A 57,671-nucleotide genomic window follows, 5' to 3' on the forward strand; every position below is an offset into this window, starting at 1 on the left:
ACAGCACCAGGCAGGATGCTCGCGCTGATGTGTTCGATTACATCGAGATGTTCTACAACCCAAAACGCCGGCACGGTTTCAACAACCAGCTGTCGCCGGTAGAGTTTGAAAAGCGCTATTTCCAGAGCCTGGAGAGTGTCTAGAAAACCTGGGGCGATTCATAGAGGACGGCGAAGAGGATGGAAGCCTTGTTGGCAATGGAATCCATCTACCCTCAGTGGATTGCACTTCCCGCAGTCACCGGGAGTACCGCCGCTAATCATGAAGGCTGATCATGTGGTTTAAGCATGCCGGAGTGGCGGCGTAAGGTTTTCGCACGTTTCTCTAGGACGAGATACACCGCACAAGCCACCATCAGCGGCAACAGCAGGTAAATAGCTCGGTAGCCGATCAAGGCAGCGAGAATGGTGCCCTTGCTTAGCTCGTGCTGTAGCAGCGCAATAAACACCGCCTCCAAGACCCCAAGTCCGGCCGGGATATGCGTGATAACCCCAGCAATACTGCTAATCAGCATGATGCCAATCACTGTGGGGTACGTAACGCCGTCCGGCAGCAGCAAAAATACCACCAAGCTGGAAAGTGACCAATTGAGCGCGGCCATGCTGATCTGCAGCAAGGCTAGGGGCAACGTGGGCAGGGTGAGTTCGTGTTCGCGAAAGGTCCAGGCGCGCCGCTTGGCAAAGCGACAGGCCAATAGGTAAGTCATGGCAACGCCCAGCATCGCGATGCCGATCAGTTGCAAGCCCGTGGTTCCGATTTTCCAGTTTTCCGGCAGGTCCAGTAGGCGTAGAGAGAACACGATGCCGCCGATCAACACATAACCCACCCAGTTGGTCACCAGGCTGAAGCTGAGCACACGGGTGATGGTTGGCAAGTCCAGTCCTAACCTGGAATACAGGCGATAGCGCAGCGCAATACTGCCGACCCATGAGCTGACGTTGAGGTTGAAGGCATAACAGACGAAAGCCACCGGCAGAATCTGCCGGGCCGGGAGCTTGTGTCCGGTGTAGGCGCGGCCAAGCACATCGTAGCTGCTGAACAACACATAGCTGAGCATTGTGATCATGACGCACAGCAGTAAGGTGCGCGCACTGAACGATTGCAGCGCCTGTTTAACTTCTTGCCAGTCGAGGTTCTTCACCAGCATAAACAGCATTACTGGAACCATGATGAAGAAGAACAGGGTTAGCAGGCGCTTACCCCAGAGCCACCATAGATTTTTCTTGTTCGCCGAGACTTCGCTCATGGTGTTTATTAGTCCCTTTCACTGGGGCGTGCGTCCCGTCCATCATGCCTTTTGGCAGGTAGCAGAATGCAAACGCTGTAGGTAGTTGTTTTCGACCTGGCTGTGTCGAGGGCATTAAAAAAGCCCACTCATTCGTAGCTGCGCGCGAGGTCTCCTTATAGATGGCTGACCCTATGACCTCTCTGAAAGTTCGTCTTATTTCCCGCGGCAGCTGGAGTAATAGGTTGAACTTTGCAAGGCGCGCTGGCTTCCCATTTCTACAACAATTCCCTCAACTGCAGATAAGGTCTCAGCCCATGCACAGCGTTGAACAGGTGGTGAATTTTTTAGAGAAGTACCAGCTGAAACTGACGACGGCAGAGTCCTGTACGGCTGGATTAATGGCCTCCATGGTGGCGGAGGCAATGGGTGCTGGCGCGGTACTCGAATCCGGTTTTGTGGTGTATTCGCCTCAGGCTAAACATGCCTGTCTGGGGGTTAGCATGCAGACTATCGACACCTTTGGTTTAACCAGTGAAGAGGTAGCTCGGGAGATGGCAGTCGGTGCCATGAAACTCAGCACGGCCGATATCGTGCTGGCCAATACCGGCCTGGCCGAGGCAGATGGCGCAATGGATGGGGTGCAGTGTTTTGCCTGCGCCATGAAGGTTAATGGCCACAATGGCGTCGTGAGCGAAACCATGAAGTTTGCAGGCGAGCGCAACGAAGTGCGGACAGCTGCAGCACGCTATGCATTGCTGCAGCTGCCGTATTACTACGAGCGCCTGCGGCAGGTCTGAGCCGTCATACCGGAGGCTGCCGTTCCGGCTCACTGATCTCACCTTCAGCCGGCAGTTCGGCGCGATGTTCTTTCTCGACATCGGGTTTGAGTACGCCGCGCAGTTGCGGCAGGCAATGTGGGTAATTGCGGCTGATAAAGTTGATCAGGTTTTCCCGCAGATAGCAGCGCAGGTCCCAGTTGCGTGACGAGTCTGCGGAGCTGGCGAGTACGCGCAACTGGATACTGCGTTCGCCACTTTCGATCACTTGCAGCACGCTGACACGGCCGTCCCACAGCTCCGGAACCTCCTCGCAAAGTCGGGCCATTTCGCGGCGCAGGGGGTCTAGAGGTGTCGCATAGTCCACCCATAATGTCACCGCGCCGATCAGTGATGAGGTCATCCGCGTCCAGTTCTGGAATGGATTCTCGATAAACCACTGCAGGGGAACGATCAAGCGGCGGTCATCCCAGATGCGGACCACTACATAGGTACCGGTAATCTCTTCGATACGCCCCCACTCATTTTCCACAATCACCACGTCATCCAGACGAATAGGTTGGGTGAGAGCAATTTGTAGCCCGGCAATCAAATTGCCCAAAACAGGCTTCGCTGCGAAGCCCACAGCCAGACCCGCCAACCCGGCGGATGCAAGCAAGCTGGTGCCAAATTGGCGAGCAGAAGGGAAGGTCATCAGCATGGTAGAAAATCCGAACACGACGACCAACGTGCTAAGCGTGCGTACCAGCACACGGGTCTGCGTCTGGATACGCCGGGCGCGTAAGTTGTCACTGATATTGAGCGGATGATGCAAAAGAATGATCTGCTGGATTGCGTTCACCGCGCGCAGCCCTAGCCAAGTGACGCTGCCGATAATGCCCAGCGACGTAATGTGGCGTGCTGCGGCGATAAACAGAATGTCATCGGGGCTTGCACTCCAGACCATCTGAACGGCAAGCAGTGGCAGCAGTAGACGCAGCGGCGCCTTGGCCTGCAACAGTAGTTCGCGGGCGAAGGTGAACGAGCGGGTTACTCGCAGTAGCAGCACCATCAACCACTTGGTGGCAAGAGCCAGTACAAACGCGGCCAGTAACGCCGCCAGTAGAGCTCTTAAATCCGCTGTGGGGATATAGGCCAACCAGTCGGATGTCATGAAACTACGCCCTCGTGTGAATAAGAAAAGGTGGCGGTCCAGGTCGACAGGTTGAGCTGTGCGACAGGGAGCCGTAACGCTCCTCCTCAGCGTGATTGACCAGGCGCGAAGCAGCGCCATGGTTGAGTCATGAAAAGCAGCAGATGTTCCCCTTAATTGCCTACGGCAGACCTACAAAAATGCGGGTGTACTAGGCGGTGGAAGTTGCCTTGCACTCGATGGCTAACGAATTTTTGTTGAACGTTTAATAGCGGCCATAGCCAAACAACATATGACCAAGAAACTTGAGCGATTAGCCAATAGTGTTACGCCGATAGGCCGCGGGCACTTACTGCGTGGTGCTTGTACCGCGCAATTGCGTGAGCGTCTCCACGTGTAATAGTTGTTTTTATTTATCGCTTTTTATCATGACCTTCGACGTCGATGACCACCCTTCATACATATGGAATGACAGAATGGAACCCCAATCGACTCAGCAAAACCTTCTTTTAGCCGCTTTATCAAGGGATGTTCAAGAACGTCTGTTTAGCAGCATGGAGTGGGTGGAGCTGCCACAGGGAAAGGTCATCTACGAAGCGGGCGATACCGTACGCCACGTCTATTTCCCAACGGATGCAGTTATTGCCATGCTTTGTGTTATTGAGAGCGGTGCCTCCGTCGCGACGTCGGCCGTCGGCAATGAGGGTATAGCCGGCTTGGCTCTCTTTATGGGCGGTGAAAGCATGTCCAGCCGTGCGGTCGTGCACAGCAGTGGTCACGCCTATCGTTTATCCGGTCTGCGATTTTTGGACGAGTGCAACCGTCACGGCGAGTTGCAGCAGTTGATCTTGCGATACACCCAAGCGCTAATCACCCAGATGTCGCAAACTGCTATCTGTATTCGGCACCACTGTATCGAACAGCAATTGTGCTGCTGGCTGTTGTTATTACTTGACCGACTGCCAGGTAATGAGCTCGCCATGACTCAGGAGTTGATTGCCAACATGCTTGGCGTGCGCCGTGAAGGGATTACTGAAGCCGCAGGCAAGCTACAAAGGCAAGGCATTATTGAGTACTACCGCGGGCACATCACGGTGTTAGATCGTTTCAGACTCGAACAGTTGAGCTGCGAATGTTATGCGGTGGTTAAGAAAGAAACGGATCGCCTACTGCCTAATAGGCCCAGCCAGTTACAGGCGGTTAAGTACCATAGAAACTAAGGCTCACCAATCGACATCCATGGGTGTTTGCCTTGTGTGCCAATCGTGGCCACCTACTACAGCCAGAAGAGCACCAGGGGTGCTATTTACAAAGGCGGCAGCATTTTTAGGTGCCAGGCAAGGCAGAACATAACCGGCCAAATCTGTCCGGATCAGGCATGACCTCTTCTGCCTTCGCTCCATCCTTGCCTGGTCCGGGCGCAGCTAGCCCCGACGCGCAGTGAGCAACCCGAGCACGAAGGCAATTGCTGCGCTGGCCCCCACGACTGTCCACGGTTTTTCATGGACGTAATTGTTGGAAGTTTCTGCAGTCTGTTTGGCTCGCTGGGAGAGGCCACTGCCAACAGCCTCTGCGGAAACTTTCGCCGCCTCAATACGCGAGCTTAATTTGTTTCGAGCCTGCGCCAAGTCGTCACCCGTTAGGGTAGCCATGTCTTTAATGAGGTCCTCGATGTCGACCAAGAACGTATGAAAATCGTGCGCAACATTGGCTGAGCCGAGCTTCGTGTCGCCTCGTGCTGCTGGGCCTGCGACGATAGGGCCGGTGCCATTGCCCAGTGAATTAACACTTGGTCTGTTTATAGTGTTTGAGTTCTGCATAGTGACTCCTCATGTGATGAATATTGAGCTCAAGGAATATTGCGCGGCGATTACTGCCGCAATGAGTCATCACCATGAGTGGCGCGCCAAGATAAGTCTGTGCGACAGCGAACGATGATGTTGACCGTCTATCCTGCGTTTGGACTTTTGCTTAATGTCATATCGCCTGCATATGCACAAATTCGCATAGGTCCCGATTCTTATAACGGACGTGTTGGGTGTTCGGTGCCGCTCGAGAGGCAATAAGTCCGTAACGCCTCCCTCGTTGTCTATGAATGGACAGAGCATTTGCCCGCTACTTCTACCGGCCGAGCTCCACCCATATTTTAAGTAGACGACTGCCGACGGACGGCTAATTAAAAATTTGATTATTACTAAGAGAGGAGGGTCTATAGCTAGGTCGGAGGGATTTTTGATGCGTGCCAGTGATGATGCGAATGGCAGTGGCGCACCCGTGCAAGAAAACTTGCACTTATAGTTATGGCTATGCCGGTTTGAGAGGTGGGATTGGCTTCTTCTTTTGCGGGCCGGGAAAGCTAATCGTTGAATAGCCTCGCTTTTTACGTCATTCATCAAGCACCGTTTTGAATTTTTCAGGCCTTGTTGATGGTTCTCCGACTGTCGTTGTAGAAGGTGAACGAACTTTTTTTGAACGTTGAATAAGTATCAAGTGAAGCTGGGCGATATGATGGAAGCGGCGTGAGCAATTAGTTTGGAACGGTTGGGGAAAATTAATTATGCGATCATTAAGTGCAGTGGAAAAAAGATCAATCATTCAGAAGCCTAAATAAAGGCGTTGCGGTTTACCGCTTGGCTTGTGATCGCTTGAATGTTAGTCGACCGTGGTCGCGCCGCAGTGCATAGCGGATATACAGCTAATAAATCCTACGCATGGGAGGAAACATGCCTACTTTAGACAAGACAATAGCTCGCCTGAACCAAGTGCTTGCTACTTGCCACCTCGGTCAGGGGACGTTCGAATATTGTGCGACGAAAGCTAGCACTGAGGAGCTTCGTTCTCTTTTCAGCGACCTGGCAGTGAAGCTGTCCTTGATAGGTGATCAATTACAGCGGCAGATAACGCGCTATGGCGGACGGCCTGTCCAGCACGCGAGTGCGACTGACATGCTTTACTGCGCCCGGCAGCGGCTGAAGTTACTGCTCGAGAGGGACGATGATCGCGCCTTGCTGAGCGAGGGCTTGCAGCTTTTGAATTCAGTCGGTGAGGACATTGAAACGCTTGTTCAGGAGGAATTGCCTCCTCTTTTTAGAGATCCGTTAGTGGATCAGTACAACACGCTACTTCAGCGCCAGGTGCACCTGCGGGCGTTACTCGAAAATGCTCCTGATAATCCACGTTCAGAGCATTGAAGAGCTCTAGCTGTAGATTACCCACGTCGCGACTGAGTAAACGCGCAAAAATACCAGCCATGCACCGGCGCTGAGTCATTGCCAATTCTATGTTAGAAAGCTGGTATTTTTTTAATCGATTGAATTACCAAGTCTTCTAAGCTGACATTGTTAATCTCGTCGGTTGTGTTGATATTGGCCTGTTCGCAAGCCAAAGACAGTTGGCTGAATTCCCATGCCGATTGAAGCTGTTCTGTGTCCTGGCAATTACCTACGCAGCGTGCCTGATGCCGAGTCAGGCTTTCAAAGCCGCAAGTAGTTCGTGCTTGATAAGTTGGCGTGTATTCTCGAAGTTCGACAAAAGCATCTGGGGGGAAAATAAGCTTAAAGCTTACTGCGAACAGAAGCGCAATAAATGCGATGGCTTCAGCTTTCTTAGGTCGCTCTGAAAGTCTAGTTGTGTAGTATCGGTGATTTAAAATATCCATTTCTAAGCCCCGTTACATTCTAAGTGGGAGAGCTGCACCTATTTTTCACGTATCTTCCGTATATCCCACAACCTTGAGCTTTGTGTTCTAAAAATTGGATTTTGCGAGTAAGTGGGTAGGGTAGCAGCGCTGCAGCAATATTTCACTGCATCGCTTAAGTGATCTTCCCCCGCTTCATAAGCCACATCAAATTTTATCGATCGTACTGTAGCTGTTATGTCTGATATTTTTCCCGCGACGCGCTCTATCGTCTTCCCATCAGACGAAACAAATTTCAATAGAATACTGCCGTCAGGTCTCTCCGTAACCCGTACTGCATAACCTTCGAGGTTGGCGACTAGTACGTCCGGTTTCATTTTCTTTTCCTTAAGAATGGTGCGGCGAAATGAAACAATAGCGCGGGCGAAACTCAGTGCAACATTGGCAGACGAGCGGTATGAAACAATATTAAATTGATATCATATAAGTTATATTTAGGCTTGTGCTTTAAGGCTTGTGTACAGGTTGCGTATAGCTTTTGCTTGCTGTGCTTGTACTGAACTAGCCATTTTAGACGGCTGCTTACGGTGGGCCGAAACAGCAAGGTAAGTTTCAACCATTCAGGCGATAACCCAGTCTTTCAGACCATTCTGCGATAAAAAATCCTTGAACCTAGCGGCGTTTGAAAGGGTCAGCTTTTCTACAACCCACACTTTCGGTGCTATTCAATGATCAAGAAATGTTTGTTTCCCGCAGCAGGCTATGGAACTCGCTTTCTGCCAGCGACCAAATCGATGCCAAAGGAAATGCTGCCGGTGGTTGATACGCCACTTATCCAATATGGCGTAGAAGAGGCGCTGGAAGCCGGTCTGACTGAAATTGCCGTGGTCACAGGCCGTGGCAAACGCTCATTAGAAGATCATTTTGATATTAGCTACGAGCTGGAACATGAAATCTCTAATACCGGCAAAGAGAAGTCCTTGAGCGGTATTCGTCACCTTATCGAGGCGTGCAGTTTTTCCTATACGCGGCAAGTGGAAATGAAAGGGCTCGGCCACGCCATTTTGTGTGGGCGTCCGCTAATTGGCGATGAGGCCTTTGCCGTGGTGCTTGCCGATGACCTGTGTTTGAACGTCGACGGTGATGGTGTGTTGGCTCAGATGGTCAAGCTCTATGAGCAGTTTCGCTGTTCTATCGTTGCGATTCAGGAGGTTCCTCTTGAGGACGTCTCCCGTTATGGCGTGATTGCTGGCGAGGCAATCCGTGATGACATTTACCGGGTTGAACGAATGGTGGAAAAACCTCGACCTGACGAGGCACCGTCCAATCTGGCAATCATTGGTCGCTATATCCTGACGCCTGACATCTTCGCCCTTATTGAGCAAACAGTACCTGGAAAGAATGGCGAAATTCAGATCACCGATGCATTGCTGAAACAGGCCAAGCAGGGCTGCGTATTGGCGTACAAATTCAAAGGGCAGCGCTTCGATTGCGGCTCTGCGGAAGGCTATGTCGAAGCCACCAATTTTTGTTTTGAAAACATCTACAAGGCCAAGACTGCGCCACAGAGCCGGCGCTTGGAAGCTGTGTAGAACTTCGCGTTGTATTCGACCAAGGCTCCCGCTCGTCCAGCTGACTGGGGCGGCAGTGCCAAACATTGGATCTGCAGCAAGGTCAGCAACGGCGATGCTTTCGACGCGTTGGCGGCATTTTATAAACGAGCCAAGTTGTTTGAACTGTGGAGTTAGTAAACGCAAGAAAACCGATGAGGACGCAGAAATGGACGCCATTACATTACTCAAGAAAGATCATGAAACCGTAAAAGGTTTGCTCAGCCGCTTAAGTGACACCACTGAGCGCGCAGTGCAAACACGTAAGAAGTTGCTGCAAAAGATCGAGCTTGAACTGCAGGTGCATACCACCATTGAGGAACGGATTTTTTATCCTGCGCTCAAGGCTGCGGGCAGCAAAGGTGAAGGCGTGCTGACCGCCGAGGCTAAGGAAGAGCATCGCGCCGTGGATTCGCTTGTATTGCCCGATATCAAGGACACTGTGCCGTCTTCTATCGAGTTCTCGGGGCGCGTGAAGGTGCTCAAGGAGTTGCTGGAGCACCATATCGAAGAGGAGGAAAAGGATATGTTCCCAAAAGCTGCCAAGCTCTTGGGCAAGCAGAAGCTTCTGCAGCTGGGCGATGAAATGGAAGTCATGCAGAAAACCCTGAAAAACGATCTACAGGCCGCCGCGGCCTAAACAGCTACAGGGGAGCGGGCACGTCTGCAAAGGCCTGCTCCCTGACAATTCAAACCCCAGGCGGGCGCGTAAGCCTCAACGCTATACAGGCGATGCGCTCTGCTTGAGCGTAATCGGGCTTTTCCAGTTCCTCACCAAATACATCCGGGTCTATTTCCTCATAACTCCAGTCCCAGCCGAGGTCGTGTAGCGATGGCTGAATGGCGTCGAATAGGCTGTCCTGACCCTCGAATATGGCCACCCCGGTGTAGAGCAGCAAGGTACCGCCTGGTGCCAAGCGTTCCAGTGCGGCATCGAATATCTTCAGTGACAAGCCGGCCCCATGCATGCCGCCGCCATGCCGATAGGTGCGCCGGTCGGGGTCGAGCATATAGGGTGGGTTGGCGATGATCAGGTCAAAGTTACCAGCCACGTCACGCAGCAGATCACTGTGCGCCATTAACAGATTGCCAACCCCAGCCAGCTGCGTGTTGACGGCAGTAAAGGCGAGCGCTTGATCATTGATGTCCAGTGCTAGCACTTCGGCTTGCGGGCGCAGCAAGGCTGCAGTCAACGCGCCGGGCCCTGCACCGCAGCCGATATCGACGATGCGCGCGAGGGGCCGAGTGTCGTGCTGCAGGTAATCGCGCACTAGCCGCGCGAAGCGGTAGGTGTCGGGGCCAAAGAACACGGCGTCGGCGCGGTTGGTCGGAAAGCGTGAATGCACGAAAAGCACATCGCCCAGGCTTGACCACCGCACTCGACTGATCCAGCGCATGCCTTGTGCTTCCAGCACATCGGCCTGGCGCATTAGCTCGAACAGTTGGGCATCCAGGGTTTCGCGGCGAAAGGCCCGGCTCCAGCCGAAGATATCGCGCAGGTTACGTGCTTCTTGATTACCGAGGCGCTGGTTGACCCGTTGGTGGGTGGCCGGCGTAGGGGTAGTAAAACGGTAACCACGCTCGCGTAGCGCGGCGCCCAGGTTAACGAGAGCGATGGCGCTGGGTGAAGCGAGGGACGTGAAGTCCTGCATAGGGTTCTCCTGTCTCAACCAGCCAATGCGGCAAAGACGCGGGTTGCCGCCAACCCGGCAGAGGTCGGATGATAGACCGGGGCCAGCAACTCGATGAGCCGCGCTTCGCGTTGCGTGGCATCCATGCGCCGCAATTGCTTACGCAGCAACTGTTGTTCACTGTCCAGTTCGTGGCCTTCGTCCGGCTGCGTGGTGTCCGGCAGTAGGTCTGCGTGTTGGCGATTCTTGCGAAAGCCGCCGCTGTTCAGGCGTCTGGCGGTTTCTGTATCGAGCCAGTCGCCGGCTATCCAGTCGTGCACCAGTTGCTGTTCATAGTCGCTGAAGACACCGAACATCGCGGCTCCATCGCCGCGCACCAGATTCCAGAAACGGCTGTGGATAGGGTCCTGGTGACGTTTAATCCAGCCCCGGCGTTGCAGTGCGTCGAGGAATCCGCCGATGCCTTCTTGGCAGGCCAGCCATTGGTTGATCGTCCGTCCCTCGATGCGGCAGTAATCGGAGTGCACCTGGCCGGCCACCCCGCGCTTGTGCTCAAGCATTCGGTGCAGCTCCTGCTCCAGGTCGAAGCCGGCAATAACCGCCCGTGAGCTGACGCCTAGATCGTTGAGCCGATAACCCAAGGCAACCCGTTGATAGAACGCCTTGGCGTCACCCAGCAGCGGCAGGTTATCCAGCACCGCACGTACCGCCTTGGCCGCATGGCCGGTGCCGCTGTTGTCGATGGTCACATGCAGCTGAAAGTAATAGGGATCGATGTTCAGCTCTTCCAACTCGAACGCGCTGATCAGCAGATGCAAAGGCAGCTGCTCATAGCCAAGGTTGTAGCCGATGACCTCGGGTAGATAGTCGCTACCCATGTGACCAAGTGCCAACTGGATCGCGCCTTGCAGGTAAAGGCCATCGTCCAGATTGCTGAGGTCGTCGCAGCCTTGAGCGGCCAGCAGTTTGCGATATATCAGCACATGATTTTGCTGGGGGATGCCATCGCCCAGTTCTTCCAGATAGGTGCGCACCAGCGGTTGCATGCGTACGTCCCGCCAGTGCGGCAACGTGCCGTACAACCAGGCGCCATCGACGAGTTTGGTCGGTGCCACTGCACGCAGGAAAGACAGCGCTTGGGCACGGTGGCTGAAGTATTGGCGTGCAACACCGGCGCGCCGGTCAGCGAGGTAGGCTGCATATTGCTGAGTGACGGCTGCAGCCCCGCGAAGAGACCAGGCGTGTAACTGGTCAGGGCTGTCAGGCAGATCGCAGGGCAAGTCAGCGGCTTCCTCCAGGCGCTCATCGAGAAAGTCGCGCGCAGCCTCGCGTGCGTGCAGAGGCTCGGCCAACAGATGCCGATAGATCGGTTGCCACTGATCGCTGCTGGTGACAGACCGAGCGTGGTCGCTGAAGGAGGTGTCGACAAGGCTGAGGATGGACATTGGCTGGGCCTCCTGGCCGGTTTGGCAACAACCAGAAACAGCCTCGCGACTGATTCTGGGCCCCTCAGTTAGGAGGGCTTTGCGCAAGAAATAATTCCACCTAATTTCCCCCGCAAGCGCCGTGAGCGAACAGGTTGAACCATGCAGGCCGCTGCGTATCAACCACAAGAACCGCTTAAGGAAGGCGCCATGACAGACCGTTCAACCCCCACGTTCGGCATTGAGGAGGAGTATTTCCTCACGGATCTGCTCAGCCGGCGCATTCCCCGCCAGCCCGTGGAAGGCTTCGCTGCAGCATGCCAGGAGGCCCTGGGTAGCCTGGTCACCCGAGAGATGTTCGCCGCCCAGTTTGAGGTCGTCACCCCGGTTCTGCATAACCTGCAAGATGCCCGTGAATGCCTGAGTAGCGCACGCCGCACCCTGGCGCAGGTGGCCAGGGAGTTTGGCTTTGGCCTGGTGGCCGCTGGTACACAGCCGCTGGCGCAATGGCGGCAGCAGCGGCCTACCGGCGTTGCGCGGTATCAGCAGATATTCGATGACTTCCAGATAGTTGCCAGCCGCAGCGTCCTGGCGGGTTTGCACGTGCATGTCGGGGTGCCGGCCGAGTTGGACCGGATTCGCATCATGAACAGCGTCACGCCCTGGCTGCCTCTGCTCTTGGGCTTGAGTGCCTCTTCGCCATTCTGGGACGGTAAGCCCTCTGGGCTGATGAGCTATCGCCAAGCGGTTTGCGATGAGTGGCCGCGCATGGGCATTCCCGATCATTTCGACAGTGACGCCGACTACCAGCGCTACGTGCAGATGCTCTTGGACACCGGCTCGATTCGCACCTCGGCAGACGTGTGGTGGAACATCCGCCCGGCCGTTCGCTACCCGACTCTGGAGTTGCGCATCGCCGATGCCTGTCCGCGGCTTGACGATGCGCTGTGCATCGCGGCGCTGTTTCGGACCATGGTCAATTACGCCATTAATGCGCCCAGAGCCAGCTGGATCGATGACCCGATAACCCGCGTGATTACCCTGGAGAACCGCTGGCGAGCCAAGCGTTACGGCTTGTGCGGTGCCTTTATCGACCCCGCGACGCAGCGTGCGCTGCCTTTTGCCGAGTGGCTCGGTAGCGTGCTGCAACAGCTGCAGGCGCACATTGTTCCAGGCGACGAGCCTGCTGTGCAGCACGCCCAGTTCCTGGTCCGTGACGGCGGCAGTGCGCAGGCGCAACTGCACCAGTACCAGCAGGAGCGAGAGGCGGGGCGCCACCATGGCGAAGCCTTGGTGGCGGTGGTAGACACGCTGATGGCGCAGACCGAGTTACGCGAGGTTAAAAGGCGCAGCGAATAGCTTGAACATATGGACGGGTCTGATTTCGGAATAAACGTATGGGTTTTTCCAGGAGACGACTTATGCGTGCATTGACCTTTCACGGCAGCCACGACGTCCGCGTGGAGCAGGTGCCAGACCCGATCATTCAGGAGCCGGACGATATCATTTTGCGGGTCACCGCCACCGCTATCTGCGGTTCGGACCTGCACCTGTACCGCGGCAAGATTCCCCAAGTGAAACACGGCGATGTGTTCGGCCATGAATTTATGGGCGTGGTAGAGGAGGTTGGCCCGGCGGTTACTGCCGTAAACAAGGGCGATAGGGTCATCGTGCCGTTCGTGATCGCGTGCGGCAGTTGTTTTTTCTGTCAGCTCGACCTGCATGCTGCCTGCGAAACCACCAATCCCGGGCGCGGCGCCATCCTCAACAAGAAGCAAGTGCCGTCCGGCGCTGCGTTATTCGGCTACAGCCACTTGTATGGCGGCCTGCCCGGTGGCCAGGCGGAACTGGTGCGAGTGCCCAAGGCCAACACCGGACCGTTCCGGGTGCCCGATGTGCTAGATGACGAACAGGTGTTGTTTCTCACCGACATTCTGCCCACCGGCTATCAGGCGGTGATGAATGCCGGTGTAGGGCAGGGTAGCCAGGTGGCAATTTTTGGCGCTGGCCCAGTGGGGCTGATGGCCGCGGCGTGCGCGCGCATGCGCGGCGCCGAGCAGATCTTTATGGTCGATCAACACGCCTACCGTCTTGCCTACGCCCAGCTCACCTACGGGGTGATTCCGATCAACTTCGACGAAGTCGACGATCCGGCCGCCGCGATCATTGAGCAGACACCGGGCCACCGTGGCGTGGACGCGGTAATCGATGCGGTCGGCTTCGAGGCCAAGGGCAGCATCACCGAAACCGCACTTACCGCCCTCAAGCTGGAAACCAGTAGTGGTGTCGCCTTGCGCCAGTGTATCGCCGCCGTACGGCGGGGCGGCACGGTGAGCGTGCCGGGTGTGTACGCGGGGTTTATCCACGGCTTCCTGTTCGGTGACGCGTTCGACAAGGGCCTGACCTTCAAGATGGGCCAGACCCATGTACACCCGTTACTGCGGACTCTGCTCGAGCATATCCAGAAAGGTGATCTGCAGCCGGAGATCATCATCAGTCACCGTATGGCGCTGGCCGATGCTGCGCAGGGATACCGGATCTTCGACCAGAAGGAAGACGACTGCCGCAAGGTCATCCTGCGGCCCTGAACCACTCGACCGATAGGCGGAACCTTTGCCTATAGGCCCGCCTTCTAACACATCAGAACACCCTGCTTGGGAGCCGCTACAGCCGATGCGCAGCGGCCCCGGCAAACCATTGAGATGCGACCAACATCTCTTCCAGGAGGAGGCGATATGTCCACGAGCATTCACAACGTCCAGCGTATTGAACGCGTCATTTCCATTGCTACCGGTGCTGCGGCCATTGTCAGTGGTGTATACCAGGGCGGGACGACGGGCCTTATCAAGGCCCTAGGTGGTTTCGCCCTGGTGCAGCGTGGCGCCAGTGGGCACTGTTCGCTGAAGGCCCTGATCACTGACCCGCAAGCCGAGCTGGTCTACCTGCGCCAACGCGTGGCGGACCTGCGAGCGGCCCTCGACAAGCTTGAGGCGAACACTGGAAGTAAAAAACACGCCCAGGAGGCCAAGATGGATAACGCCCTGGAAGAAACCTTCCCGGCCAGCGATCCAATCTCGCCGTAAACCGCGCCTGGTACATAACTGAAGCAGCGATCGGCGGCTCCGGTCGTCCGATCAGCCAACTGATCCGGAGAATCATCATGACGACCCGTAGACCCGCTCCCTATACCCCTGAAATTGCCGACGACATCTTGGACTTCAGCGATGATGAAGACGGCCATGCCTTGGGCCAGCCCCCTACCAACGAAGTCGAGAAGGCTCCGCGCCAACCGGTGGCCGACCTCGGTCTGACTGGCGCTGCCACGCAGACTGACAGTGCCCACGAGGACAACGTGACCCTCGACGATCTCAGCCCTGACACGCTATTCGACGAAAGTGGCGCACGCTCGCCGACCGAACCCGGCGGTGATAGACCGGCGGATGAAGAACTGCGTACCGTCAAAGAGTCGGAAATCGGTGGCGGCAGTGGCCTCGACGAAGCTGAATTGGGCCGTTCCGCGCCCCTTGATGGCAAACCCTGGGCTGATGAAGTGGTGCCGACAGGCAAGGAGCGCAAGCACTGAGGGCCCGTGCGACGCCAATCCGCAGCGCCACCGCCTGATGCTCTCAATTGCCTTTGCGTAGCGCGTGTAGCAATTCGCTCTTGTCCATGCTGGAGCGGCCAGGCAGGTTGCGCTTACGGGCCAGGTCCAGTAACTCGTTCTTGGTCATGGCTTCCAGTTTCTCTCCCGGACGGGGCGTGCCTTTGCGGGTAGCCACCGCCCGGCGCGCAGATGATTTACGGGCCGATTGCTTAGCCGTAGTGCTGGTGGTCTGCCCGGAGCCACTTTTCTCACCGCCGCCGGACTGCTTGTTAACCGTCGCCCAGGCGCGGGCTTCCGCCTCATCTTCCGATACACCCTTGGCCTTGTAGCTGTCTTCGATGTGCTCAGCCTTGCGCTTCTGCTTGTCGCTGTAGCTGTCTTTGCTCCCACGTGGCATGTCGGATCTCCCGGTTCGCCACGGGCGAAATTGCCACGTGGCGTGTACCGGGAAGAAGCCTGAAATCATGCGTTTGTTCCCCCTGTCGGATGAGTGGCGCCGGTTCGATTAAGCGAACCTCTGGACACTTTTCACCTCAGAAGAACATGCCCCCTGTGGAGACCCCGATGGACATTCTCGAGCGCATCCTCGCGACCCTGGTGCTGGAGTTTTCTGATTTGCGCCAGGTCGAACACCTGACTCGCGCCACTCTGCGCCTGTGCCTAGCTACGTTTCTGGGTGGCCTGTTGGGTTATGAGCGCGAAGTTATGGGCAAGGCAGCCGGCGTTCGCACGCACATGTTGGTGAGTTTGGGTGCCGCGATTTTTGTCATGTCCCTGGAGCAAGAAGGGGCCGACCATGACGCGATGAGCCGGGTTATCCAGGGCGTTGCCGCAGGCATTGGCTTTCTGTGTGCGGGCACCATCCTCAAAGGCCAGAGCATCGCCGACGTCAAGGGACTGACCACCGCCGCCGGTTTATGGGCCTCTGCCGCTATTGGAGTTGCGGTGGGCCTGGGCCGTGAGGCGACGGCGGTATTGTCCACGGTGCTGGTGCTGATGGTGCTTCATGTTATGCCGCTGGTCGTGGATCCGAACTCGAACAGCAAGGACAACAACACGGACAAGGAAGACTAACCGGCCTGAAAAAGCCTGAACTTTTCCAGCCGCCGTAGCCTCGGACTAGAAGAGGCTGGCGTTGTCGTTCCGGCATGTTGGCCTCATCGCCGACACCCGTAAAACGTCTACAAGGCGTGACAGGAGCCAGGAACGATGCCGTCCCCCGAATACGCCAACAGCACCATCCGCCGTGCCATCCAGCAACCCCGTCTGGCCATTGAGAACATTCAACCGGTTCTCGAGGCTGGGCGGTTCGCGGTGAAATGCCAGTGCGGCCGTCCTGTGCAGATCAGCGCAATAATCTTCGCCGATGGGCATGATCAATTGGCCGCCGATGTGTTGTGGCGAGCAGGTCAGCAGGCCGTCTGGCAGCGCATCGCGATGCAGGCGCTGGGTAATGATTACTGGGGCGCCAGCCTGACAATCGAGACCGAGGGGCCGGCCGAGTTCGTCATCGAAGCCTGGCACGATGTTTATGCCAGTTTTCGCTCTGAACTGGTCAAGAAGTTTGCGGCCGGCGTATCAGTGAGCATGGAGCTGCAAGAAGGCGCAGAGCTGGTACGGCGCATCTGCGCAAGTGCACCCACTTCGCTCAAAGATCAACTGGCGGACCTGGTAAGCCGCATGGAGGCCGCTCAGTCGACTGAAGAGCGCGTCGCGATTTTGCTCGATCCCGCCATCAGCGAACTGATGCGCCGTGCTGAGTACCGGCCGCATTTGCTGCGCAGCGCCAGCTACCGACTTGATGTCGAGCGCCGTCTGGCGGAGTTTGCCAGTTGGTACGAGCTGTTCCCGCGTTCCGAAAGCGCTGAACCTGGCCAGCATGGCACCTTTGCCGACGTGCATCGACGTATCCCTGAAATCGCCCGAATGGGCTTCGATGTGCTGTATTTCCCGCCGATTCATCCCATCGGCACGACGCACCGTAAGGGTCCGAATAACAGCCTGACAGCCGGGCCGAATGACCCAGGCAGCCCTTATGCCATTGGCAGCCCGGATGGCGGCCACGATGCTATCCACCCCCAACTGGGCAGCGTTGATGACTTCCGTGAACTGGTGCGTGTTGCGCGCCAGCATGGCCTTGAGGTAGCGCTGGATTTTGCCGTGCAATGTTCGCCGGATCACCCGTGGCTGCGCGAGCATCCCGGCTGGTTCAGCTGGCGTGCGGACGGCAGTATTCGCCACGCGGAGAACCCGCCGAAGAAATACGAAGACATCGTCAACGTCGAGTTTTATGCGGCCCAGGCCCTGCCTGATCTCTGGCTGGCCTTGCGTGATGTGGTGCTGGGCTGGGTCGAACTCGGCGTGACGTTGTTCCGCGTAGACAACCCGCACACCAAACCGATGCCGTTCTGGGAATGGCTGATTGCCGAAGTGCGCGAGCGTCATCCGCAGGTGATTTTTCTCTCCGAGGCCTTCACTCGGCCCGCCATGATGGCGCGCCTGGGCAAGCTCGGCTTCAGTCAGAGCTACACCTACTTCACCTGGCGCAATACCAAGGCCGAGTTGCAGGACTATTTCAGCGAGCTCAACCAGCCGCCATGGCGTGACTGTTACCGGCCAAATTTTTTCGTCAACACACCGGACATTAATCCGTTCTTCCTGCAGCGCTCTGGCCGGCCTGGTTTTCTTATCCGCGCCGCGCTGGCAACCATGGGGTCTGGCCTGTGGGGCATGTATTCCGGTTTCGAGCTGTGCGAGGCAGCGCCAGTGCCGGGTAAGGAAGAGTATTTCGACTCGGAGAAGTACCAACTGCGCCAGCGGGACTACCAGGCAATGGGCAATATCTCCGCGGAAATCGGCCGGCTTAATCAGATCCGCCGCGAGAATCCGGCCCTGCAGACTCATCTCGGTTTCCAGGCGTACACCGCTTGGAACGACAACATCCTCTACTTCGGCAAGCGTACTGCGGACCGCTCCAACTTCGTTCTTATCGCCATTAGCCTGGACCCGAACAACGTTCAGGAGGCGAATTTTGAGTTGCCGCTGTGGGAGTTGGGCCTGCCCGACGATGCCGACCTGGAAGGACAAGACCTGATGAACGGCCACCGCTGGACCTGGCACGGCAAGGTGCAGTGGATGCGCATTGATCCCTCGCACCTGCCTTTCGGTATCTGGCGTATTCAATCCGTTCGCTGAAAACAGGAGTACGCAGACGATGGCTAAGCGCAGCGATGCCAACACATTTCTCAACGATCCCCAGTGGTACAAGGATGCGGTGATCTACCAGGTCCATGTGAAATCGTTTTTCGACGCCAACAATGATGGTATCGGTGACTTCCAGGGCCTGATCAACAAGCTCGACTACATTGCCGACCTGGGGGTCAATACCCTGTGGTTGCTGCCGTTCTATCCCTCGCCGCGGCGTGATGATGGTTATGACATTGCCAAGTACCGCGGCGTACATCCGGACTATGGCAGCCTTGCCGATGCCCGGCGGTTTATCGCCGAAGCCCATCGCCGTGGCCTGCGTGTCATCACCGAACTGGTGATCAACCACACCTCCGATCAGCATCCTTGGTTCCAGCGCGCGCGCCACGCGAAAAAGGGCTCCAAGGCGCGCAATTACTATGTGTGGTCCGACAGTGACGAGAAGTACGACGGCACCCGGATCATCTTTATCGACAGCGAGAAGTCCAACTGGACCTGGGACGCCGTCGCCGGTCAGTACTTCTGGCACCGGTTCTATTCGCACCAGCCGGATCTCAATTTTGATAACCCCATGGTGCTGAACGCCGTGCTCGGGGTGATGCGCTTCTGGCTCGATATGGGCGTCGATGGCCTGCGTCTGGATGCAATTCCCTATTTGATCGAACGCGACGGCACCAACAACGAGAACCTGCCAGAGACCCACGCGGTACTCAAACGCATCCGTGCCGAGCTGGACAGCCGTTATCCCGACCGTTTGCTGTTGGCCGAGGCCAACCAATGGCCAGAGGACACGCGGCCGTATTTTGGTGGTGAGGAAGGTGGCGAGGGCGACGAATGTCACATGGCTTTCCACTTCCCGCTGATGCCGCGCATGTACATGGCCATCGCCCAGGAAGACCGCTTTCCGATTACCGACATCCTGCGCCAAACGCCGGAAATTCCGCCTAACTGCCAGTGGGCGATCTTCCTGCGCAACCACGATGAACTGACGTTGGAAATGGTCACCGATGATGAGCGTGACTACCTCTGGAACTACTACGCCGCAGACAGCCGCGCGCGCATCAACCTGGGTATTCGGCGCCGGCTGGCACCCTTGGTCTCCAGGGACCGTCGGCGCATCGAACTGCTCAACAGCCTGCTGTTGTCGATGCCCGGCACGCCAACGTTGTACTACGGCGATGAGATCGGCATGGGCGACAACATCTATCTCGGCGATCGCGATGGGGTACGTACACCGATGCAATGGTCAGTTGATCGCAACGGTGGTTTTTCCCGGGCCGACCCAGCCAGCCTGGTCCTGCCGCCGATCATGGACCCGCTTTACGGCTACCAGACCATCAACGTCGAGGCGCAAGCGCGTGATCCGCACTCGTTGCTCAACTGGATGCGGCGCATGCTCAATATCCGTAGCCAGTCTAAGGCGTTCGGCCGTGGCACCCTGAAAATGCTGGCCCCAAGCAATCGGCGGATTCTGTCCTACCTGCGCGCGCACACCAACGAGCACGGGCATGAAGAGCACATTCTCTGCGTGGCCAACCTGTCCAGCGCTGCCCAGGCGGTGGAGCTGGAGCTTGCCGACTACCGTGATCGGGTGCCGGTGGAAATGATCGGGGGGGCTTCCTTTCCGCCAATTGGTCAGCTCACCTATCTGTTGACGTTGCCTCCTTACGGCTTTTACTGGTTCTACCTGGCCGATGCCTCGCAGATGCCCAGCTGGCACCAGCAACCGGTAGAACGCATGCCTGAGCTGCAGACCCTGGTTCTTGCCCGCGCGTTGAGTGAGGTCATGAACGACAGACCGCGGCGCACTCTTGAACAGGAATCGCTGCCGCTGTACCTGCCCAAGCGCCGCTGGTTTGCCAGCGAGCAACAGCCTGGAGGCGAGGTGCGCCTGTTGTATGTCGTCCCACTGGGGCAGGGCGCGGATGCGCCCTTGCTGGCCGAGGTGGCGGTGCCGGGCGAGCAGGGCGTCGAGCATTACCGGCTGCCGCTTGCGGCTGTCGCCGAACGGGCTACTGGTAGCGATTTGCCGCAGCAATTGGCGCTGGCCCGACTGCGGCGTGGACGACATGTTGAGCTGCTTACCGATGCCTTCAGCCTGCCGCGTTTTAGCCTGGATATGCTGCGCCTGCTGCGCAGCAATGCGGTCCTGCACAGTGAGGCGGGGGACATTCAGTTTCATCCTGAGCCGGCATTGCTGGAGTTCGCTGAAGCCGATGAGACACAGGTCAAACTGTTATCGACCGAGCAATCCAACAGTTCCTCGTTAGTCGGCGAACAGCTGATGCTGAAACTGTTACGTCGCGGTTTTCCGGGTATTCACCCCGAGGCCGAGATGGGCCGCTTTCTGAGCGAGCAGGGTTATACGAACGTGGCGCCATTTCTCGGGGAAGTGGTGCGCATTGATGAACACGGTGTTCCGCATACTTTGATGGTGGTGCAGAAGTACCTGAACAATCAGGGCGACGCCTGGCTGTGGACTCTTAATACCCTCGACCGCGCTATACGTGACGAGCTGCTGGGCGGTACGAGCAGTCCAGGGCTTGATGCACTGGCCGAGCTTGAGGCTTTTTCCGCTCTACTGGGTAAGCGTGTGGGTGAAATGCATGCGGTACTGGCACGCCCTGTAGAAAATTCGGATTTCGGTTATCAACTTAGCGATGAGCGCGACAGCGCAGAGTGGGCGACAGCGATTGGCGCGCAGTTACGCGAGGCCCTGAGTGTGCTGAGCAAAAAACGGGAGAGTGTGCCTTCGGCGCTTTCGCCCCAGGTGGACTGGCTGTTGGCCGAGGAGCGCTCGTTGCAGCACGCCGTAAGCCATCTGGCCACACTGGCTGCCGGTGGTCTGCGTATTCGTGTGCATGGCGATCTGCACCTCGGCCAAGTGCTGGTGGTGCAGGGCGATGCCTACATCATTGATTTCGAGGGCGAACCCAATCGCTCGCTGGCGCAGCGCCGGCAACGTCACAGCCCGCTCAAGGATGTTGCCGGCATGCTGCGCTCCTTCGATTACGCGGCCGCCCTGGCGCAGCGTAATGCTGCCGGGGTGGATGCCGCCACTGATGCGCAGCAGGACGCGATCAACGAGATCATTGCCCGCTACCGCAGCACCGCCCGCACTGTCTTTATGCAGGACTACCGTCTAGCCGCTGGCGGATTGCCTCATGAATGGCACGCCAGGGACGGTGAGGGTGCAGCCCTGGACCTGTTCTGCCTGGAAAAAGCGGCTTATGAAATCGTTTATGAATGCGGACATCGGCCCGATTGGATCGATGTACCGCTGCAGGGCCTGACTGATCTGGCCCGTAAACTTCTGGGAGTGCACACGTGAAGCAAGACAGAGTAGGGGGCCTGCTGCGGGCCGAGGACGGCGACCCGTTTAGTTTTCTCGGCCCTCATCCGCAGGCCAACGGCACGCTGGTACGGGTCTGGATGCCCGGTGCCGAGGGTGTGGAGCTACTGGCAACTGATGGCCATTCTCTGGGCGCTATGCAGCGCACCGATGCGCAGGGGCTCTTCGAGTTAACGATGGACCAAGCCCAGAGCTACCGATTGCGTATCCACTGGCCTGATGGACAGCAGGAAACTGAAGACCCATATGCCTTTGGTCCCTTGCTGGGCGAGTTGGATCTGTATCTGTTTGCCGAGGGTAACCACCGCGAACTGTGGCGCTGCCTGGGCGCCCAGCACGAGACCCGTGAGGGCATCGAGGGGGTGCGCTTTGCGGTCTGGGCCCCCAATGCGCAACGGGTGTCGGTAGTGGGCCACTTCAACAGCTGGGATGGGCGGCGCCATCCCATGCGGCTGCGTTATCCGGCGGGGGTCTGGGAGCTATTTATCCCGCGTCTGCAAGCGGGTGAGTGTTACAAATACGAGATTTTGGCCGCGGGCGGTGTATTACCGCTCAAGGCTGACCCCCTGGCTCAGGCGACCGAATTGCCGCCAGCAACGGGGTCACGAGTGCCACAGCCTGCAGCGTTCGACTGGCAGGATCAGCAATGGATGGAACACCGACAACAGGCTCAAGGGCCGCATGCGCCATTATCGATCTACGAGCTGCATGCCACGTCTTGGCAATGGCACGATGACCGTCCTCCTTGCTGGGATGAATTGGCGGATAAGCTGATTCCCTATGTGCAGAACCTTGGCTTTAGCCATATCGAATTGATGCCGATCATGGAGCATCCTTTCGGCGGGTCGTGGGGTTACCAGCCACTCTCGATGTTCGCCCCTACGGCGCGCCTGGGTGATCCGCAGCGGTTTGCCGCCTTTGTCGACCGCTGCCACCGTGCCGGCATCGGGGTCATTCTCGACTGGGTGCCGGGCCACTTTCCCAATGACGCGCACGGCCTGGCCGAGTTCGACGGTACGGCGCTTTACGAATACGCCCATCCATTCGAAGGCTTTCATCCGGATTGGAATACCTGCATCTACAACTTGGGCCGTACCGAGGTGCACGGCTTTATGCTGGCCAGCGCGCTGTACTGGTTGCGTGAGTATCACATCGACGGTTTGCGCGTGGATGCGGTGGCCTCAATGCTGTACCGGGACTATTCGCGTGAAGAGGGCGAGTGGATACCCAACCGTCACGGTGGCCGGGAAAACCTTGAGGCCATCGAGTTTCTCCGCCATCTCAATGAAGTGATCAGCAGTGAGGTGCCGAGCGCTTTGGTAATCGCCGAAGAGTCCACGGCTTGGCCGGGGGTCAGCCGGCCTGTGCAGGAGGGCGGACTGGGTTTCTCGCACAAGTGGAATATGGGCTGGATGAACGACAGCCTGAGCTATGTGCAGAAAGACCCGGTCTACCGGATGCACCATCACCACCAAATCACGTTCGGGCTGCATTACGCCTTTTCCGAACGGTTTATCCTGCCGATTTCCCATGATGAGGTGGTGCACGGCAAGCATTCATTGCTGGGGCGGATGCCGGGTGATCGCTGGCAACAGTTCGCCAATTTGCGTTTGTATTTCGCCTTTATGTGGACTCACCCCGGCAAGAAATTGCTGTTCATGGGCTGTGAATTTGGCCAGTGGCGCGAATGGAACCATGACCAGCAACTCGACTGGTACCTGCTGCAGTACCCCGAGCATGCGGCGGTTCAGTCACTGTTGAGCGAGCTGAATCAGCTGTACCGACGCGAGCCAGCTTTGCACGGGCAGGATGAATGCGAAGCAGGCTTTCAATGGTTGGTCGGCGACGATGCGCGCAACAGTGTGTTTGCGTGGATCCGCCATGCCCCCGGCAGCCCGCCGCTTTTGATCGTGCATAACTTCACGCCCCAGGTACACACCGCGTATCGGGTAGGGGTGACTCAGGCAGGTACTTGGGAGGTTGTACTCAACACCAACGAGGACCGCTGGAGTGGTTCGGGGGCGGGCTGCAAGGGCAACGTGGCCAGTGAGGCAATTGCAGCCCACGGCCAAAGCCAGTCGTTGTTGCTTGAACTGCCGCCGCTGGGCAGTTTGATTCTGCGCCCGCTGCAATAGAGCAGCAGCCTGAAGGAGCTCATGGCTCCTTTCAGGTTTTCGCTTGCTAATGCATCAGTGCGCGCGCGCTACACCTTGCAGCACGGTGGCGCTTGCGCGCTCATTGCGGCTGGCGGCAATGTTGCCCAACGAAACTACGCCGACTAAGCGTTTTTCTCGATTGAGTACCGGCAGGCGGCGCATTTGGATATCGGCCATGTTCTTGGCCACGTGTTCAACTTCCTCATCATCGAAGCAATAACAGATCTCACTGCTCATTACCTGACGTACTGGGGTGTCGTTTGTGAGCCCGGCAGCTACGCCGCGAATCGCAATATCTCGATCGGTGACCATGCCGATCAGACGGTCGCCGTCATTGACCAGCAGCGCACCGCTATCGATGTCGGCCATCAGCGCTGCAACATCACGAAGACTGCGCTCGGGATTGGTGGTTTGTACATTACGGGTCATGATTTCGCTGATTTTCATCGCTTTTCTCCTTCTGATGATGAAGGCCCAGGAACAAGGCCTTCTGTAAATTCCGACCGGCACCACCTGGGGTTGTTCAGGTTCATTCGGCAGGAGTTTTTTCAGCTTCAGGAGTAACGCATCAAGTGATACGGGTAGTCGCCAACACGCGCACCGACCACCATTTCGCTGATCCAACTGATAAGAATCCGGGTATAGGCTTGCTGATCATTGTCTTGGCTGAGCCCGTGGTCAGCACCGTCGATAATGCGATGGGTCAAGGAGTGGGCTTTCTCGAAGGCTGCGCGGTAGCTCATCAGCGTGGTGTGTGGCACAAAGTCGTCGTGCTCCGACTCCACCAACAGCACATCGCCAGTGAAATTGGCACAGGCCGCGAGCGCCTGGTTCTCCTGAGCTTTCCATAAGTGCCGGCGGTACTGCGCCAGTCGCACGACATCCAATTGGCGTTTGGGCACGTGCCAGTCTTCATCCCAATACAGCGCCGGCACGCGCAACGCCAACCATTTAACGGCACGCTGCGCACTCAGATGGGTGGACAGATAGCCGCCGTAACTGCTGCCAATCACGGCAATGCAGTCCGGGTCGACGGAGGGGTGGCTCACCAGCCGGTCATATGCGGCGATGATGTCGGCGAGGTTGTGCTCACGCGTGACGCTTTCCCTTGCCGCTACGGTTTTTTCATGACCGCGCAGATCGAACGTCAAACATACGCATCCCAAGCCGGCAATGCCTTTGGCGCGCGCCAAGTCTCGTTGTTGGCTACCGCCCCAGCCATGCACAAACAACACGCCGGGTACTTTGGTTTCAGGCGAGAGAACGGTGCCGACTATGGATTCGTTTTCCACAATGATCTCAATCGTTTCACTTCGTGCAGTCATGCATGGTCTACCTTGGCGTATTCAGGTGGTCGCCACAGTTAGTTCCAGGCCCTGGCATAGGCCATGTTATTGGCCCACGCCATTACGCTTATGGGTTGGGACCGGCGGCATGCAGGCACTGGCTGGCGTCGGTGCCGGGCCTAACCTTGAGCGTGGCGACTCACCGTCGTGCGGTCTTGCTGGGCGATAGGTGTCACCTGCACATCGGTAATTTCGTTTGGCCATTCGAAGGTGTGGATCGAATTTAGGCGTAAGCGCGCCTGATCAAGCGTCAGCTCTGCGCTTTCGGCTTCAATTTCCACCGCATGGGGATGGTTGTGCAGGTTGTAACTGATCAAGTGTGTAGGTTTGGACATAACAGGCCTCCAGGTTGTATGAACATCAGCGTGTGTGAACATCAGGGTCATAGACCCCTGAAGCTGCCGCCCCGGTTCCACCTTTCCGCTCAACGGACAACAGTGGTTGGCGATAATTAGGGTTTGCATGACGCAGGGCGATTGGCGTCTTCATGCTGACTGCGAAGATGCTTGGCGCGCTTTTCCAGAATCAGGTAGGCGATGCACGCGATTAACAGTGGCAGCAAGAAGTAGAGCGCGCGATAACCGAGCAGGGCAGCCACCAGGCTGCTCTGGCTGAATTGATGCTGCAGCAGCGCCAGAAATACCGCCTCGAGAACGCCCAAGCCAGCAGGAATATGGGTGATAGAGCCCGCGACGCAGCTGATCAGCAGCACGCCAAGGATCGACGGGTAAAAGGCGTTGCTCGGCAGTAACAGATAGATCAGCGCGGCCATCAGCGCCCAGTTGCTTGCCCCCAGGCAAATCTGCAGCAAGGCCAGGCGAAACGACGGCAGCGTAATGCTGTGGTCACGCCAAGCCCAGACGCGGCGCTTAGAGAACGCACAAATGGCGAGGTAAGTGGCAACTACACCTAGCAGGAGAAAGCCGGTCAATTGCAGGCCTGTCATGCCCAGGCCCCAACTCTCTGGCAGTCGGATCAGGCGCAGGGAGAAGACTACCCCTGCCAGGGCCATGTAACCGGTCCAGTTGGTCAGCAGCCCCAGGCTGATAATGCGCGTCACTGTGGCGGCTTTCAGTCCCAGGCGGGTGTACAGGCGATAGCGCAGTGCAACCCCGCCGACCCAGGTGGTGAAATTAAGGTTGAAGGCGTAACACACCATCGCCACGGGCATTACCTGGCGTGCCGGGAGTTTGTGTCGGGTGTAATAGCGCCCCAACAGATCGTAAAAACTGAAAACTACGTAGCTGCACAGTACCAACACCACGCCGAACGCAAGCGTCTTTGCGCTGTAGCCGGTGATGGCCTCGCGCACTTCATCCCAATCGAGATTTTTTGCGAGCAGGTACAGCAAGGTCGGAATCAGAAGCAGAAAGAATACCGTCAGCAGACGTTTGCCCCAGACCACCTTCTTGCTTTGCGGGGCAGTGCTCATCCGGTTTTTTCCTCTTTGCAGTAACAGGGGGCAGCTTCTGTTGGCTCAACTGATGTGGGTTCGATTGGCGGGGGGGCAAGTGGCTTCAGTTTTTTCCGGTGGGCCGGCAACCACCCGGCAATGGCAGGGAACAGGCGCATAAAGTGGAAACACATAAAGACCAGCGGGGCGCGCCACCAATAGCCGCGCAACATGCGCTCCAGCTGAATGCGCGTGCAGTGCTCGGCGGAAAGTTTCTGCAGGTGCTCATGCAACTGCTGGTTGAAGGTGCGATCGTCGATAAACAGATTGGCCTCAAGATTCAGCGCCAGGCTCAAGGGGTCAAGGTTGCTTGAGCCCACGGTTGACCATTGCTGGTCCACCAGTGCCACTTTGCCGTGCAGCGGGCGCTGGCAGTATTCGTAGATGGTGACTCCGTCACGCAGTAGGTAGTTGTAGAGCAACCGGGAGAAGGCCTGAACCCAGAGCATGTCCGGTTGCCCCTGGAGAATCAGTGTGACCTTTACGCCGCGACGAGCGGCATTGCGCAATGCGCGCAGCACTCTGTAGCTGGGGAAGAAGTAGGCATTGGCCACGATTATCCGCTCCTTGGCGGCGCGCAAGGCGGCCAAATATTGCTGTTCGATATCCGTGGTGTGGCGGTTGTTGTCACGCTCCAGCAGCATGATGCGCACGTCGCCAACAGGCTTGGCCGAAGGTTGCGCCGGGCTGGGCTCGCTGAGTGCCGGGCGTAGGAACCGCAAGGTGCAACTGTGCAAGTCGCGCACGATAGGGCCGCTGACTTCAACGGCATAGTCCTGCTTGGCCATATCGCCGAAATCCCCGAGGTGGTCGGCCGAGTAGTTAATACCACCCACGAATGCCCGTTCACCATCGACCACCACGATTTTGCGATGCAAGCGCCGGAACAGGTTGGTGCGCATGCCGAGACGCCGCGGGCTGGGATCGAAGACGTGTACCTTGATCCCTTCACGGGTCATGGCAGAGACGTATTCGTTGCCCAGGTCGGCCGTGCCATAGCCATCCACTGCAAGGACCACCCGCACGCCACGCCGAGCGGCCTCGATCAGCACCTCCTGCAATTCAAAACCAACCTTGTCCTCCATGATGATAAAGGTCTCCAGCAGCACTTCCTCGCGGGCTGCGCGGATGCACTCGAACGCGCGCGGATAAAACTCTTCACCATTGATCAGCAACTGGATCTGGTTACCATCGCGCCATAAACCACTCATAGAAGGATCTCCGCTGTTAAGGGGGCATGATCTGAGAGATGCGACCAGGGTCTGGTCGAGAGCACCAGAGGGGCACGCGCCGTGGCGTTACGCACGTAAATACGGTCCAAGCGCAGCAACGGGAAGCGCGCTGGAAAGCTTTTTGCCGGGGCGCCATAGGTCTCGCGAAAGATCTCGGTCAATGACTGCTCAGCCAGCTGTGCATCGGCTCGCAGGCTCCAATCATTGAAGTCGCCAGCGACTATGACGGGTGCGCTGGGATTGATGCTGGCCAGCAAATCGAGGAGCAGGCTGATCTGTTTACGACGATGGGACTCACGCAAGCCGAGGTGTACGCAAATTGCGTGGACTTCGGCGTGCCCGGGAACGTCTAGCTGGCAGTGAAGGAGGCCGCGTTGCTCATTGCCCTTGACCGTCACATCAAGGTTGTCGTGCCGCACGATGGGGAATTTCGACAGCAAGGCATTGCCGTGGTGGCCGTCGGGGTAAATAGCGTTTTGGCCGTACGCGAACTGCGGCCACATGCTGTCGGCGAGAAACTCATACTGCGGCATATCGGGCCAATCGCTAAAGCGTTTGGCATGCAATGCATGGCTGCCCAACACTTCCTGCAGAAAAACCAAATCTGTACTGGTGGCTTGTACCGCGCTACGAAGCTCCGGCAGGATGAAACGCCGGTTGAGGGCTGTGAACCCTTTATGCGTATTGATCGTCATCACCTGCAGGCTTTGCACGGTGGTGATTTGGTCAATGACAATCTCGGGTTTGGGGATAGTGGTATTCACGCCATCACGCTCCTTGCCGACTTTCTTGCTAATCCGGGCTCCTCAGGCCGATCCGACAGAAGAGATGACCCGGTAGATTGGGCGCTCAGAGACGTCCTGGTTTCTCTGAACGTGCTTCGTGGTAGGGCGAAGCCTCGGCGATCACACGGTCCAGTGCGGCATCGCTGAGCACCTGTTCTTCACTGCCGCTGCCGCTGTGTTTGGCGGGGCGCAATTCAACCTTGATCCAGCCACTCTCACGGCGGTCGAATGCCTTAAAGGCTTCGATGGCGTCAGTCATGGGTTTGATCTGCGTGAGGATTTTTGCCGGGTCGATACGCCCGGCTTGAATCATCTCGATCAAGCGCGGGATATAGCGCCGGTGATTGCAGTTGCCCATATTGATCGTCAGGTTCTTGTTCATCGCCATGCCGATCGGAAAGTGCTCTGCCTGCTGCGGATAGACGCCGATGATGCCCAGCGTACCGGCCTTGGCCAGCGCCTCGACCGCCCATTGCAACGCTTGGCTGGGGGCGTTTCCTGGCTGCCAGTTGTGCTCACTATTAGCCTTCGCGCTATCGGTAGGGTCCGCGTCGTGGTGACCATGTGCTGGGCACTCGGCATCCACGCCTACCGCGTCAATAGCGCGGTCGACGCCAATGCCATTGGTCAAACGGCGCAGCGTCTCTACGGGGTCTTCCTGATCGAAGTTGATCACTTCAGCCCCTTGCTGGCGGGCCATCTGCAAGCGGTCATCAAAGCGGTCGATAGCGAACACCCGTGATGCGCCGAGCAACTTGGCGCTGGCGATGGCGAACTGGCCCACCGGGCCACAACCGAATACGGCCACGGTGTCGCCGCTGCTGACTTCGGCTAACCGGGCACCGAAATAGCCAGTTGGGAAAATGTCTGAGAGCAGGATCGCCTGGTCATCGCTGATCTCGCAGGGCAGCTTGATCAGGCCGATATTGGCAAAGGGTATGCGCGCCCGCTCTGCCTGCAAGCCATGGAATGCACCTGTGGCTGCCGGGCCACCGTAGAACGCCGTACCCGCTTCTTTGCCGTTGGGGTTGGCTTCATCGCATTGAGCGTAGTAACCGGCTCGGCAATAGGTGCAGTTACCGCAGGCAATAGTCGACGGCACGACCACCCGATCACCGATGCTCAAATTACGCACATCACTACCTAGTGCTTCAACAATCCCCACGCCCTCATGGCCGAGGATGGTGCCCGCGACCATGCCGCCTACTGTGCCTCGCACAAAGTGCAGGTCGGTGCCGCAAATGGCCGAGGCGGTCAGGCGAATGATGGCATCGGTGGGGGCCTGGATGGTCGGTTCGGGTACCTCGTCAAGGCGTATATCGCCGATGCCGTGAAAAACCACTGCTTTCATGTTTGCCTCCCAATCCCGGGTTTTCCGGTGGTGCAAATGAATGTTGCCGTCGAGGGTCGGCCCATGTTTTTTCGAGTGGTTCAGCCTGCAGGGGTTCAGGTTATTTGTCGGACAGGGCACGCCTCACGCGGTCAGCGCATACAGCGATGCCGCGCTAGCGTTGCAGCTCAAGCAGTTGCAGGGATCGCCCGGCCAGATTCAGGGTGTCGCTGTGCAAGGGTTGAGGGGTGGCTTGTGCCACGGGGCGGTGGGTGTCGATCAGGCAGGTCCAGCGCTTGCCACCGGCGACTTCAGGCAACACAAAGGTGCGACTCTCATGGTGGGCGTTGAGCAGTAGCAGGAGCGTTGCGTCAGCGCCGCTGCGTTTGACGCCGGTGGGTTGAGCGCGCCCGTCCATCAGCATGCCCATGCAGCGCGCTTGATTATCGTGCCAGTGCGCTTCGGTCATTTCCTCGCCGTCGGGGGTTAACCAGGTAACGTCCTTGACCCCTAGCTCCTCGTTGTAATGCCCGACCAAGAAACGCCGCCGACGCAAAATGGGGTGGCTGCGACGCAGGTCGATTAGGCGCTGGCAGAAGGCGATTAGTACGTGACCTTCTTCGTCGATATTCCAGTCCACCCAGCTGAGTTCGTTGTCCTGACAATAAGCATTGTTGTTGCCGTGCTGGGTTCGGCCGAACTCGTCACCGGCCAATAGCATCGGCGTACCCTGGGCGAAGAGCAGGGTGGCCAGCAGATTGCGCATTTGTTGCAGGCGCAGCTGGCGAATGCCCGGGTCATGCGTCTCACCTTCGCAGCCATGGTTCCATGAGCGATTGTGATCCGTGCCGTCCTGGTTGTTCTCGTTGTTGTCTTCGTTGTGTTTGTGGTCATAGGAGACCACATCGCGCAGGGTGAAACCGTCATGGGCGGTAATGAAGTTGACTGAGGCAAACGGGCGACGCCCCCGCTGGTTGTAGTGATCGCCCGACGCTGTCAGGCGGCTGGCCAGTTCAGCCAGCTCGCCTTCATCGCCTTTCCAGAACGCCCGCACATTGTCGCGGAACTTGTCGTTCCACTCCGCCCAGCCCGGTGGGAATCTGCCGACCTGATAGCCACCGGGGCCGCAGTCCCAGGGCTCGGCAATCAATTTGACCTTGCTCAGTACGGGGTCCTGGCGGCAGGCAACAAGAAAGCCATGACGCTCGTCGAAGCCATGGGGGTGACGGCCGAGAATGGTCGCAAGGTCGAAGCGAAAGCCATCGACACGCATTTCACTGGCCCAGTAACGCAGCGAATCGGTGACCATCTGCAACACGCAAGGGTGACTCAGGTCCAGGGTATTGCCGGTGCCGGAATCGTTGATGTAGTAACGCCGATCTTCCGGCAGCAGGCGGTAATAGCTGGCGTTGTCGATGCCGCGCATGCACAGCGTCGGGCCGCGCTCGTTGCCCTCGGCGGTGTGGTTGTAAACCACATCAAGGATCAGCTCCAGGCCAGCGGCATGCAGGTGGGCAACCATTTCCTTGAACTCGCTGACCTTGCCGCTGGCGAGATAAGCGGGGTGAGGGGCAAAAAAGCCGATGCTGTTGTAGCCCCAGTAGTTGTTCATACCGTTTTCCAGCAGGTGCTGGTCGTTGACGAACGCGTGCACGGGGAGCAGCTCCACGCTCGTAACCCCAAGCTCGCGAATGTGTCGCAGCAGCTCTGGATTGGTCAGCCCTGCGCACGTACCACGCAGGGCATCTGGAACGGCGGGGTGACGCATGCTGATGCCGCGTAAGTGCGCTTCATAGAGCAACGTACTGTCCCAGGGCACGCGAATAGGCGGCTGTTCGCCCCAGGTGAAGGCCGGGTCGATCACCTTGCATTTGGGCACGAAGGCAGCACTGTCGCGCTCATCAAAACTCAGGTCGCCATCTGGCGAGTCAATGGTGTACCCGAACAAGGCTTCGGACCATTGTAGCTTTCCCACCAATTGCTTGGCGTAGGGATCAAGCAGCAGTTTGTGATGGTTGAAGCGATGCCCGGCTGCGGGGTCATAGGGGCCATACACGCGATAACCGTAGATCTGCCCAGGACGAGCATCCGGCAGGTAACCATGCCAAATCTCGTCGGTGTATTCAGGCAGCTCGATACGCTCAATTTCTTCTTTGCCCTGGTCATCGAACAGGCACAGTTCCACGCGTGTCGCATGCGCTGAGAACAACGCGAAATTGACACCGAGCCCGTCCCAGGTGGCCCCCAGCGGGAAGGGGTTGCCCTCGGTCACTCGGGAGTGTTGACGGTTACGCGCCGTGCTCATGGTCGTTCCTCAAGGCTTTGGGGTTTTTGTCGTGGTGCTGCGCGGTGCGCGCGGCTTTTTCAGCAAGGCGGGCTGTTCGGCCTCGGTAAGGGGAACTGTCTTGGGCTTGCTGATCCGGCGTGGTTTGGCCGGCGGTGTCAGTTGTATCTCGCCACTGGCCTCGGCTTCAGCCAACTTGCAGGCCATCATCCAGTGGCGTTCCGCTTGGCCGGCGGGTTTGCCCTCCGACTCCCATATCTGAAAGGCAAATTCACGTATGCGTTGTTCATCGATGTTCATGGTGACGCTCCTATGGGTGCTGGGGGCTGCAAAGGACATTGGCGGAAAACTCGGTGAGTAGCTGCGCGACGGGCAGTTCCGCGGCGCCGTTGATCTGACAGGGGGATAGGGTGCCCATCAGTGTGCAACCAGAGAGGTCCGGGGGCAGAAGCAGATGGGTGTCGCCCCAACGTTGTGCCGGAATAAGCGGTATCGGGCTGCTGTCCAGCAAGCCTGCCGACAAACGCGGGACCACCACCAGCATGTGCTCTTGCTCGTGGCTGCGGATAAAGGCCAGTACTCGCTCAGCATGCTCGCCTTGCACGGCCACTGGCCGGTAGTCGCCTCGGCTGAACAGCGCTGGACGATTCTGGCGCAGGCGTAGCAGGCGTTGAATCAGCCACTGCTTGATGCGCCCATCGCGCCAGTGTTCCAGCAGTACGGAGAGGGGCTGAGCGTCGTCCAGCGTGTGCATGCGTGCGGCAAAATCAACCGGGCGGCGATTGTCTGGATCGACCAGGCTGAAATCCCAGTATTCACAGCCTTGGTACAGATCAGGCACCCCTGGAGTGGTCAGCCGCAACAGGCACTGCACGAGGCTGTTCAGGGCGCCGCTAGGGGCGATGCTGTTCAGTGTGTCGACCAGGGCGTGGCGCAGTTCGCGTGCCTTGGGGGAGGTCAACAGGCATTCAAGAAAGTCCCGACAGGCGCTTTCGTGCAGCTCATTGGGCGCACTCCAGGCGGTGCTGAGCTTCGCCTCGCGCAAGGCTTTTTCCTGCCATGCGCTCATACGCTGCAGGTAGTTGTGCAGCCCAGGTTCGTCATCAGCCGCCAAGTCGAGGGGCCAACTGCCCAGCAGCGCCTGGTAGAGAATCAGTTCTTCACCTCGGTTCGGCACCTCTTGTGCGTCAGCGGGGCGTAGCGACAAAGACAGCTCGCTCCACTGACGAACGCGCTCGCTGTACCAGGGCGCCCGCTCACTGAGCACCGCCAACCGGCCCCGGCTGTCTTCACCGCGTTTGTGGTCGTGAGTGGCGGTGCTTAGCAGGTTGTGCGGATGATGTTTGGCGCGCTCAACACAGCTTTGGTGAAAATCGGCGGGTGGGCGGCTGAAGTGCTCGGCGTCAAAGCCGACGTCATAACGCGACAGCAGCACACCGGTGCGGTAAAAAGCCGTGTCTTCAACCGCTTTGGCTGCGGCGGGTGAGGTTAGCTGCTGAAAGCGCGTGAGCACCTGTGCCCGAAGCGTTCGTCGGCGTCCCGGTGGTAGTTCGCACAGTGGCTCGCCGCCAAGCCAGCGGTCCAGATGCTCCAGCAGCGGCCAGTCGGCCTCGGGCAAGGTGGTGCGGGCTTCGTTCTTCGCATGGCAGAAAATCTGCTGGTCCTGTTCTGCACGTCCGCACGCGTGGGCATAGGTGCGGTACACCGGGAAGTGCACGATCAACTCGAGCAGGGCCCGGCGTATTGAGCCCAGGGTCAGGTCGCGGGTGGCGATGTCGTTGCGGGCAACCTGGAGCAGGCGCTGCGTCACCTCTTCCAGATCCCCGGCCAGCGAGCCGGTCAACACCAGACGCCGTGCTTGCAGCACTTCCTCTTGGAATAACCCTGGGCGGTTGCTGAATGCCTGCCACAGGTCGAGCAACGGCTGTTCGCCGTGTGGGTCGTGTTGCAGCAGTGACACCTGATTCATGAACTCGTAGCCGGTGGTCCCTGTCACGGCCCAGTCCAGTGGCAGGCTTTCGCCATGCCCGAGGATTTTTTCGACATAGATCGGAAAAAGGTCGCTGGCTTTGCTGCTACGCAGCTGTTGGATGCGCCGTTGCAGGCGTTTGCAGTAGGTTCGCGGGTTCGCCAGCCCATCAATGTGGTCGATGCGCAGGCCATCGATCAGGCCGCGCTCAATCAGCTCAAAAATTTTCGCGTGGGTCTTCTCGAATACCTGTGGGCGTTCCACACGCAGTCCGGCCAGCTCGTTGATATCGAAGAACCGCCGCCAGTTGATGTCGTCGGCGGCGGTGCGCCAGCTGGCGACGCGGTAATGCTGGCGCTCCAGCAGACGGTGTAGACGTTGCTGGGCTGGATTGTCGCGCAACCTGTAACGCTCCAGCAGCGCTTCCAGTTGCGCATGATGTGTGGGGGTTTGCGCCCATTCAGCGAGTTCGGCGCACAGGGCCTTGGCGCGCTCGCGGGTGCTGGCGTCATTACCGAGCGCGGCAAAGCGCTGCGCCAGGCTGGTTAAAGCCGGGTTCTCGCTGGGCCCCAGAATGTCGCCATAACTGGGTGGGGTGATGGGCAGGCGATGCTCGAAATGTTCGACATAGAAGCTGCCGCACTGCTCGTCGAAGCGCAGGATAAGGGTTGCGTTGCTTAATGCCTCGCCATAATCGCTGCGTAGAAACGGCACCAACAGCTGACCTTCGAGCAGAGGGTCATGGGAATTCCATTGAATATCGAAGAAGCCGGCGAATGGGCTGTTTCTGCCCCATTCCAGCACATCCAGCCACCAAGGATTGGCATCACCGCCGACGGCCATATGGTTGGAGACGATATCCAGAATCAGGCCCATGCCGCGCCCATGCAGGGCGTCTGCCAACGCAACGAGAGCCGCTTCACCACCTAATTCAGGGTTGATCTGGCTCGGGTCGATTACGTCATAACCATGCATCGAGCCGGGGCGGGCGGTGAGCAACGGCGAGGCGTACAGGTGGCTGACGCCCAATTGTTCGAAGTAGGGAATCAGGCGCTTGGCATCATGCAGAGTGAAGCCCTTGTGAAATTGCAGGCGTAACGTGCTTAGCAGGTCAGTCATCGCTTAATCCCCGACGAGCCGCCGCAAGACGTTCCAGGCGCTGACGGACCAACGGCTGCTCCAGCATTTCACGTACGGGGAGCGTGTAGCGCCTGCGCCAATTCGGATGCTCGTTGCCCGGCCCCGGCAAATTGGGCTGCTGTTCGGCACCGCAGGCATCCTCCAGCGGTAATAGGGTCAGCACGGCGGGGGTGCTGCCGATGTAACCGATGCTGGCTTGCAAGCAGGCTTCGGTATCATCGCGGTTACCGTGCAGCTGTCCGTTCTCGTCTAGCGCATCGACCAAGGCCGAACGCTCACGGTTGCGTTCGGCGTGATCGCTGTCGAGTTGTGCAGCCTGGCTATGCCCGGCACGTACGCGCCAGTCAATATCGTGTCCAACAAACCAGCCGTTGATGCTGGGCAAATCATGGGTGGTGGTGGTTGCCAACGCATCGCGTGGCCATCGCTCGGGCGGCACAAAACGTCCCTCATGCTGTTCAAAGAGCAGCACCCGGGTGCCAAGAATGTTGCGTGCGGCCAAGTTCTCGCGCAGCCCATGGGGCACAGTGCCGAGGTCTTCGCCGATAACCAACGCACGATGACGGTGCGACTCCAGCGCAAGTAGGCGCAGCAAATCATTCAGTGGGTAACGCAGATAGGCCCCATCCTGCGGCTCACCCCCTTGGGGGATAACCCAGAGCCGCTGTAATCCCATGACGTGGTCGATGCGAATGCCACCGGCATGGGCCAGATTGGCTTGAAGCATTTCTATATAGGCACGAAAGCCATGCTGACGTAGTCCGCCGGGAGAAAAGGCGTTCACGCCCCAGTTCTGTCCGTTGCGGTTGAGAACATCTGGAGGTGCGCCCACGGTTACCTGGGGCAGCAGCTCATCTTGCCGAGACCAGGCTTGGCTGCCTGAGCAGTCAGCTCCAACAGCTAGGTCCGCGATCAGGCCGATTTTCATCCCTGCGCCGCAAGCACTTGCCTGAGCCGCTTCCAGGCCATGGGCAACCAGCCATTGGGCGAAGGCGTGAAATTCCACGCACTCGGCATGCTCCGCGGCAAACTGGCTCACGGCTGCCTGCTCGGGAGAGCGCAAATCAGCCGGCCAGGTGCGCCAGTCGGTGCTCTCACCGTTCTGCATTCTGTGTTGATGGATGGCTTCGAAGCGGCAATGCTGCAGGAGAGCATCACCGCCTGCCGCGCAGAACCGCTGGAAGCTATTCAGCAACTCCCCTGGGTTTTGCTTGAAGTCTCTGTACAACTGGCGCAGTAGCCGTTGACGAACTTCGGCAACGGCCGGCCAATTGATCAGGTCTTGGCTTTCCAAGTGATTCAACTCGGCTTGGATACCGCATGCCAACACCGCACGTTGCACCCGCTCGCGGCCCAGTAAACCGCTTGGAGCTGCATGCAAGGCATTGAAGAACAGCCGACTCGACGGCGAGTAGGGGCTGTAGTGCTCATGGTTCGCGCTGAACAACGCATGCAGCGGGCTCAATGCCAAGGCATCAGCACCCTGGTTGGCAGCATGACGCGCCAGGTCGGCCACGGCCTGGGTATCACCCAAACCGCCATCGCCGGGCCGGCGCAGGCCATAAACCTGCGCGGTAAGCCCCCATATATGGCGCTTGGCGCATAGCTGCTCAACCGAAAGACAGGCTGCCGGAGCAACCGCGAGGCGATGTTGGTTATCGCCTATGTGCAACTGGTAATAGCCGGGTTGGTCGAGGGCGGGTAGGCGAGCATCGTGATCAAGCTGCCCAGAGCGCATATCCCCCTGCTCATTGGTGAGTTGGTAGGACGTATGGGCGGCAAAGCCATTGAGTGGCAGCGGCTGTCCCAGGTCCTGGATCAACAAGCCGTCAGCAGCCCGTTCGTGGTTCTGCTGAGCCAGTGCAGAGAGGCTGGCGCGAATCTGCTCCGGCGTTTGCGCTTGGTAACCCAGTGCCTCCAGAAGACTGCGCTGTACCTGTGGGCTAACGACGTGGTCGTGGCCAAAAGCATCTGTCCAATCGATGCACAGATTGGCCGATTTCGCCAGCTCGGCAAGCAGCGCATCGCTCATGGCATAAGCTCCAACGTCACCAGCGCGCTGGAACTTGGCAGCAGCCCTTGGCGGTACTCATCATCGTTGGCGCGGTGGGCATACAACCGTTCGGCGAGGGGCGGCAGGGGCCCCAGGCGCACTGCCTCATAACCAAAATTCACCGCTATACGCAGTATTTTGCTGTTGCCAATCCGCCAGCTGGCAAGCACCGCGCCATCGCCAAGCACCTGTGTCCCGAGCGTTGAGGCATGTTCCAGCTCTGGCACTATGCGGGTGCGACGAACGTGAAGCAGGCCTTTATAGAACGCGAGCCATTCTTGCTGTCGCGGACGCAGGGCTGGCGCGAAGTCGGGTTGTGACCTGGCGAATGTTGAGTAGGCATTGGGGTCAGGAATTCGTTGCCGCGTCTGCGGGTGAGCAAACTGAGAGAATTCAGCAAACTCGTTGCGTCGCCCATCACATACAGCATTGGCCAGATCGGCGCGGTAATCGGAGAAGAACAGGAACGGACGTCTTGAACCCCATTCCTCACCCATGAACAGCAGCGGCACCATGGGGCACAGCAGTAAGAGCACTGTGGCGGCCTTCAGCGCGTCTGTGTCGGTAATATTGACTAGGCGTTCGCCGAAGGCACGGTTGCCGATTTGGTCGTGGTTCTGCAGGAACAAGACGAAGGCATGCGGCGGTAGGTGCCCGCTGGGCTCACCGCGCGGATGGCCATGCCGGTTGGATTGCCCTTGGTAGACAAAGCCCTGTTCCAGGCAAGTCGCCAGCTTCTGCGTAGGGGTTACCGCGTAGTCGGCGTAATAGCTTTCCTGTTCATCTGTCAGAAGGTGGTGCAGGGTGTTATGCCCATCGTCATTCCATTGCGCAGTGAAGCCGTTGCTCAACAGGCTGGCGCTGTTGTTCTCGTTTTCCAGCACCAGATGCACGTGGCGCGATTTGGGTACGGCATGACGGACGCGTGCCGCTAGCTCCAGCAGAAACTCATCATCGTCAATGGCATGGACCGCATCCAGGCGCAAACCATCGATGCGGTAGTCCAATAGCCACATCAAGGCATTTTCATAGAAGAACTCCCGCACTGGCGCTTGGCGAAAGTCGATGGCCGCCCCCCAAGGCGTTACTCGGTCCTCGCGGAAAAAACTGTTGGCATATGAACCGAGGTAATTACCCTCCGGGCCGAAGTGGTTATAAACCACGTCGAGAAATACCATCAGCCCGAAATCGTGCGCCTTGTCGATAAGGTGCTTGAGCTGCTCGGGGGTGCCATAGCTGGAGGCCGGGGCAAAAGGCAGGACGCCGTCATAACCCCAATTGCGCTGACCTGGGAATGCTCCAATAGGCATCATCTGCAATACCGTGACACCCAGTTCGGCGAGGTGCGGAAGATGTGCTTCGACCTGCTGAAAGCCCCCGAACAGACCCACATGCAGCTCGTAGATCACCGCTTCACGCCAGGGCCTGCCCTGCCAGTTAGACTGACGCCAGGTGTATGCCGCATGGTCCACCACGCGACTGAAGCCATTCACATCGCCTGCCTGTTGGCGCGAGGCGGGATCGGGTACACGCAGGTGGTCATTGATTACGAAGCGGTAGCAAGTGCCAGGCGGGCAGGCCAGATCGAGGCTGTACCAGCCGTTTTCCTTGGCCTGCATAGGCTGCGGTGCCCGTCCCTGGAGCTCCACTGCTACGCGGCTACATGAGGGAGCCCATAGGGTGAAGCGGGTATGCGCATCGTCTAGCCGCTGGGCTCCGTGACTGTACATCAAGGTAATTCCGCCGCGGCGTGGACCTCGTTCAGCAATTGCCGATAGAGGCGGTCATAGGGCTTCACCGACTGTTGCCATAACAAGGGGGCACGCATCGCCCGGCAGCGCATGGCATTAAGCAGCTCGGGGTGTTGATAAATGCTGAGTGCACGGCGTATGGCACCTTGATAGCTATCCACACTGGCCTCGTTAAATAGAAAACCGGTCACGCCATCTTCGATGGTGTCGGCCAAGCCGCCGGTACGTCGGGCAATAGGTAACGAAGCGAAACGCTGGGCATACATCTGGCTGAGGCCGCACGGTTCGAAACGTGAAGGCATCAGTAGAAAGTCGCTGCCCGCGAATATCCGTCGGGCATCTGTTTCGTTAAATCCGATATGCACGCCCACACGGCCGGGATAACGTCTGGCCAGTTCTTCCATGGCCGTTTCCAGCTCCGCCTCACCGCGCCCGATTACCGCTAGACGGCCGCCGTTATTAACGATTTGATCGGCAATCTGTAATGTCAGGTCTATGCCTTTCTGCTGGACCAGGCGGGAAACCACGCCAAACAGCGGGCCGTCTGACGCTAAGCCAAAAAGCTGTTCGACATAGGCTGCGTTGGCCTGTTTGCCCTGCCATTGGTCCATGCTGAAACCTTGAACCAGGTGAGGGTCGCTGGCGGGCTCCCAGGTCGCGTCGATACCGTTAATGATGCCGCTGAGCTGACCTGCCTTCACCTTCGCCTGGAGCATGCCTTCCAGTCCGCAGCCGAAGTCTGCGGTGGTGATTTCCTGAGCATAGGTATGGCTTACCGTCGTGACATGGTTGGCATAGCAGATGCCGGCCTTGAGAAACGACAATTTTCCGTAAAACTCCATCCCCTCCATGCCGCAGGCATCGGCCGGAATGGCTAACTCAGCGCTGCACTGCATGTCACAAATACCTTGATAGGCCAGGTTGTGAATGGTTAGCAGGCTGGGGACTTTGGCCTTGCGCCACGTCATGTAAGCGGGGGCCATGGCGGCCGGCCAGTCATTGGCGTGAACCAGCTCGGGGCGCCAATGGATACCGGCTTGCCCCATCGCTATCTCCGCAGCAGCCAGGCCGAGACTTGCGAAACGGATATGGTTATCCGGCCAGTCGTGGCCCTGTGGATCGCCATAAGGTGACCCCGTACGGTCAAAGAGTGCGGGGTGAAGGAGAACGTAGACAATTAAACCATCGGCGAGGTCGAGACGACCAATCTTGCAAGCAGGCAGCGCAGCAAGGCCTTTTATGTGGCCAACAATTCGCAGCGTGCGGCCGCTTTCAAGGACTTGGCGGTATCCGGGGATCAGCACGCGAATATCATGTTGCGCCGACAGCGCACGTGGTAAAGCGGCCGAAACGTCGCCCAGGCCACCCACCTTGATGAGGTCGGCAAATTCCGAGGTTACGAAAAGAATCCGTCTCTTCGGTGGCTGCAGACTCTCTAAATGCAAAGTTGGCTGAACTGAGGCTGGGATCATGGCATGAAAATGAGTTCTGGCGATTGCTGCAGCATTTCCCATGTCTATCTCCAGTAGTCCGTTGTATTGAAACGTTGCTCTGCCGTTGACCGGCCCTCGCGGAACAAGGGCAATCGCCACATCGCTGTGCTCTGGCGCAATCGCGGTGTCAGCTGTTCGCCCCCACCCTATTGATGACGGGGGGCTTGGCAAAAAAGTTCGACTTATTTGTATCCGCGACGAGCGGTTTTGCGGCCCACGTTTCATTGAGGGCGAGCCGCTCAACAGGCTGCCCTGAGCAAAGCGGCAAGGCCTCTATATAACGGGCCACGGGCTTCCACTCAGAGCAGACGCTGCTATACGAGAGCGCCGAGATCAGTCGTCGGGAATCTGCGCGTTGATCTGCTCGGCCATTTGCAGGTGGTGCTGCAATTTAGGCAGGGTTTCTTTGGCAAAAGCCGCGATCTGCTCGTCCTCGGATTTGCTGGCGCGATTAAACAAGTCAATGGTTTGCTTGTGAGCCATTACCTGGTTGTTCATATAGGCCTTGTCGAACGAATCCTCATCGCGAAGCTTGAGAATCAGTGCCTTGGCCTGGTTGATCAGCTCGGCATCATCTGAAACCTCAAGCTCTTTCTGGGATGCCAGCTTGCCCAGGGTTAAATTGGCTTTGCTGTGATCATCGATCATGGTTTGCGCGAAGTTCTTTATGTCTTGGTTTGAGGCTTTTTCAAGCGCCAGCTTGGCGGTTTCGATTTCCGCAATGCCTTTGGCTGAGGCTTCTTCAACGAAGTCTTCCGCGCTGATTGGGGCGGTTTGATCAGCCGAGTGAGCGGCGTTAGCCAGGCAAAACGCGAAAGCCGCAACCGCTAACAATGACAGGGATCTGAATGGGTGCATGGTGAGTCCTCCTGTGGGTGTTCACTGCGGTAGAGGCACGACCTGAAAACGAAGTTCAGAGAAAAATTCGATCCGCGCACACGCCAGGAAAAACGTCGCCACTCGGCTGCCAGATTGCTGGCTGACTGAAGAAAAAATTCTGTTCGAACTTAGCGCCAAGGGGCGTTCTCCAAATTTGCAGTGTGCTGTGACGCGCTCTGCAGAAAATAAGGAGCTGCCCTGATGAAAGACAAATCTGTGCAAGACACTTCCACCAGCCAACTGGCGGGAACCGACACCCTTGATCGCGGTAATCGCAACGCCAAGCTCGATCAACTCGACGCCTTCCGCGAAGACGCAACCGGCGAGGCGCTGACAACCAACACCGGCACCCGTATTGCGGATAACCAGAACAGCCTGCGGGCGGGGGAGCGTGGCCCCTCGTTGCTGGAAGATTTCATCCTGCGGGAAAAAATTACGCATTTTGACCATGAGCGAATCCCTGAGCGCGTGGTGCATGCGCGCGGCGCTGCTGCTCATGGTTATTTTGAGGTGACTGATCCTGTAGAGGACCTCACCTGCGCCTCTTTCTTACGTGAGGCAGGTAAACGCACCCCGGTTTTCGTGCGCTTTTCCACCGTGCAGGGACCCAGAGGCTCCGCAGATACAGTCCGTGACGTGCGCGGGTTCGCCGTAAAGTTTTACACCGATGAGGGCAACTTCGATCTGGTCGGTAATAACATGCCGGTGTTCTTCATTCAGGACGCCATCAAGTTTCCGGACTTCGTACATGCCGTCAAACCTGAACCACATAACGAAATCCCTACCGGGGCTTCGGCTCACGATACTTTCTGGGATTTTGTTTCTCTGACCCCTGAGTCGGCACATATGGTGCTCTGGGTCATGTCTGATCGGGCGATTCCAATTGCCTATCGCGCGATGCAGGGCTTCGGTGTGCACAGCTTCCGGTTGGTCAATGCCGAGGGCGAGAGCCAGCTGGTGAAGTTTCACTGGCGGCCCAAGGCCGGAGTTTGTTCCCTGGTGTGGGATGAAGCGCAGAAGCTGGCAGGCAAGGACCCGGACTTCAATCGGCGCGGTTTGTGGGAAGACATCGAAAACGGCAATTACCCTGAGTGGGAACTGGGCCTTCAGGTAATGGACGAAGCGGACCAGCAACGCTTCGGCTTTGACCTGCTCGACCCAACCAAGCTGGTGCCCGAGGAATTGGTACCGGTACGCATTGTGGGGCGTATGGTACTTAACCGTAACCCGGATAATTTTTTTGCTGAGACCGAACAGGCGGCATTCCATGTGGGCAACATCGTGCCGGGCATCGACTTCAGCAATGATCCGTTAATGCAGGGACGCTTATTTTCTTATACCGATACACAGCTGTTGCGCCTCGGCGGGCCCAACTTCAACGAGCTGCCGATCAACCGACCACTTTGCCCCTTTCACAACAACCAACGTGATGCGCCGCACCGGCAGCAGATCAACCGGGGCAGAGCGTCCTACGAGCCAAACTCGATTGATGGCAACTGGCCGCGCGAAACGCCGCCTGCGGCGCAGCAAGGTGGATTCCGTTCATATCCCGAACCGACCCAGGGCAACAAGGTACGTGTGCGCTCGGCCAGCTTTGCTGACCACTTCTCCCAGGCCACGCTGTTCTGGCGCAGCATGAGCCCCCCGGAGCAGGAACACATCATCGCCGCCTATAGTTTCGAACTGTCGAAAGTGGAGCGCCCGCATATCCGCGAGCGGCAGGTGAAGGACATCCTGCAGAATATTGACCCGGTCCTGGCCAGCCGTGTCGCTGAAAACCTTGGTTTGGAGTTACCCGCCAGCACCGCAGGCGCACCCCAGAAAAGCTCACCGGCACTGAGTCAGGCCAATTTGTTGCCCGGCGACATTAAAGGGCGTCGCGTGGCTATTGTGCTTGCGCCGAGCTGCGATGCTGATGAGGTTGCGAGCCTGATGCATGCCCTGAAAAGCGCGGGAGCCTTTGCCAAACTGATAGGGCCGTCCCTGGCCCCGGTCAAAGCGAGCAATGGCATGCCGTTGCAACCTAACGGCACGTTCGCCACCGATCCCTCGATTACCGTGGATGCTGTTTTTGTACCTCGGGGCGCCGAGGTCGTACAGGTTCTGCTGCAGAACGGAACTGCTAGCCACTACCTGCTGGAGGCATACAAACACTTGAAACCGCTTGCCTTCAGCGGGGAGTCCGCAGGACTAGCCTCCGCTCTTGGGCTTAAGGAGGATGCCGGGCTTGTGGTCGGTGATAGCTTTGATCCACTGTTCACCAGCTTCGAAGCTGCACTTAAACAGCATCGTATCTGGGCCCGAGAGAAGCATGCCGAGCAGATTCCAGCCTAAGCAGGGTAGTCAGTCGAACAATTGACCGCTCCAGTAGTCATGGCCGCGCATAGCGCGGCCGGGCTACACCCATATAACGCGGCTGCTATCAAACGGCTGTTGGCGGGTCGAACAGCAGGGCCAGCTTCAGGCGTTTGGGCAGTTTGGCCACCACCAACTGATGGGAGCGCGTCAGCAGCTCGCGCAGTTCACCATCGCTCAGCGGGTAAGGCGCGGCCATGCTGATCCAGCGTGCACGGGCGAGATATGGGGCAGGGCGGATGCCCGGGCGGTCGCAATAGCCGAGAAACAAGTCGGCATCGACCTTGAAGGCCAGGCCGTCATGGCTACCCAGATGGAACAAGGCAAACATCTTGCTCTCGGCAACCGAGAACACCCTCACGCCACCCCATTTGATGTCCTCTCGGGCACCCGGCAGGCTTAGGCAGAACGCGGCAATTTGCTCGATGGTCATACCCGGCAAGCTCCTGTTTTATTCCCGGTAGAAAACCTGCACCAGATGGTAGCCAAACTGGCTTTTCACCGGGCCGTGGACTTCACGTACCGGTTTTTTGAAGATCACCTGATCGATAGCTCGCACCATCTGTCCAGGGCGCACCTCACCCAGGTCACCGCCTTTCTTGCCGGAGGGGCAGGTCGAGTATTTGCGCGCCAGCACGTCAAACGCCTCGCCGGCGGCAATGCGTTTTTTCAGCGCGGCAGCTTCTGCTTCGGTTTTCACCAGAATATGGCGGGCCATTGCCTTAGGCATGACGGGCTCCTCGGATTTCAAGGGGCGTATTGTGCCAGTATTATCAGCCGCTTAGCGCCTAAAAGCCGGCTCAATGCGCTGCTGCGCGTCGGCCCTGCGGCGTTAAGAACAGGCTCGGATGCGAGCCCAGTCGGAATGCTTATGTACAAAAGTACACTCCGCTTGATTCGCTGCGCTCATCCTACGGGTCAGCCATTGGCTGTTACTCCGCTGCGCTGCGTTTCTCGCCTGTTCTTGCCTTGCAGGACTCTAGCTCGCGAGCCCTTGAGCGCGCTCTGGCACGATCGCTTCCGATTTTCTCGGGAGAGATGCGTAATCTTGGCCTAACGTAATAAATCCAACTCGCGGGAAATCTCGTTATGGACCTCAATGCCATGCTGAAAATCCTGTCCAGTCAGGACGGGTCCGACCTTTATCTTTCTACTGGCGCGCCGCCCTGCGCCAAGTTCAATGGCGTGCTCAAGGCGCTCAGCGCCGAGCCACTCAAGGCCGGGGAAGTGGCGGCCATTGCCGATTCGGTGATGGACAGCGCGCAACGGGAGGAATTCGAACGTGAGCTGGAGATGAACCTGGCGATTTCCATTCCCAGCGTCGGGCGTTTTCGTATCAACATCTTCAAGCAGCGCAACGAAGTGTCGATCGTTGCGCGCAATATCAAGATGGATATTCCCAAGTTTGAAGACCTCAAACTGCCGGAAGTGCTGCTCAAGACGGTGATGGAAAAACGCGGGCTGGTGCTGTTTGTCGGTGGTACCGGCTCTGGCAAGTCGACTTCCCTGGCGGCGCTGATCGACTACCGCAACCGCAACAGCGGCGGCCATATCATCACCATTGAGGACCCAGTGGAATATGTACACAAGCACAAGAAGTCGATCATCAATCAGCGTGAGGTCGGGGTAGATACCCGCAGCTTTCACGCTGCGCTGAAAAACACCCTGCGCCAGGCCCCGGACGTGATCCTGATCGGTGAAATCCGTGACCGCGAAACCATGGAGCATGCCCTGGCCTTCGCCGACACTGGCCACTTGGCGATCTCCACGTTGCATGCGAACAACGCCAACCAGGCGCTGGATCGCATCATCAACTTCTTCCCGGAAGACCGCCGCCCACAGCTGCTCAACGACCTGGGCAACAACCTCAAAGCGTTCGTCTCCCAGCGCCTGGTCAAAACCATCGACGGCAAGCGCCGGGCGGCGGTGGAAGTGCTATTGGGTACGCCAACCATCCGTGATTTGATCAAGCGTAACGAGTTTCACGAGATCAAAGAGATCATGGAAAAGTCGAAGAACCTTGGCATGCAGACCTTCGATCAAGCACTGATCGACCTGGTAAACGATGGTTCGATTGATGAAGAAGAAGCGGTGAAAAACGCCGATTCGGCAAACAACGTGCGGCTCAAGCTAAAACTTTATCGCGAGAACCCAGCCGCCCCGGTGCAGGCCGCAGCGGCGCCAACACCGGCGCCCGTTGCTGCCGCTCCGCGCCCGGCAGCGCCTGCTGCTTCGGCCGGTGAATGGGGGTTGGAGTTGAAGCTGGAAGATATTGAAGAAGAGCAGTTGCCAGAGGACCCAGGGCGCAAAGGCATTTGATCACTAGCACCAACAAGTTTGTGCGCCGGGCGGCGGGTTTGGTTGCTTTAATTCCGTAATTCGGCCAGGTCGCGGTACAACTCCAGCGCCTGCGGGTTGGCCAGAGCGTCAGTGTTTTTCACCGGTTTACCGTGCACAACGTTGCGCACCGCCAACTCGACGATTTTGCCGCTGATGGTGCGTGGAATATCCGCTACAGGGATGATTCTGGCTGGCACATGGCGTTGTGTGGTGTTGGCGCGGATCACCTGCCGAATCTGCGCTTGCAGCGCCTCGCTCAGTTCGACGCCCTCGCGCAGGCGCACAAACAGCACCACGCGCACGTCATCCTCCCATTCCTGGCCTATAGCGATGGACTCCAGTACGTCTTCGACCTTTTCTACCTGGCGGTAGATTTCGGCGGTGCCAATACGTACGCCGCCGGGGTTGAGTACGGCATCCGAACGGCCATGTATCACCAGACCGCCGTGTTCGGTGATCTCGGCGTAGTCGCCGTGGGCCCAGATGCCGGCGAAGGTATCGAAGTAGGCCGCCTGGAACTTGCTGCCATCCTCATCCCTCCAGAAGCCAATCGGCATTGACGGGAAATGCGTCGCGCAGACCAGCTCGCCTTTTCCGCCTGTCAACGGTTGGCCGGCGTCATTCCATACCTGCACATCCATGCCTAAACCCTTGCACTGCAACTCACCGCGCCACACTGGCAGCACTGGGTTACCCAGGGCGAAGCAGGAGACGATATCGGTGCCGCCAGAGATCGACGACAAACAAAGATCGGCTTTGATCTCGCGGTAGACGTACTCGAAGCTCTCGTGGGACAGCGGCGAGCCGGTCGACAGAATGGCCTTGAGCCGTTGCAGCCTGTGCGTGCTGCCCGGCTTGGCACCTGCCTTCTCCAGAGCAGCGAGAAATTTGGCGCTGGTGCCGAAGATGCTGATGTTCTCCGCATCGATCAGATCGATCAGGCGCTCGGCACCGGGGTGGAAGGGCGAGCCGTCAAACAGCACCAGAGTGGCGCCCAGGGCCAGGCCCGAGACCAGCCAGTTCCACATCATCCAGCCGCAGGTGGTGTAGTAGAACAGCGTGTCGTCGGCATGCAGATCGGTGTGCAGGCCGAGTTCCTTGACGTGCTGTAACAGGGTGCCGCCAGTGCCATGCACGATGCACTTGGGTACGCCGGTGGTGCCGCTGGAGTAGAGGATATACAGCGGGTGATCGAACGGAACCTGGGTGAACTCGGGCTCGCCGCCGGCCTGGTAGAAGTCCTGCCACAGCGCGACCTTGGCCGCCGAGTGGAAGTCTGCGACTTTGGCCTGGGCATTGGAGTAGGGCACCACAATCAGCTGTTCGAGTGAGGGCAGACGTTCGAGGATTTCATTGAGTTTGGCGCTTAGATCGAGAGTCTTACCGGCGTAGCGGTAGCCGGCGGCGGCGATCAGTACCTTGGGTTCGATCTGGCCGAAGCGGTCGATCACGCCTTGGGTGCCAAAATCCGGCGAACAGCTCGACCAAGTGGCACCAAGGCTGCTGGCGGCGAGCATGCCGACCAGGGTTTGCCACGTATTAGGCATAAAAGCGGCTACGCGATCGCCAATACCTACGCCGGCCTCGCGCAGGCTACGTTGCAGACCGGCGACATGGGCGGCCAGCTCCGCATAGCTCAGCTGTTCGCGGCTGCCATCTTCGCCAATAGCGATCAGGGCCGGGTGGTTATCGCGGCGGCGCAACAAGTGTTCGGCAAAGTTCAGCGTCGCGCCAGGAAACCAGTGGGCGCTGGGCATGGCGCTGCCTTCTTGCAGCACTGCCTCGGGCTGGGCACTAAAGCGGATCTCGAAGAACTCGACAATCGCCCGCCAGAAGGCCTCACGCTGCGCCACGCTCCAGGCATGCAAGGCTGGATAGTCGGCCAGTTGCAGGCTGTGGCGCTGATTGACGAAGCGGCGGAAGCTGTCCATCCGGGTGGCGGCGATACGTTCCTTGGAGGGGGTCCACAAGGGCTGTTGCATGTCGATTCCTCATTCGGCAGGTGCCGTAATTCTTGTTATGCCGAGCTGTTGCGCCTGGCCGATGGCACGCTAGCCTACTGGTAGCTGGAACCCTTGACCTGCAGCGGCCCTTATTGCTCGGCGGCCGACCTGGCAGCTGTTGTAGCGGTTTTGCACCGTAGGCAGGGCCGGCACGCGGCATCTGGGGCTCGGGCTTTACAGGCTGTAAACAAAGCCTGACGGCAGTAGTTTTCCTCGCCCGATGCAGCTCGGTTTAGGCGCTGGCCAGCCGCGCCCGCGCAACACGCGAGCCATTGGGCTTATCCAGCACCGCGCAAATGCGCTGGCCAGCGGCGATCAGGCAGCCCATATCAATACCGGTTTCGATACCCAGACCCTCAAGCAGGTACAGCACATCTTCGGTTGCGACGTTGCCGGTGGCGCCTTTGGCGTAAGGGCAGCCACCGAGGCCCGCGACCGAGCTGTCGAATACACTGATGCCTTCCAGGAGGCTTGCGTAGATATTGGCCAAAGCTTGGCCGTAGGTATCGTGGAAGTGCCCGGCCAACAGGTTGCGTGGCACCTCTCGGCCGACCACGTTGAACAGGTGACGGGTAGCTCCGGCAGTGCCGGCCCCTATCGTGTCGCCCAGGGAAACCTCGTAGCAGCCCATGGCATACAGCTCACGGGCCACGCTGGCGACTTGCTCGGGTGGCACAGAACCGTCATACGGGCAGCCCAACACACAGGAAACATATCCGCGCACGCGGATGCCATGCTGCTTGGCGGCGTCCATCACCGGGACAAAACGTTCCAGGCTCTCGCTGATCGAGCAGTTGATATTCTTCTGTGAGAAGGCTTCTGAAGCCGCGGCAAACACTGCCACTTCGCGTACGCCCGCTTCCAGCGCCCCTTCAAAACCTTTCAGATTGGGGGCCAGCGCCGCGTAGACGATGCCTGGTAGTTGCTGGATTTGCGCAAACACCTCGGCACTTCCCGCCATCTGCGGCACCCACTTGGGCGAGACAAAGCTGCCCACCTCGATATAGCCCAAGCCTGCGGCAGACAGGTCATCGACCAGACGCACCTTGTCGGCCACGCTGATCGGCTGCTTCTCATTCTGCAAACCGTCGCGCGGGCCAACTTCGACCAGGCGGACTTGTTTGGGTAGGTTCATCGTTGCCTCGTTGTTCTCGGTGATGGGTATCGCGTTGCTCAACCCATCCTACGTAGCTTGAAGTTCGGGTAGTTGTAGGGTGGATGTCGCTTTATACATCCACCATGACCATTCGCTGTGAGTGCCTTGGTGGACATAAAAAGCGATGTCCACCCTACGCGTCATTATCCCGTAGGGTGGATGGCGTTTTTCCCATCCACCATTTGGTGGTAAACGCTGCGGGGTTTATCAACCCTACGCGCTGGCTTCTTCAAGCTCCACCAGCACTGCGCCTTCGCTAACCATTTCTCCTTCGCTGCAATGCAGCGCCTTGACGGTGCCGGCATGCGGCGCGCGGATGCTGTGTTCCATCTTCATCGCCTCCAGCACCACCAGCGCAGTACCGGCTTCGACCTGCTGGCCGGCCTCGACCAGCACCCGTACGATACTGCCGTTCATCGGAGCGGTGAGGCCGCCGTGATGCTGATGGCTGGCTTCGACTTCGGCAATCGGGTCGACGCGCTGGATACTGCGCAGCTCACCGGCATAGTGCAGATACAGGGTATCGCCGCGGCGAATCGCCAGATGCTGTTGACGCAGGCCGTCGCACTCAATCTGCAGGACCTCGCCTTGCAGCTGTACGGTGGAAGCCGAGGAATGACGCAGACGAATTACCTGGCGTTCGCTCTGGCAGGCCAGGTGCAGGTCGGTTTCCGCCGGCAGCCCTAAACGCAGGCCGTTATTGCGCGACCAGGGCGAGTGATAGTCGTCGTGGCGCTGCAGCGGCGCTTCGCTTTGCACAAAGGCTTCGGCTGCCAGTTGCCAGAACTCGGGCGGTAACTCGGTTACCGGAGGCAGAAGCTGCGCCTCGTGGCGCGGAATAAAGCCGGTATCCAGCTCGGCATTGGCAAAAGCCGGGTGGGCCAGCACGCGGGTGAGAAAGGCCAGGTTGGTTTTGACCCCGCCCACGCAGGTTTCCTTAAGCATGGCCAGCAGGCGCAGGCGTGCTTCCTCGCGGTTTTCGCCCCAGGCGATCAGTTTTCCGAGCATGGGGTCATAGAAGGGCGAGACTTCATCGCCTTCGCTGACCCCGCTGTCTACCCGGCGGCCAGGTCCAGCTGCCGCTTCGCGATACAGCGCCAGGGTGCCGGTGGCAGGCAGGAAGTCGTTGTCCGGATCTTCCGCATACAGCCGCACCTCGATGGCATGGCCAATCAGCGGCACTTGCTCTTGGCTGATCGGCAGCGCTTCGCCACGGGCTACGCGGATTTGCCAGGCAACGAGGTCGAGGCCGGTGATCAGCTCGGTCACCGGGTGTTCAACTTGCAGGCGGGTGTTCATCTCCATAAAGAAGAAGTCGCCGCGCTCATCCAGCAGAAATTCCACGGTACCGGCGCCGACATAGCCGATGGCTTGTGCCGCCTTGACCGCAGCCTCGCCCATGGCGCGACGAAGATCGGCTGACAGACCCGGAGCAGGGGCTTCTTCGACGACCTTCTGGTGACGGCGCTGGATCGAGCAATCGCGTTCATTCAGGTACAGGCAGTTGCCATGCGAGTCGGCAAAGACCTGGATTTCCACATGGCGCGGCTTGAGTACGTATTTTTCCACCAGCATGCGCGAGTCGCCGAACGACGACTGCGCCTCGCGCTGAGCGCTGGCCAGGGCCTCGGCCAGTTCGCTTTCGCGCTCGACCACCTTCATGCCCTTGCCACCGCCACCGGCCGCAGCCTTGAGCAGCACCGGGTAGCCGATTGCGTTCGAGGCGGCGCGGAAAGTTTCCACATCCTGCGCTTCGCCGTGATAGCCCGGCACCAGCGGCACGCCGGCGGCGTCCATTAGCGCCTTGGCGGCAGATTTGCTGCCCATGGCGTCGATGGCCGATGCGGGCGGGCCGAGAAAGATCAGGCCGGCGGCTTCGATGGCGCGGGCAAAGCCGGCGTTTTCCGAAAGAAAGCCATAGCCGGGATGGATCGCCTGGGCACCGCTGGCCTTGGCCGCAGCAATCAGTGCGTCAATCCGCAGGTAGCTGTCTGCCGGCTTGGCACCGCCAAGATTCACCGCCAGATCGGCTTCGCGCACGTGGCGGGCGTTGGCGTCGATGGCGCTGTGTACTGCTACGGTCTGGATACCCATTGCTTTGGCCGTGCGCATTACCCGGCAGGCGATTTCGCCACGGTTGGCCACCAGCAGGGTGTCGATAGGCTTGAGACTCATGCTTGTGGCTCCTGCCATGCGGGTTTGCGTTTATCCAGGAAGGCGCGCAGACCTTCCTGACCTTCGGGGCTGACGCGGATACGGGCAATGGCGTTCTCGGTATAACGGCGCAGCGCCGGAGTCAGCACGCCGCTGCCGACTTCGCGCAGCAGATCCTTGCTGGCAAGCATCGCCTGCGGGCTATTAAGCAGCAGGGTGTCGACCCACTCGGCCACAGCCTGCTCTAGAGCGTCGGCGGCATAGCATTCGGCAAACAGCCCCAACTCCTGCGCCCGCTCACCGCTAAAGCGCTCGGCCGTCAGGGCGTAACGGCGCGCAGCGCGTTCGCCAATCGCCTGCACGACAAAGGGGCTGATCACCGCCGGCGCCAGACCGATACGTACCTCGGACAGGCACAGCTGGGCGTCAACGCTGCCGATGGCCATATCGCAGCAGCTGATCAAACCCAGCGCACCGCCAAAGGCCGCGCCTTGCACCACGGCCAGGGTCGGGATCTTCAGCTGATACAGGTTGTGCATCAGTTCGGCCAGTTCGCGGGAGTCGGCGAGGTTAGCGGTGTAGTCCAGGGTCGCCGCGTGCTGCATCCAGGCCAGGTCGGCGCCGGCGGAGAAGTGCTTGCCGCGACCGCGCAGCAGCAGGAAACGCAGGGTTTTGTCAGCCATTACCGCGTCGAGGGCGAGAATCAGCTCGCGGATCATCTCGGCGTTAAAGGCGTTGTTCTTGTCCGCACGGTTGAGCCAGAGGGTGGCAAAGCCGCGTGGGTCTTTCTCAAGATGGAGGGTGTTGAAGTCAGTCATCACTCTGTCCTTGGGTAGGGTGGAAGGCGTTTTTTTCTTCCACCTTGAGTCATCCAGTCGGTGGATGGGTGAAGCGTCATCCACCCTACGGTTACATACGGAATACGCCGAACTGAGTCGGCTCGATTGGCGCGTTAAGGCTGGCGGATAGCGCCAGGCCCAAGATGTCGCGGGTTTGCGCCGGGTCGATAACACCGTCATCCCACAGGCGGGCGCTGGAGTAGTAAGGGTGGCCTTGGCGCTCGTACTGTTCGAGGATCGGCTGCTTGAGCTTGGCTTCATCTTCGGCAGAGAAGCTCTGCCCGGCGCGAGCGGCCTGTTCGTGTTTGACCTGCACCAGCACGCCTGCGGCCTGTTCAGCACCCATTACACCGATGCGCGCGTTTGGCCACATCCACAAAAAGCGTGGATCGTAGGCGCGGCCGCACATGCCGTAGTTACCGGCGCCGAAGCTGCCGCCGATGATCACGGTGAATTTCGGCACCTTGGCGCAGGCCACGGCGTTGACCAGCTTGGCGCCGTGCTTGGCGATGCCGCCGGCTTCGTACTTCTGCCCGACCATAAAGCCGGTGATGTTCTGCAGGAACAGCAGCGGAATGCCGCGCTGGCAGGCCAGCTCGATAAAGTGCGCGCCTTTCTGCGCGGATTCGGCGAACAAAATCCCGTTATTGGCGAGGATCGCCACTGGATAGCCGTGGATATGCGCAAAGCCGCAAACCAGGGTGGCGCCAAACAGCGCCTTGAATTCATCGAATACGCTGCCATCGACAGTGCGGGCGATTACTTCACGCACATCGAACGGCTGCTTGGCGTCCGCCGGAATCACCCCGTACAGCTCTTCGCTGTTGTATAGCGGATTGATCGGCGCACGGTTGTTCAGCACGCCGAGCTTGCGCCAGTTCAAATTGGCGATTGAGCGGCGGGCCAGGGCCAGGGCATGTTCGTCGTTGTCGGCGTAATGGTCGGCCACACCGCTGGTTTTGCAGTGCACATCGGCGCCGCCGAGGTCTTCGGCACTGACCACTTCACCGGTGGCGGCTTTCACCAGTGGCGGACCGGCGAGGAATATCGTGGCCTGGTTGCGCACCATGATGGCTTCATCGGCCATGGCCGGCACATAAGCGCCACCAGCGGTGCAGGAGCCCATGACCACGGCGATCTGCGGGATGCCCATGGCCGACATATTGGCCTGATTGAAGAAGATCCGACCGAAGTGCTCGCGGTCCGGAAACACCTCATCCTGGCGCGGCAGGTTGGCGCCGCCGGAGTCCACCAGGTAGATGCACGGCAGACGGTTCTGCTGAGCAATAGTCTGCGCGCGCAGGTGCTTTTTCACAGTCAGCGGGTAGTAGCTGCCGCCTTTTACCGTGGCGTCGTTGGCCACGATCATGCATTCCACACCCTCGACCCGACCGATACCGGCCACTACGCCTGCCGCAGGCACCTCTTCGCCGTACACCTCATGGGCGGCCAGCTGGCCAATTTCGAGGAAGGGCGAGCCGATATCCAGCAAGCGGTTGATCCGTTCACGTGGCAGCAATTTGCCGCGCGAGGTGTGACGTTCCTGAGCCTTGGCCCCGCCGCCTTCGTGAACGCGGGCGAGCAGGGCACGCAGGTCGTTAACCTGGGTAAGCATCGCCGCGCTATTGGCGTCGAACTCCGGCGAACGGGTGTTTATCTGGGTGTGCAGAATGGCCATTTACTCGGCTCCGGTAGCGTAAACCGTAGGGTGGATGACGCTTTTTTTCATCCACCAGCTTTGGTGGAAAACGCTTCGCGGTTTTCCACCCTACGTGAGGCAAACGCCTTATTTCGTCTCGTTGAACAGTTCGCGGCCGATTAGCATGCGGCGGATCTCACTGGTGCCGGCGCCGATCTCGTAGAGCTTGGCGTCGCGCAGCAAACGGCCGGCCGGGTATTCGTTGGTGTAGCCGTTGCCGCCAAGCAGCTGGATGGTGTCCAGGGCCATCTTGGTGGCCATTTCTGCGGTGTAAAGGATCACTGCGGCGGCGTCCTTGCGCGATTCCTCGCCACGGTCGCAGGCCTTGGCGACGTTGTAGAGGTAGGACTTGGAGGCGTTCATACCGGCGTACATATCGGCCAGCTTGCCTTGTACCAACTGGAACTCACCGATCGACTGCTTGAACTGCTGGCGTTCGTGCACGTAGGGCAGCACCACGTCCATGCAGGCACTCATGATTCCGGTCGGGCCGCCGGAGAGCACGGTGCGCTCGTAGTCCAGGCCGCTCATCAGCACGCGTACACCACCGCCTTCGACGCCGAGGATGTTCTCTTCTGGCACTTCGCAGTCCTCGAACACCAGTTCGCAGGTGTTGGAGCCGCGCATGCCCAGCTTGTCCAGCTTCTGGTGGCGGGAAAAGCCCTTGTAGTCACGTTCGACGATAAACGCGGTCATGCCGCGTGAGCCGGCGCTGATATCGGTCTTGGCATAGATCACGTAGGTGTGGGCGTCGGGGCCGTTGGTGATCCACATCTTGTTGCCGTTGAGCACGTAGCGGTCGCCGCGTTTCTCGGCGCGCAGCTTCATAGATACCACGTCGGAGCCGGCGTTCGGCTCGCTCATGGCCAGGGCGCCGATGTGTTCGCCGGAGCACAGCTTGGGCAGGTACTTGGCCTTCTGCTCGTGGGTGCCGTTCTTGCGGATCTGGTTGAGGCACAGGTTGGAGTGCGCGCCGTAAGACAGGCCGACCGAGGCCGAGGCGCGGCTGATCTCTTCCATCGCCACCACATGGGCCAGGTAACCCATGTTGGTGCCGCCGTATTCCTCTTCCACGGTCATGCCGAGCAGGCCCATGTCGCCGAACTTGCGCCACATGTCCATGGGGAACTCGTTGTCGCGGTCGATCTGCGCGGCACGCGGTGCCAGCTCGGCCTGTGAGAACTGATACACCGAGTCGCGCAGCATATCGATGGTCTCGCCGAGACCGAAGTTGAGGGATGGGTAGCTCATGGTTCCACCTGTAATTGTTCGAATTAAGTTCAGGAGATAACAGATTGTTTTGTATCAGTTTCAGCCAGGGCTGCCAGGCAGCGCTCTTCGGCGGTATCCAGCTCAAGTTGCATCTGTTCGATATCCAGTAGCTGCTGCTGCAGCTGGGCGCGGCGCTCGGCGATCTTGGCCATAAAGGTGTGCAGCTGTTTGTGATTGCCATGCACCGGGTCGTACAGCTCGATCAGTTCCTTGCACTCGGCCAGGGAGAAACCGATGCGCTTGCCGCGCAGGATCAGCTTGAGGGTGACCTTGTCTTTGGCGGTGTAGATGCGTTCCTGGCCGCGGCGTTCGGGGCAGAGCATCTGTTGTTCTTCATAGAAGCGAATGGCGCGGGTGGTGATATCCAGCTCGCGGGCCAGTTCGGAAATGGAGTAGGTGGTGGCGGACATACGGCAGCGCTCTTGTTTACCTTTACGTTAACGTAAGGCTGCGCCGGTATTTAGTCAATCTCCTTTATTGGGTGCCTAGTTGATGTGTTTTATAGGTTCGACGGATAACTCATAAAACAAAGGCTTAGGGCGGATAGTTAAAGATTCCATGAGGAATTTATGCCACTTTGAAGGCGCGAGCGGACAGAGGCGCGCCTCGCTGGCTAAGCGGTGAGATAGATCGGGGGATTTAGCGTGGCGGCAAAAAGCGCTGCATCTTGGTGTTCAGCAGTGCTATCAGGGCGGGGTCCATAAGCTCGTAGTCGTCCGGGATATCCAGACAAACCACGCGTTTGTTGGTTAGGTGGGCTTTGAACTTGCGGGTGAGTTTGCTGCGATGCACTCGCTGCATCACCAGAACCAGATCGGCCCAGGCCAGCAGCTCGGGGCAGACTGGCGTGTCGGCGTCATGATTGACGCCGGCCGATGCGGTTGCCACGCCTGGCCAGCCGGCGAACAGCTGTTCGGCGGTTGGGCTACGTAGGCGATTTTTGGCGCAGATAAATAGCAGTTTAAGTGGCAAACAATCGTCCCTGATCGGCGCCGAGCTAAGCGCTATGGATAAATGAAAGACTTACTACGGCTTTCTGCCGGCAAAGCCGAACAGCAAACCGCCCGCGAGTATGGCGCCGATGCCCGCCCAAACTGGCACGTTGACTCTTTCCTTCTCCTGCACCGAGAGTTCGATCGGGCCGAGCTTCACTGCGGTGGTGTCCTTGGTGTAGCTGAAACCGCCATACAGCAGCCCCAGCAGACCCGCCACGATCAGAGCGATGGAGATAATCCGGATTGAATTCATGTTGTGATCCTCGTGCAGCGCCTGAGCTAATCACCAGCGGTTTCATAGGCAGGGCCGTCCAGGCCATTGAAGCACAGTGTTGACGCCTGCTAGGCGATTTCCTTGATCTCGAACACATTGACGATTTGTTGCAGCTTGCCATCCCACACATAACGAAAATGCACGCCCTGCTGCGGGATGCTCGCCGCTGGCGGACGAAACAACGCGGCGCATTCGCCGCCGGGATGGCGCACGCTGCGATACAACAACCCCCAGGATTGCTGTTTGCGCAGTTCGGCAGCGAACTGCTGAGTAGCGGGGTAAGTCGTTAAATCGGGGTTATGCAGCTGGTCGTGATCCACGCGAATATCGTGCAACGGCTTGACGATACGGCAGACATAACTGCGTAGGGTCAGCTCCAGATTGGGCTCGGCAGTGGCGCGCAGGAAGCGTTCGCGGTGAAAACGGGTTTCCGCCACCGCTGCCTGCAAGCTGTCGGCGCAGTAGTACACGCCGTACTGACCTGCGCTGAAACGGCTGGCTGCGCCGACATGGGTGAAGGCCGCCATCAGCGGCGATGAACCTGGGCCACTGATACGATCCTCGGTCGCCACGTGAGACAACAGGCCGGCTTGTTCGCGCAGGCGATCATTGGTCAGGCCTTCGATCAGGTAGGCCTGCTCCAGATCGGCGGGATCGAGCACATCTTCGAATATGGAAATCGGCGGAAACGAGCTAGAGACCAGGCGATAGGCCCGTCGCCAATCTGGAAGGGTCAAGGCTGGCGGCACACTCAACCTCTCACACCGTCGAGATAGCGGCGCACATCGGCCAGATCGACCACACCCCCCGCGAGCATTACCTGCAGCGCGCTGTTGCCATTGAACGGCGCTTCGCTATTGGCTTTCTTGATCCATTCATAGGTCGAGGGTTTGTCGCCGAACAGTATCCGCAGGGATTTGTGAATACCCATCAAATAGGAAACGCGTTCCATCGTGTCGCGGGGCAGGCGTACCTCGGGAAGTTGGCGGTACTTGTACAGGGTGCTACGGCCGATTGAGCCCAGCAGGACCATCTGCTGTTCCACCGTACAGTCCCACTTATCCATCAGGTTGAAGAAAAACTTCAGCGCAACCTGGCCGGCCTTGGTCGAA

The 57,671-nt window shown here is 58.5% G+C and carries 50 protein-coding genes (1 of these 50 running past the window's edge); 16 read left to right on the forward strand and 34 right to left on the reverse strand.

Annotated elements, in window-relative coordinates:
* Positions 1-143: IS3 family transposase (locus tag AACY25_RS08645; protein WP_339524979.1), on the forward strand; the 143-nt coding region annotated here is incomplete at its 5' end.
* A 116-nt stretch (positions 144-259) separates the two neighbouring features.
* On the opposite strand, the gene AACY25_RS08650 is transcribed toward AACY25_RS08645, so the two are convergent.
* Complete coding sequence (locus AACY25_RS08650) at positions 260-1,246, reverse strand: lysylphosphatidylglycerol synthase domain-containing protein (RefSeq protein ID WP_339523897.1); 987 nt, start codon at positions 1,244-1,246, stop codon at positions 260-262.
* Between the two features lie 296 nt (positions 1,247-1,542).
* Between AACY25_RS08650 and AACY25_RS08655 the strand changes: the two genes are divergently transcribed.
* On the forward strand, positions 1,543-2,025 hold the full coding sequence (locus AACY25_RS08655) for a CinA family protein (RefSeq protein ID WP_339523898.1): 483 nt from the start codon (positions 1,543-1,545) through the stop codon (positions 2,023-2,025).
* A gap of 4 nt (positions 2,026-2,029) precedes the next feature.
* On the opposite strand, the gene AACY25_RS08660 is transcribed toward AACY25_RS08655, so the two are convergent.
* Entirely contained in the window at positions 2,030-3,157 is a 1,128-nt protein-coding gene (locus tag AACY25_RS08660; protein WP_339523900.1) for a mechanosensitive ion channel family protein, read from the reverse strand.
* A 455-nt stretch (positions 3,158-3,612) separates the two neighbouring features.
* On the opposite strand from AACY25_RS08660, the gene AACY25_RS08665 reads away from it, so the two are divergent.
* The gene (locus tag AACY25_RS08665; protein ID WP_339523901.1) at positions 3,613-4,356 is read left to right on the forward strand and encodes a Crp/Fnr family transcriptional regulator; all 744 of its coding nucleotides are present in this window, start codon (positions 3,613-3,615) and stop codon (positions 4,354-4,356) included.
* Positions 4,357-4,560: 204 nt separating this feature from the next.
* On the opposite strand, the gene AACY25_RS08670 is transcribed toward AACY25_RS08665, so the two are convergent.
* A complete protein-coding gene (locus AACY25_RS08670) occupies positions 4,561-4,956 on the reverse strand; it encodes a DUF883 family protein (RefSeq protein ID WP_339523902.1) in 396 nt (131 codons plus the stop codon).
* A gap of 903 nt (positions 4,957-5,859) precedes the next feature.
* Between AACY25_RS08670 and AACY25_RS08675 the strand changes: the two genes are divergently transcribed.
* Positions 5,860-6,327, forward strand: coding sequence for a DUF2383 domain-containing protein (locus tag AACY25_RS08675; protein WP_339523904.1), 468 nt, complete (start codon positions 5,860-5,862; stop codon positions 6,325-6,327).
* 92 nt (positions 6,328-6,419) lie between these two features.
* Here the strand turns inward: AACY25_RS08675 and AACY25_RS08680 are convergent, their stop codons facing one another.
* Complete coding sequence (locus AACY25_RS08680) at positions 6,420-6,794, reverse strand: hypothetical protein (RefSeq protein ID WP_339523905.1); 375 nt, start codon at positions 6,792-6,794, stop codon at positions 6,420-6,422.
* 707 nt (positions 6,795-7,501) lie between these two features.
* Between AACY25_RS08680 and galU the strand changes: the two genes are divergently transcribed.
* Together galU and AACY25_RS08690 are read left to right on the forward strand one after the other, a co-directional pair.
* Positions 7,502-8,365: a UTP--glucose-1-phosphate uridylyltransferase GalU gene (galU, locus tag AACY25_RS08685; protein WP_339523906.1), complete on the forward strand. Its 864-nt coding sequence runs from the start codon at positions 7,502-7,504 to the stop codon at positions 8,363-8,365.
* A 187-nt stretch (positions 8,366-8,552) separates the two neighbouring features.
* The gene (locus AACY25_RS08690) at positions 8,553-9,023 is read left to right on the forward strand and encodes a hemerythrin domain-containing protein (protein WP_339411482.1); all 471 of its coding nucleotides are present in this window, start codon (positions 8,553-8,555) and stop codon (positions 9,021-9,023) included.
* 49 nt (positions 9,024-9,072) lie between these two features.
* Here AACY25_RS08690 and AACY25_RS08695 read toward each other — a convergent pair whose 3' ends face one another.
* Both AACY25_RS08695 and AACY25_RS08700 read right to left on the reverse strand, forming a co-directional pair.
* The gene (locus tag AACY25_RS08695; RefSeq protein ID WP_339523907.1) at positions 9,073-10,035 is read right to left on the reverse strand and encodes a class I SAM-dependent methyltransferase; all 963 of its coding nucleotides are present in this window, start codon (positions 10,033-10,035) and stop codon (positions 9,073-9,075) included.
* Positions 10,036-10,049: 14 nt separating this feature from the next.
* On the reverse strand, positions 10,050-11,459 hold the full coding sequence (locus AACY25_RS08700; protein ID WP_339523908.1) for an iron-containing redox enzyme family protein: 1,410 nt from the start codon (positions 11,457-11,459) through the stop codon (positions 10,050-10,052).
* A 189-nt stretch (positions 11,460-11,648) separates the two neighbouring features.
* On the opposite strand from AACY25_RS08700, the gene AACY25_RS08705 reads away from it, so the two are divergent.
* The 4 genes from AACY25_RS08705 to AACY25_RS08720 all read left to right on the forward strand — a co-directional run bounded on the left by AACY25_RS08705 (position 11,649) and on the right by AACY25_RS08720 (position 15,021).
* Positions 11,649-12,797, forward strand: a complete 1,149-nt coding sequence (locus AACY25_RS08705) for a carboxylate-amine ligase (RefSeq protein WP_339523909.1) — start codon at positions 11,649-11,651, stop codon at positions 12,795-12,797.
* Positions 12,798-12,859: 62 nt separating this feature from the next.
* Complete coding sequence (locus AACY25_RS08710; RefSeq protein WP_339523910.1) at positions 12,860-14,026, forward strand: zinc-dependent alcohol dehydrogenase; 1,167 nt, start codon at positions 12,860-12,862, stop codon at positions 14,024-14,026.
* A gap of 147 nt (positions 14,027-14,173) precedes the next feature.
* Positions 14,174-14,521 (forward strand): YgaP family membrane protein, encoded by a 348-nt coding sequence (locus AACY25_RS08715; RefSeq protein ID WP_339523911.1) that lies wholly within the window; start codon positions 14,174-14,176, stop codon positions 14,519-14,521.
* 77 nt (positions 14,522-14,598) lie between these two features.
* On the forward strand, positions 14,599-15,021 hold the full coding sequence (locus AACY25_RS08720; protein ID WP_339523912.1) for a hypothetical protein: 423 nt from the start codon (positions 14,599-14,601) through the stop codon (positions 15,019-15,021).
* Positions 15,022-15,064: 43 nt separating this feature from the next.
* Here the strand turns inward: AACY25_RS08720 and AACY25_RS08725 are convergent, their stop codons facing one another.
* Entirely contained in the window at positions 15,065-15,439 is a 375-nt protein-coding gene (locus tag AACY25_RS08725) for a Rho termination factor N-terminal domain-containing protein (RefSeq protein ID WP_339523914.1), read from the reverse strand.
* Positions 15,440-15,606: 167 nt separating this feature from the next.
* Here AACY25_RS08725 and AACY25_RS08730 point away from each other — a divergent pair, with 167 nt between their 5' ends.
* The 4 genes from AACY25_RS08730 (at position 15,607) to glgB (ending at position 23,736) form a co-directional block, all read left to right on the forward strand.
* Entirely contained in the window at positions 15,607-16,116 is a 510-nt protein-coding gene (locus AACY25_RS08730) for an MgtC/SapB family protein (protein ID WP_339523916.1), read from the forward strand.
* 135 nt (positions 16,117-16,251) lie between these two features.
* Positions 16,252-18,237 (forward strand): alpha-1,4-glucan--maltose-1-phosphate maltosyltransferase, encoded by a 1,986-nt coding sequence (locus tag AACY25_RS08735; RefSeq protein WP_339523917.1) that lies wholly within the window; start codon positions 16,252-16,254, stop codon positions 18,235-18,237.
* Positions 18,238-18,256: 19 nt separating this feature from the next.
* On the forward strand, positions 18,257-21,580 hold the full coding sequence (treS, locus tag AACY25_RS08740) for a maltose alpha-D-glucosyltransferase (protein WP_339523919.1): 3,324 nt from the start codon (positions 18,257-18,259) through the stop codon (positions 21,578-21,580).
* Positions 21,577-23,736, forward strand: a complete 2,160-nt coding sequence (gene glgB / locus AACY25_RS08745) for a 1,4-alpha-glucan branching protein GlgB (protein WP_339523921.1) — start codon at positions 21,577-21,579, stop codon at positions 23,734-23,736. Before treS ends, glgB begins: the two co-directional genes overlap by 4 nt.
* 54 nt (positions 23,737-23,790) lie before the next feature.
* Here the strand turns inward: glgB and AACY25_RS08750 are convergent, their stop codons facing one another.
* The 14 genes from AACY25_RS08750 to AACY25_RS08815 form a co-directional block, all read right to left on the reverse strand.
* Positions 23,791-24,204 carry a CBS domain-containing protein gene (locus tag AACY25_RS08750; protein ID WP_339523922.1) on the reverse strand — a complete coding sequence of 138 codons (414 nt, stop codon included), beginning with the start codon at positions 24,202-24,204 and terminating at the stop codon, positions 23,791-23,793.
* Between the two features lie 107 nt (positions 24,205-24,311).
* Positions 24,312-25,082, reverse strand: a complete 771-nt coding sequence (locus AACY25_RS08755) for an alpha/beta hydrolase family protein (RefSeq protein WP_339523923.1) — start codon at positions 25,080-25,082, stop codon at positions 24,312-24,314.
* Between the two features lie 140 nt (positions 25,083-25,222).
* Positions 25,223-25,438, reverse strand: a complete 216-nt coding sequence (locus AACY25_RS08760) for a hypothetical protein (RefSeq protein WP_339523924.1) — start codon at positions 25,436-25,438, stop codon at positions 25,223-25,225.
* Between the two features lie 116 nt (positions 25,439-25,554).
* On the reverse strand, positions 25,555-26,535 hold the full coding sequence (locus tag AACY25_RS08765; RefSeq protein ID WP_339523925.1) for a lysylphosphatidylglycerol synthase domain-containing protein: 981 nt from the start codon (positions 26,533-26,535) through the stop codon (positions 25,555-25,557).
* Complete coding sequence (gene clsB, locus AACY25_RS08770) at positions 26,532-27,767, reverse strand: cardiolipin synthase ClsB (protein ID WP_339523926.1); 1,236 nt, start codon at positions 27,765-27,767, stop codon at positions 26,532-26,534. Before clsB ends, AACY25_RS08765 begins: the two co-directional genes overlap by 4 nt.
* Positions 27,764-28,552, reverse strand: a complete 789-nt coding sequence (locus AACY25_RS08775; protein ID WP_339523928.1) for an endonuclease/exonuclease/phosphatase family protein — start codon at positions 28,550-28,552, stop codon at positions 27,764-27,766. The genes clsB and AACY25_RS08775 overlap by 4 nt, the downstream gene beginning before the upstream one ends.
* 85 nt (positions 28,553-28,637) lie before the next feature.
* Positions 28,638-29,924, reverse strand: coding sequence for a zinc-dependent alcohol dehydrogenase (locus AACY25_RS08780; RefSeq protein WP_339523929.1), 1,287 nt, complete (start codon positions 29,922-29,924; stop codon positions 28,638-28,640).
* Positions 29,925-30,078: 154 nt separating this feature from the next.
* A complete protein-coding gene (gene glgX / locus AACY25_RS08785) occupies positions 30,079-32,208 on the reverse strand; it encodes a glycogen debranching protein GlgX (RefSeq protein ID WP_339523930.1) in 2,130 nt (709 codons plus the stop codon).
* 9 nt (positions 32,209-32,217) lie between these two features.
* Positions 32,218-32,487 (reverse strand): DUF2934 domain-containing protein, encoded by a 270-nt coding sequence (locus AACY25_RS08790; protein WP_339523931.1) that lies wholly within the window; start codon positions 32,485-32,487, stop codon positions 32,218-32,220.
* Positions 32,488-32,497: 10 nt separating this feature from the next.
* The gene (locus AACY25_RS08795; RefSeq protein ID WP_339523932.1) at positions 32,498-35,275 is read right to left on the reverse strand and encodes a malto-oligosyltrehalose synthase; all 2,778 of its coding nucleotides are present in this window, start codon (positions 35,273-35,275) and stop codon (positions 32,498-32,500) included.
* Positions 35,268-37,328 (reverse strand): 4-alpha-glucanotransferase, encoded by a 2,061-nt coding sequence (malQ, locus tag AACY25_RS08800; RefSeq protein ID WP_339523933.1) that lies wholly within the window; start codon positions 37,326-37,328, stop codon positions 35,268-35,270. Before malQ ends, AACY25_RS08795 begins: the two co-directional genes overlap by 8 nt.
* Positions 37,325-39,079, reverse strand: a complete 1,755-nt coding sequence (treZ, locus tag AACY25_RS08805) for a malto-oligosyltrehalose trehalohydrolase (RefSeq protein ID WP_339523935.1) — start codon at positions 39,077-39,079, stop codon at positions 37,325-37,327. The genes malQ and treZ overlap by 4 nt, the downstream gene beginning before the upstream one ends.
* On the reverse strand, positions 39,079-40,614 hold the full coding sequence (gene glgA / locus AACY25_RS08810; RefSeq protein WP_445262132.1) for a glycogen synthase GlgA: 1,536 nt from the start codon (positions 40,612-40,614) through the stop codon (positions 39,079-39,081). The genes treZ and glgA overlap by 1 nt, the downstream gene beginning before the upstream one ends.
* A gap of 312 nt (positions 40,615-40,926) precedes the next feature.
* Positions 40,927-41,451, reverse strand: a complete 525-nt coding sequence (locus AACY25_RS08815) for a DUF4142 domain-containing protein (protein WP_339523937.1) — start codon at positions 41,449-41,451, stop codon at positions 40,927-40,929.
* 222 nt (positions 41,452-41,673) lie between these two features.
* On the opposite strand from AACY25_RS08815, the gene katE reads away from it, so the two are divergent.
* Positions 41,674-43,806, forward strand: coding sequence for a catalase HPII (gene katE / locus AACY25_RS08820; protein ID WP_339523938.1), 2,133 nt, complete (start codon positions 41,674-41,676; stop codon positions 43,804-43,806).
* Positions 43,807-43,894: 88 nt separating this feature from the next.
* Here the strand turns inward: katE and AACY25_RS08825 are convergent, their stop codons facing one another.
* Both AACY25_RS08825 and AACY25_RS08830 read right to left on the reverse strand, forming a co-directional pair.
* Positions 43,895-44,260, reverse strand: coding sequence for an MmcQ/YjbR family DNA-binding protein (locus AACY25_RS08825; protein WP_339523939.1), 366 nt, complete (start codon positions 44,258-44,260; stop codon positions 43,895-43,897).
* Positions 44,261-44,278: 18 nt separating this feature from the next.
* Entirely contained in the window at positions 44,279-44,557 is a 279-nt protein-coding gene (locus tag AACY25_RS08830) for a peptidylprolyl isomerase (RefSeq protein ID WP_160014225.1), read from the reverse strand.
* A 359-nt stretch (positions 44,558-44,916) separates the two neighbouring features.
* Here AACY25_RS08830 and AACY25_RS08835 point away from each other — a divergent pair, with 359 nt between their 5' ends.
* Positions 44,917-46,146, forward strand: coding sequence for a PilT/PilU family type 4a pilus ATPase (locus AACY25_RS08835; protein ID WP_339523940.1), 1,230 nt, complete (start codon positions 44,917-44,919; stop codon positions 46,144-46,146).
* Positions 46,147-46,193: 47 nt separating this feature from the next.
* On the opposite strand, the gene AACY25_RS08840 is transcribed toward AACY25_RS08835, so the two are convergent.
* The 11 genes from AACY25_RS08840 to AACY25_RS08890 all read right to left on the reverse strand — a co-directional run.
* The gene (locus AACY25_RS08840) at positions 46,194-48,149 is read right to left on the reverse strand and encodes an acetoacetate--CoA ligase (protein WP_339523942.1); all 1,956 of its coding nucleotides are present in this window, start codon (positions 48,147-48,149) and stop codon (positions 46,194-46,196) included.
* A 253-nt stretch (positions 48,150-48,402) separates the two neighbouring features.
* The gene (locus tag AACY25_RS08845) at positions 48,403-49,305 is read right to left on the reverse strand and encodes a hydroxymethylglutaryl-CoA lyase (protein WP_339523944.1); all 903 of its coding nucleotides are present in this window, start codon (positions 49,303-49,305) and stop codon (positions 48,403-48,405) included.
* Positions 49,306-49,539: 234 nt separating this feature from the next.
* Positions 49,540-51,501, reverse strand: coding sequence for an acetyl/propionyl/methylcrotonyl-CoA carboxylase subunit alpha (locus AACY25_RS08850; protein WP_339523945.1), 1,962 nt, complete (start codon positions 51,499-51,501; stop codon positions 49,540-49,542).
* Positions 51,498-52,298 carry a gamma-carboxygeranoyl-CoA hydratase gene (locus AACY25_RS08855; RefSeq protein WP_339523946.1) on the reverse strand — a complete coding sequence of 267 codons (801 nt, stop codon included), beginning with the start codon at positions 52,296-52,298 and terminating at the stop codon, positions 51,498-51,500. The genes AACY25_RS08850 and AACY25_RS08855 overlap by 4 nt, the downstream gene beginning before the upstream one ends.
* Before the next feature lie 91 nt (positions 52,299-52,389).
* Positions 52,390-53,997, reverse strand: a complete 1,608-nt coding sequence (locus AACY25_RS08860; protein ID WP_339523947.1) for a carboxyl transferase domain-containing protein — start codon at positions 53,995-53,997, stop codon at positions 52,390-52,392.
* Between the two features lie 108 nt (positions 53,998-54,105).
* The gene (locus tag AACY25_RS08865) at positions 54,106-55,269 is read right to left on the reverse strand and encodes an isovaleryl-CoA dehydrogenase (RefSeq protein ID WP_339523949.1); all 1,164 of its coding nucleotides are present in this window, start codon (positions 55,267-55,269) and stop codon (positions 54,106-54,108) included.
* 29 nt (positions 55,270-55,298) lie between these two features.
* Positions 55,299-55,700, reverse strand: a complete 402-nt coding sequence (locus AACY25_RS08870) for a MerR family transcriptional regulator (RefSeq protein ID WP_339523950.1) — start codon at positions 55,698-55,700, stop codon at positions 55,299-55,301.
* Positions 55,701-55,929: 229 nt separating this feature from the next.
* Entirely contained in the window at positions 55,930-56,262 is a 333-nt protein-coding gene (locus AACY25_RS08875) for a low molecular weight protein tyrosine phosphatase family protein (protein WP_339523951.1), read from the reverse strand.
* A gap of 54 nt (positions 56,263-56,316) precedes the next feature.
* Entirely contained in the window at positions 56,317-56,538 is a 222-nt protein-coding gene (locus AACY25_RS08880) for a hypothetical protein (protein ID WP_136664692.1), read from the reverse strand.
* Positions 56,539-56,627: 89 nt separating this feature from the next.
* Entirely contained in the window at positions 56,628-57,296 is a 669-nt protein-coding gene (locus AACY25_RS08885) for an RES family NAD+ phosphorylase (protein WP_339523953.1), read from the reverse strand.
* Between the two features lie 14 nt (positions 57,297-57,310).
* Positions 57,311-57,671: the 3' portion of an MbcA/ParS/Xre antitoxin family protein gene (locus tag AACY25_RS08890; protein ID WP_339523954.1), read on the reverse strand. Its footprint extends 44 nt past the window's final position; the window shows 361 of its 405 coding nt (coding positions 45-405); its start codon lies off the right edge, out of view; its stop codon occupies positions 57,311-57,313.

The sequence above is a fragment of the Pseudomonas sp. EA_35y_Pfl2_R111 genome (assembly GCF_963970955.1).
Lineage (GTDB): Bacteria > Pseudomonadota > Gammaproteobacteria > Pseudomonadales > Pseudomonadaceae > Aquipseudomonas.

Bases quoted from the DNA above. Each gene is read 5' to 3' on its own strand.
- AACY25_RS08720 (WP_339523912.1), top strand. From the start codon at position 14,599: ATGACGACCCGTAGACCCGCTCCCTATACCCCTGAAATTGCCGACGAC.
- AACY25_RS08825 (WP_339523939.1), bottom strand. From the start codon at position 44,260: ATGACCATCGAGCAAATTGCCGCGTTCTGCCTAAGCCTGCCGGGTGCC.
- AACY25_RS08835 (WP_339523940.1), top strand. From the start codon at position 44,917: ATGGACCTCAATGCCATGCTGAAAATCCTGTCCAGTCAGGACGGGTCC.
- AACY25_RS08650 (WP_339523897.1), bottom strand. From the start codon at position 1,246: ATGAGCGAAGTCTCGGCGAACAAGAAAAATCTATGGTGGCTCTGGGGT.
- AACY25_RS08780 (WP_339523929.1), bottom strand. From the start codon at position 29,924: ATGAAAGCAGTGGTTTTTCACGGCATCGGCGATATACGCCTTGACGAG.
- katE (WP_339523938.1), top strand. From the start codon at position 41,674: ATGAAAGACAAATCTGTGCAAGACACTTCCACCAGCCAACTGGCGGGA.
- galU (WP_339523906.1), top strand. From the start codon at position 7,502: ATGATCAAGAAATGTTTGTTTCCCGCAGCAGGCTATGGAACTCGCTTT.
- AACY25_RS08845 (WP_339523944.1), bottom strand. From the start codon at position 49,305: ATGAACCTACCCAAACAAGTCCGCCTGGTCGAAGTTGGCCCGCGCGAC.
- AACY25_RS08790 (WP_339523931.1), bottom strand. From the start codon at position 32,487: ATGAACATCGATGAACAACGCATACGTGAATTTGCCTTTCAGATATGG.
- AACY25_RS08670 (WP_339523902.1), bottom strand. From the start codon at position 4,956: ATGCAGAACTCAAACACTATAAACAGACCAAGTGTTAATTCACTGGGC.
- AACY25_RS08815 (WP_339523937.1), bottom strand. From the start codon at position 41,451: ATGCACCCATTCAGATCCCTGTCATTGTTAGCGGTTGCGGCTTTCGCG.
- malQ (WP_339523933.1), bottom strand. From the start codon at position 37,328: ATGAGCGATGCGCTGCTTGCCGAGCTGGCGAAATCGGCCAATCTGTGC.
- treS (WP_339523919.1), top strand. From the start codon at position 18,257: ATGGCTAAGCGCAGCGATGCCAACACATTTCTCAACGATCCCCAGTGG.
- clsB (WP_339523926.1), bottom strand. From the start codon at position 27,767: ATGAGTGGTTTATGGCGCGATGGTAACCAGATCCAGTTGCTGATCAAT.
- AACY25_RS08715 (WP_339523911.1), top strand. From the start codon at position 14,174: ATGTCCACGAGCATTCACAACGTCCAGCGTATTGAACGCGTCATTTCC.
- AACY25_RS08690 (WP_339411482.1), top strand. From the start codon at position 8,553: ATGGACGCCATTACATTACTCAAGAAAGATCATGAAACCGTAAAAGGT.
- AACY25_RS08725 (WP_339523914.1), bottom strand. From the start codon at position 15,439: ATGCCACGTGGGAGCAAAGACAGCTACAGCGACAAGCAGAAGCGCAAG.
- AACY25_RS08880 (WP_136664692.1), bottom strand. From the start codon at position 56,538: ATGAATTCAATCCGGATTATCTCCATCGCTCTGATCGTGGCGGGTCTG.
- AACY25_RS08750 (WP_339523922.1), bottom strand. From the start codon at position 24,204: ATGAAAATCAGCGAAATCATGACCCGTAATGTACAAACCACCAATCCC.
- AACY25_RS08695 (WP_339523907.1), bottom strand. From the start codon at position 10,035: ATGCAGGACTTCACGTCCCTCGCTTCACCCAGCGCCATCGCTCTCGTT.
- AACY25_RS08795 (WP_339523932.1), bottom strand. From the start codon at position 35,275: ATGACTGACCTGCTAAGCACGTTACGCCTGCAATTTCACAAGGGCTTC.
- AACY25_RS08765 (WP_339523925.1), bottom strand. From the start codon at position 26,535: ATGAGCACTGCCCCGCAAAGCAAGAAGGTGGTCTGGGGCAAACGTCTG.
- AACY25_RS08665 (WP_339523901.1), top strand. From the start codon at position 3,613: ATGGAACCCCAATCGACTCAGCAAAACCTTCTTTTAGCCGCTTTATCA.
- AACY25_RS08700 (WP_339523908.1), bottom strand. From the start codon at position 11,459: ATGTCCATCCTCAGCCTTGTCGACACCTCCTTCAGCGACCACGCTCGG.
- AACY25_RS08655 (WP_339523898.1), top strand. From the start codon at position 1,543: ATGCACAGCGTTGAACAGGTGGTGAATTTTTTAGAGAAGTACCAGCTG.
- AACY25_RS08675 (WP_339523904.1), top strand. From the start codon at position 5,860: ATGCCTACTTTAGACAAGACAATAGCTCGCCTGAACCAAGTGCTTGCT.
- AACY25_RS08860 (WP_339523947.1), bottom strand. From the start codon at position 53,997: ATGGCCATTCTGCACACCCAGATAAACACCCGTTCGCCGGAGTTCGAC.
- AACY25_RS08850 (WP_339523945.1), bottom strand. From the start codon at position 51,501: ATGAGTCTCAAGCCTATCGACACCCTGCTGGTGGCCAACCGTGGCGAA.
- AACY25_RS08865 (WP_339523949.1), bottom strand. From the start codon at position 55,269: ATGAGCTACCCATCCCTCAACTTCGGTCTCGGCGAGACCATCGATATG.
- AACY25_RS08840 (WP_339523942.1), bottom strand. From the start codon at position 48,149: ATGCAACAGCCCTTGTGGACCCCCTCCAAGGAACGTATCGCCGCCACC.
- AACY25_RS08735 (WP_339523917.1), top strand. From the start codon at position 16,252: ATGCCGTCCCCCGAATACGCCAACAGCACCATCCGCCGTGCCATCCAG.
- AACY25_RS08755 (WP_339523923.1), bottom strand. From the start codon at position 25,082: ATGACTGCACGAAGTGAAACGATTGAGATCATTGTGGAAAACGAATCC.
- treZ (WP_339523935.1), bottom strand. From the start codon at position 39,079: ATGTACAGTCACGGAGCCCAGCGGCTAGACGATGCGCATACCCGCTTC.
- AACY25_RS08705 (WP_339523909.1), top strand. From the start codon at position 11,649: ATGACAGACCGTTCAACCCCCACGTTCGGCATTGAGGAGGAGTATTTC.
- AACY25_RS08855 (WP_339523946.1), bottom strand. From the start codon at position 52,298: ATGACTGACTTCAACACCCTCCATCTTGAGAAAGACCCACGCGGCTTT.
- AACY25_RS08660 (WP_339523900.1), bottom strand. From the start codon at position 3,157: ATGACATCCGACTGGTTGGCCTATATCCCCACAGCGGATTTAAGAGCT.
- AACY25_RS08730 (WP_339523916.1), top strand. From the start codon at position 15,607: ATGGACATTCTCGAGCGCATCCTCGCGACCCTGGTGCTGGAGTTTTCT.
- AACY25_RS08710 (WP_339523910.1), top strand. From the start codon at position 12,860: ATGCGTGCATTGACCTTTCACGGCAGCCACGACGTCCGCGTGGAGCAG.
- glgX (WP_339523930.1), bottom strand. From the start codon at position 32,208: ATGAGCACGGCGCGTAACCGTCAACACTCCCGAGTGACCGAGGGCAAC.
- AACY25_RS08870 (WP_339523950.1), bottom strand. From the start codon at position 55,700: ATGTCCGCCACCACCTACTCCATTTCCGAACTGGCCCGCGAGCTGGAT.
- glgA (WP_445262132.1), bottom strand. From the start codon at position 40,614: ATGGGAAATGCTGCAGCAATCGCCAGAACTCATTTTCATGCCATGATC.
- AACY25_RS08760 (WP_339523924.1), bottom strand. From the start codon at position 25,438: ATGTCCAAACCTACACACTTGATCAGTTACAACCTGCACAACCATCCC.
- AACY25_RS08680 (WP_339523905.1), bottom strand. From the start codon at position 6,794: ATGGATATTTTAAATCACCGATACTACACAACTAGACTTTCAGAGCGA.
- AACY25_RS08830 (WP_160014225.1), bottom strand. From the start codon at position 44,557: ATGCCTAAGGCAATGGCCCGCCATATTCTGGTGAAAACCGAAGCAGAA.